Raw genomic sequence first — 53940 nt, 5'->3', positions numbered from 1 at the left:
GTCGGTCGCGTTCAGCCGCTCGGCGACGATCATGATCAGCCAGGCGCCGGTCAGCGCGAACCGCAGGCCCACCAGGAACCCCGGCACCGCGCCCGGCAGGATCACGTGCCGCACCAGGCCGAAGTGCCCGAGCCCGACCGTCCGCCCCGACTCGACCAGCCGGTTGTCCACGCCACGGATCGCGGTGTACGTGTTCACGTACACCGGGAACGCGGTGCCGAACGCGACCAGGGCGATCTTCGGGGCCTCGCCGACCCCGAACCAGATGATGACCAGGGGCAGCAGCCCGAGCACCGGCAGCGCCCGCAGCACCTGCATCGTCGAGTCGAGCAGTTCACGCGGTGTGGCGGGAGACGGCGGCCGGGCTCAGCCCCGTGGCGCGGGCGAGCGCGGTGCGGGCGAGCGGGCCGTCACGCAGCACGGCGCCGAGGACGGCGGTCGGGCCGTCCCGGTCGGGGCGCCGGGGTTCGCGGGGCGAGGGCAGGGCGACGGGGAGGGGCGGGCGCAGGGCGGGCGCGGTGTCGAAGACGGGTGGCATGGCTTCCTCGGCGGTCGGTCGTCGGGGGCTGCGGTCGTCAGGGTGCGGTCGTCGGCCGCGGACTGCGGTCAGCGGGCCGTGGTCAGTGGCGGCCGAGGACCGGGCGACAGGGGAAGCGGACGGGAGCGGGAGCCATGGGCCGATGCTGACAACCAGGACATCGGCGGTCAACGGCCGGGGGTTAAGGCTGTGTGGCAGTCCTGCGAACCCGGCGGGCGTTCTCGCGAAACGGGCGCGCGTTTATGCGAATCCGCAGGCGGCAGGCCCGGGGCGGTGGCGGGCAAGCCGTGATCGCGTCCCGCGACGCCCCCGTTCCGCACCGGCCGGGCGCATCGGCTTTACCCGTCCGGTATCTGCGAAGCCGTTGACATGTACCGGCCGCGTCATGAATCTTGATGCTCGAAACTCCACCGTTCCAAGCATGAACGCGCATGCACTGCCCATCAGTTGTTCAAAAGCAGCTCGGTACGAACGGAGAACACTCCTTGCGGAATCTTCGACACCGCCAGGGGAGAGTGGCCGCCGCCGTGCTCGCGGCGGCCGCGCTCACCCTCACCGCCCTGACCGTCCCGGCCGCCTCGGCGTCCCCGGGCGCACCCACCGCCACCCCGCCCGCCGGCACCCTCGACGGCTCCGCCAAGAGCGTCACCTGGCAGAGCCCCGTCTACCCGAAGGGCACGGTCGGCTCGCCCGACAAGTGCGGCACGGCCGCCGAGGACCCCACCAACGCGGTCTGCGACCGCTTCGACCTGACCGTCAACCCGCCGGCCGGGGAGTGGGACGACAACCCGGAGGGCGGCGTCCCCGTCTCCATCCAGTGGCAGACGCCCACCGACGACTTCGACCTGTACATCTACGACTCGGCGGGCAAGAAGGTCGCCGAGAGCGCCGGGACCGCCGACCCCGAGGCGACCGTGATCCCGAAGGCGTCGGGCACGTACCACGTGGTCGTCGTCCCCTACGACGTGCACAACAACTCCTTCACCGGCAAGGCGTATCTGCCCGAGGCGAGCGAAGCCGGGAACCTCACCTCGTTCGGCGGCGGGAACGGTACGTACGAGATCGCGGCGGGCGCGCTCAAGGCCCGCGCGGACTTCTTCGCCGATGACACGCTGAGGTTGCGGGCCTCGCCCGACGGTGTCCTCGCCGACCCGCCCGACAGCCACATGATCCGCCAACAGCCGAAGCCGAACCCGCGCACCAAGTCCTTCGACGCGGGCGCCTATTACGGCATCCGCGCCAAGGACACCGTGCTGCGCGTCTACAAGAAGCCCCTGCGGTTCGCCCTCTACAAGGCGGACAACCGCACCGCGATCTGGCAGGAGGCCGACCCGCTGCGCTGGACCACCGGCGGGCTGCGCCAGAGCCTGACCCGGGGCGCGAACGAGCAGTTCTTCGGCGGCGGCGAGCAGAACGGCAGCTTCGCGCACCGCGACCAGGTGATGAACGTCGGCAACAACACCAACTGGAACGAGGGCGGTTACAACAACTCCCAGCCGTTCTACATCTCCTCGGCGGGCTACGGCGTCTTCCGCAACACCTTCACGCCCGGCGTGTACGACTTCGGCCCCCGCGTCCGCACCGGCCAGCAGGAACGGCGGCTGGACGCCTACTACTTCACCGGTGACGTGAAGTCGGTCATCGGCAAGTACACCTCACTGGTCGGCAAGCCGTTCATGCCGCCGGTGTACGGGCTCGAACCGGGCGACTCCGACTGCTATCTGCACAACGCCAACCGGGGCGAGCGGCACACCCTGGACGCGCTGAAGGTCGCCGACGGGTATACGCAGAACCAGATGCCGCTCGGCTGGATGCTCGTCAACGACGGCTACGGCTGCGGCTATGAGAACCTCGCCGAGACCGGCAAGGGCCTGACGGCGCACAACGCCCAGCTGGGTCTGTGGACCCAGGACGGCCTCACCAAACTCGCCGAGCAGGTCAAGGCGGGCCAGCGGGTCGCCAAGCTCGACGTCGCCTGGGTCGGCAACGGCTACGGCTTCGCCCTGAACGCCTGCGACCAGGCCAAGGCGGGCATCGAGGACAACAGCGACGCGCGCGGCTTCGTCTGGCTGCCGGTCTCCTGGTCGGGCGCCCAGCGCTGCGGCGTCCTGTGGAGCGGCGACCAGAAGCTCAGCTGGGACTACATCCGCTGGCAGATCCCGACGTACGCGGGCGCCACGCTCTCCGGCATCGCCTACAACACCGGCGACGTCGGCAGCATCTTCGCCCACGACCCGAAGATGTACACACGCGACCTCCAGTGGAAGGCGTTCCTGCCGACGGTCATGACCATGGACGGCTGGGCGAGCGACCTCACCACCCACAAGCCGCACGACCAGCAGCCCTGGCTGGACGGCGAGCCGTACACGTCCATCAACCGCAAGTACCTTCAGCTGAAGGAGCGGCTGATCCCGTACATGTACGGGCTCTCCAAGGAGGCCACGAAGACCGGCGTCGGCGCGGTCCGCCCGCTCTCCCTGGAGTACCCGGACGACCCGCAGGCGCTGGGCCCGAACGCCAAGTACGAGTTCCTGGCGGGCCCGGACTTCCTGGTCGCGCCGGTCTACAGCGACACCGACGTACGGAACGGGATCTATCTGCCCAAGGGCAGCTGGACGGACTACTGGACCGGGAAGACCTACCAGGGCCCGACCACCCTCGACGGCTACAAGGCGCCGCTCGACACCCTGCCGCTGTTCGTGAAGGGCGGGTCGATCGTGCCGATGTGGCCCAAGGGCACGGTGTCCTGGCAGACCCGGGACAAGGGCGAGCTGGACTACGACATCTACCCGCAGGCGGGGAAGTCCGCGTACACGCTGTACGAGGACGACGGGGTGACCCGGCAGTTCGCCCAGGGCTCGTCGGCCACCCAGCGGGTCGAGGTGCGGGCGACGGGACGCGGCTCGGTCATCAACGTCGGCCCCAGCGTGGGCAGTTACACCGGAAAGCCCGCCACGCGCGCGTACCGCTTCACGGTCCACACCAAGTCCGCCCCCGCCGCGGTCGCCGTGCACGGTGACCGGCTGCACCGCTACGGCTCCGCGCAGGAGCTCGCGGCGGCCGGCTCGGGCTGGTTGTACGACGCGGCGACGGGAGTGACGGAGGTCAGGACGGCTTCTGTCTCCACCGCCCGGGGCCTCACGGTCACGCTCGGCTGAGCCGCCTACGTCGTACGGCCGCACGGCAGGGGCCGCACCGGATGTCTCTGGTGCGGCCCCTTCGCGTACTGCGTACTGCGTCCCGGTCACGCCTGGTGGTGCGTGCGGGCGTAGTGGCGGCGGGCGCGGTCACGGTTGCCGCAGTCGCCGGAGCTGCACCAGCGGCGGGTGCCGCCGCGCGTGCGGTCGAGGAAGAACCAGCCGCAGCCGGGTCCCGCGCAGCGGCGCACCCGGGACAGGCCGTCGCCGCCGAGCAGTTCCTCGGCGCGCAGGGCCAGGGCGTGCCGCAGATCAGTCAGTCCGCGCGCGCCGGGCTCCCACCGCAGCGGCAGCGCACGCGGCAGGGCGGCCGCCTCCCGGGCCCGCAGGATCGCCCGGCGCAGCGTCTCCCAGGCGGGGGCGGGCGGCGGCGTCCCGTCCGCGAAGGCGTCCAGGACGGCTTCGAGCGCGCCGCGCAGATCGAGCAGGTCGGCCAACTCCCGTTCCGTGGAAGGGAGTGCGTGGTCCGGCGCCGGGTCGAGCAGTCCGGCCATGACGGCCCAGCGCCGCCAGTCGGCCGCGCCGCCGGGCACCCGGTCGACGCGGCGGGTCGTGTCGGTGCGCCAGGCGATGGTGTTGGCGAAGTCGAGGACCGGGTGGCCGCCGACGAAGGAGGGCTGCGTGTCGGTTGGCTGCTTCTCGCTCACGGCTCCATCTTAGGCGGCGTCCGAAAAAACATAACGAGCTAAACGCTGTTTAGTTGTTAGAGTGCCCGCATGCACAGTGAACTTCCCGTCCACGGCGGCGAGATACCGCGCGAACGCTTCCACGCGGGGCTCAGGGCCGGTACCGGACTCGCGGCGGCCGCGTTCCTGCTGGCCATCAGCTTCGGGGCGATCAGTCAGGCACAGGGGTGGGGTCCGGTCGCGCCCGTCGTGTGCTCGCTCGTCGTCTTCTCGGGCTCCGCGCAGTTCGCGCTGGCGGCGACGCTCGGGGCGGGCGGGGGAGCGGTCGCGGCCGTGGTCGCTGCGGCCCTCGTCAACGTACGGTTCGTGCCGATGGGGATAGCCGTCGCCCGCGATCTGCGCGGCGGACCGCTGCGCCGCGCCCTTGAGGGGCAGGCGGTGGTCGACGGCTCCTGGGCGGCCGCGCATCTCGGCGGCGGCCGGTTCGACCGGCCGTTCCTGCTGGGCGCGACCGCCGTCCAGTGGCCCGCCTGGGTGGTCGGCACCGCGCTCGGCGTCGCCGTGGCGCCCGACCCCGAACTCCTGCACACCCTCGGCCTCGACGTGCTCACGCCCGCGCTGTTCGTGGTGCTGCTCTTCGACGAGGTACGCCGGGACCGCGCGGGCCGGCTGCCCGCGGCCCTCGGCGGGGCCGTCGCCGCGTCGCTGCTCTTCGTCCTGCCGACCGGCCCGTCCCTGATCGGCGCGGCGACGGCCGCGCTGCTCGCCCTGCGCACCACCAAGGAGGCCGTCCGATGACGGCGACAACGGTCTGGACGGCGATCGGCGCGGTCGCGGTGCTCGGATTCGCGCTCAAGGCGGTCGGCCCGGCCCTGTTCGGCGGACGTGAACTCCCGCCCCGCACCCGCTCGGCGCTCGCCCTCCTCGCGCCCGCGCTGCTCGCCGGGTTCGTGGTCGTGGAGGTGGCGGGCCCGGGCTGGTGTGACGTCGACGCCACGGTCCTCGGGGGTCTGGCGGCAGCGGTCGGCCTGCGCGCCTACCGGGCGCCGCTGCCGCTCGCGCTCATCGGCGCGGTGCTGACGACGGCGCTGCTCCGGCAGGTGACGGGGTGAGCCGTACGCGTACCGGCGGGCGCGCGGCCTGAGTTCAGGCTGACGCGACGGCGGATTCAGGGGCGAGGACGGGCTGCGGGACGAGGGCGGCATCCGGGATGCGGGCGGACTCCGGGGCGCCGGCGGATTCCGGAGTGTGGGCGGGCTCCTGGACGCGTGCGCGCTCCGGGGCGCGCGGTGACGGGACGACCGCTGCCGCAGGCTGCGCGCCGGTCAGCATCAGGACACCCCGTGCGGCGACCGCCGACGCGGCCGCTGCCGTGAGCCAGCCGAGTGGCCCGCCGTGGAAACGCTCGCCGAGCAGCGCCACACCGATCACGGCGGCGGCCGCCGGGTTGGCGAGGTTCACCACCGCGAGCGGGGCCGCCAGCCCGCCCCGGAACGCGGCCTGCGACAGCAGCAGCCCGCCCACCGCGAACGTCGCCACCAGCGCGGCGATCAGCGTCGTCTGCCACCAGGCCAGCGGCCCGCCCGGCAGTTCACGGGCGAGCGAGGCGGTGACGGTCTGGGTGAGCGCGGAGGCCACGCCCGAGGCGACCCCGGACGCGGTGGCGTGGCCGAGGCCACCGCGCGCCGCGCCCGCACGGGCGGTCACGCCGATCAGGGCCACGGTGGCCGCCGCGACGGCCAGGCTCTCGCGCAGACTCAGCGCGTCCCCGGGCGTCGCGGGACCGGTCACCGCGATCAGACCGGTGAGACCCGCCAGCGTCCAGGCGGCTCCGCGCCACTCGCGCCGGCTCACCCGGCGCCGCTCGTAGTACGCGCCGATCGGCAGCGCCGCGACCAGGGTGAGCGCGCCCAGCGGCTGGACCAGGGTGAGCGGGCCGTAGTGCAGCGCGGCGACGTGCATCAGCGCGCCGCCCGCGTTGAGTCCGACGGCCCACCACCACTGCGGCCGGGCGAGCAGGGTGAGGATCGAGCCGCCCGCGTTGGCCGAGGCGAGCCGCGACTGGCCGACGGCGGCCAGCGCGTACCCGGCGGCCGAGGCGAGCGAGAGCACGATGGCGAGAACGGCCGACTCGTTCATCGCAGCGCCTCCGCGAGGTGCGGTGCGTCGACGAGCTGACGTTCCGGCTCGAAGGAGGCGCCCGTGCGCCCGGAGGTCAGGGCAGATTCCGGGGCACGGGCGGTCTGGGGGGCCACGGCGGGCTCGGCCGGCCGTGGCGAGGGGGCCCGCTGGACGCGGACGACGGTGCTGCGCGCCGCCCGCGTCGGACGGGGCACGAAGTACAGGGCGGCACCGAGCAGCGCGGTCGCGACGATCGCGTCCAGCCAGTAGTGGTTGGCGGTGCCGACGATCACCAGCAGGGTGAGCAGCGGGTGCAGCAGCCACAGCCACCGCCACCGGCTCCGGGTCGCCGCGATCAGCCCGATCGCCACCATCAGCGCCCATCCGAAGTGCAGCGAGGGCATCGCCGCGAACTGGTTGGCCATGGTGTCGGTGTCCGGCGTCGACGCGTACACCGACGGCCCGTACACCTGCGCGGTGTCGACCAGACCGGCCGCCGCCAGCATCCGGGGCGGTGCCAGCGGCACCAGGATGTGCAGCGCGAGCGCGGCCGAGGTCACCAGCGCCAGGACCCGGCGCGACCACAGGTAGTGGGCGGGCCGGCGCACGTACAGCCAGATCAGGAAGGCGACGGTCGCCGGGAAGTGCACGGTCGCGTAGAAGGTGTTGGCGACGCGGATCAGATCGTCGTTGTGGAGCAGGAGCTGCTGCACCGAGGACTCGCCGGGCAGATGGAGCGCGCGCTCCCAGTCCCAGACGCGGTCGGCGTTGCGGAAGGCGCTGTCCTCGTGGCCGTTGGCCAGCTGGCGGCCGAACTTGTACACGACAAAGAGCGCGGTCACGAGCAGCAGCTCGCGCACCAGGGGCGGCCGGGGGGTACCGGTCGTCTCCGGTCCAGTGGGACGCCGGGTCCCTGGACGTATACCGGCAGCCATTCTCCGGCCCCTCTGAGACGAAATCGAGCATGAAAGCGGAAGCAAACAGCGGAAGCAAACGTAGGAAGGCTAGATCGGATTTCATCGAGACGCAAACGTCTCGATACGTTTGCGTCTCGGTTGAGCGGGGCCTACTCTCGTACGTGCAGGAGCACTGCCCCACGCACCGGAGGGACGCGATGTCGACGCAGGCCGCGACGGCCGCCGCACGCCGCAGCAAGCTCAGCCCCGAACGGGAGCTGGAGCTGTACGAGGCGGTGCTCGACCTGCTGCGGGAAGGCGGCTACGACGCCGTGACCATGGAGGGTGTCGCCGCCCGCACCAAGTGCGGCAAGGCCACCCTCTACCGCCAGTGGAAGTCCAAGCCGGTCCTGGTCACGGCCGCGCTCGGCCGGAGCCGCTGCTCGTTCTTCACCGGGATCGACACGGGCACGCTCGCGGGCGACCTGCGCGAGGCGGCCCGCGCCGCGTCGCGCGGCAAGGGCCGCGACACCGCGCTGATGGAGGCGGTCGGCCAGGCGTACGTGATGCACCCCGACCTGCGCGAGGCACTGCGCGAGACCGTCCTCAACCCGGAGATCGCCGCACTGGACGCGATGGTGCGCAGGGGAGTCGAACGCGGCGAGGTGTCCCCGGACAACCGCGCGACGGCCTTCGTCGCCCCCGCCTTCATGGGCGTCCTACGAGTGGAACGCCTCTTCGAGGACCGCTTCACGGACGAGTCCGCACTACCGGACTTCCTGGAGGCGGTACTGCTCCCGGCCTTGGGCCTGGACTGACGCCCCGTCGACTTACGTGCTGGCGAGCATTCAGGGGCGCGGGGCTGTGTCTTTATGCGGCTCCGCCGCGTGGGCGCGACCAGCCCGAGACGGCCCGCAGTCAAACGCCGACGCTCAAACGGCCAGCACCGTGACCCCCGCGTCGGCGAACAGAGCCGCCGTCTCCTCCGGCACCCCCGAGTCCGTGACGAGGGTGCCGACCTGCCCGGTGGAGCAGATCCGCGCAAACGTCCGCCGCCCCAACTTCGTGGAATCCGCGGCGACGACAACCCGCTCGGCCCGCTCGCAGAGCAGCCGGTTGATACCCGCCTCGTCCTCGTCGTGCGCCGTCGCCCCGTGCACCACGTCGAACGCGCCGACCCCGAGCACGGCCACGTCCATGGTGATCTGATTCAGTACGCCCCCGGCCAGCGGCCCGGTGAGCTCGTACGACTGGGGGCGGGCGACTCCACCCGTCACCACGATCTTGAACTGCGGGCGCACCGCGAGCTCGTTGGCGATGTTCAGCGCGTTGGTCACGATCGTCAACGCCGGTGACCCCGTGGCGAGTTCGGGCCGTACCGCGAGTGCCCGCGCGACCTCGGTCGTCGTCGTGCCGCCGGTGAGCCCGACCGCCTCGCCCGGCGCGATCAGATCCGCCACGGCCTTCGCGATGCGCTGCTTCTCCGAGGCCTGGCGCGCCGTCTTGTAGCGCAGCGGCAGCTCGTACGACACACCGTGGACGACCGCACCGCCCCTCGTGCGTACGAGCATCTGCTGCTCGGCGAGCTGGTCGAAGTCGCGTCGGATGGTGGCGGCCGACACGCCGAGCGCCGTCGCCGCCTCCTCCACGTCGAGGCGGCCCTGCTCCACGAGCAGTTCAAGGAGCGCCTGCCAGCGGGCGTCGCGCGACATCCGCAACCTCTTCTCTCTCGCACATCTCGCCGTCGTCACGGTCCGTGATGACTTTAGCTCACCTCCAGATGCTTGATTGTGCTCGAAAGCTAGCTATATTTTGCACAAACACGCATCCAGAGTTTGGGGGCCCGGCATGAGCCATGTCGAGATCGAACTCAGCAGCCAGCCCGAGTGCTGGCAGCGCGCCGCAGAGGCGGCCGTGCACCACAAGGACGCCCTGCCCGCGCCGGGCGAGCGGGTGGCGATCGTCGGCTGCGGCACCTCGCTGTTCATGGCCCAGGCGGCCGCAGCCCTGCGCGAGTCCGCGGGTCAGGGCGAGACCGACGCCTTCGCCGCGTCCGAGTACCCGATGGGCCGTACGTACGACCGGGTCGTCGCGCTCACCCGCTCCGGCACCACCACCGAGGTCCTGGAACTGCTCGGCCGGGTGCGCGGCGGGGCCCGTACCACCGCCGTCACGGCCGACCCGCAGACGCCGGTGATGCACGCCGCCGACGACGTGGTGGTGCTGGAGTTCGCGGACGAGGAGTCCGTCGTCCAGACCCGCTTCGCCACCACCGCGCTCACCCTGCTCCGGGCCCATCTGGGACTCCACCCCGAGCAGGCCGTCGCCGACGCGCGCACCGCGCTGGCCGAGCCGCTGCCCGAAGGGCTCGTCGGGCGCGACCAGTTCACGTTCCTGGGGCGCGGCTGGACGGTCGGGCTCGCCCAGGAGGCCGCGCTCAAGATGCGCGAGGCATCGCTGTCGTGGACCGAGGCGTACCCGGCCATGGAGTACCGCCACGGCCCCATCAGCATCTCCACGCACACCACCGCGACCTGGATGTTCGGCGAGGCGCCCGACGGGCTCGCCGAGCAGGTGCGGGCGACCGGCGCGCAGTGGGTGGCCGGACACCTCGACCCGCTCGCCGAGCTCGTACGCGCGCAGCGCCTGGCCGTCGCGGTCGCCGCGGCCCGCGGCCTCGACCCGGACCGCCCGCGCCACCTCACCCGCTCGGTGATCCTCGACGGCTCCTGAGCCCCCGGAGAGACGGAAACGAGCAGAGAACAGGGGAAGCACGATGCCACTCGCCCGGACCGGGGTCCTGGTCACCGACGCCGCCGCCAAGCGCAGCGCCGTCGCCGCGTTCAACATCATCACCCTCGAACACGCCGAGGCCGTCATCGCCGGCGCCGAGGCCGCGAACTCGCCGGTCGTCCTGCAGATCAGCGAGAACGCGGTGAAGTTCCGCTACGGGCGGGTCCTGCCGCTCGCCCGGGCCGCCGTCACCGCCGCCGAGGCCGCCGCCGTGCCCGTGGCGCTCCACCTCGACCACGTCAAGCGCGACGACCTGCTGCGCCAGGCCGCCGACGCCGGGTTCAGCTCGGTGATGTACGACGCCGCGCATCTGCCGTACGACCAGAACCTCGCCGCGACCCGCGCCGCCGCCGACTGGGCGCATACCCAAGGGCTGTGGATCGAGGCCGAGTTGGGCGAAGTCGGCGGCAAGAACGGCGCGCCCCCGCTGGACGCCCACGCGGCGGGGGCCCGTACCGACCCCGAGGAGGCGCGGGCCTTCGTCGCCGAGTCCGGCGTCGACGCGCTCGCCGTCGCCATCGGCAACACCCACGCGATGACCACCCGCACGGCCTCGCTCGACCACGCCCTGCTGTCCCGGCTGGACGCGGCCCTGCACGTCCCGCTGGTCCTGCACGGCTCCTCCGGCGTCCCCGAGGACGAACTCGCGGCGGCGGTCACCGGCGGCATGGCCAAGATCAATATCGGTACGGCGCTGAACGTCGCCATGACCGACGCGATCCGCGCGTATCTCGCCGCCCACCCGGAGGCGGTGGACGCCCGCAGCTATCTCACGGTCGGGCGGCAGGCGATGGTCCAGGCGGTCACCCGGCTCATCCGGGTGCTGGATCCCGACGCCTGACGCGCGCGGTGCGGCCGCCGGACCCTCTTCCCCGGGCCCGGCGGCCGCGCTCCGCACCGGGCACCGTGCGTCAGGCCCACCGGTGCTCTTCCGTGACGGCGGCGCTTCGTCCACGATGAGCCTGTGGACAGGCATGAGCACGCACGGCTCGACGCGCTCCAGCGCGACCCCTATCCGCACTACGCGCGCGCCCGGCAGGCCGAGGGGCTGACCTTCGTCCCCGAACTGGACGCCTGGCTGGTCGCCCGCGACGCGGATGTACGGGAAGTGCTGCGCAGGCCCGAGGCGTTCTCCTCGGCCAACGCGCTGCGCCCGGACGTGATCCCGGGCCCCGCCGTCCTCGCCGAGCTCGGCATGGGCTTCGGCGGCCGCCCGGTCGTGGTGACCTCGGACGGCCCCCAGCACCAGCGACTGCGCGCCCCGCACGTCCACGGCCTCTCGCCCGCCCGGGTCGCGTCCGTCGTCCCGTATCTCGTGGAGCGTGCGACCGCACTCGTGGAGTCGTTCGAGGCGAGCGGCCAGGTGGAGCTGATGGCGCGGTACGCGCGGGTGCTGCCCGGGGACGTGATCGGGCGCCTGATCGGGCTCGACCCGGTGGACGTGCCGGTCGCGGTGCACGGCGGCCACCGGGCCGAGGAGCTGCTGTTCCGCCCGATGGACGAGGCGGACCAGATAGCGGCCGCGCGGGACGTGGTGACGATGCAGCAGCTGCTCGACACCTACGTACGCGCGCGGCGGGTGCGCCCGCGCGACGACCTGTGCACGGCCCTGCTCGCGGCACTGTCGACGCCCGACAGCGGCGAGCTGACCCTGGAGGAGCGCCACGAATTCGTCGCCCACCTCCAGAACTTCCTGCTCGCCGGACACCTCACGACGACCGCGCAGATCGGTACGACGGTGCTGCATCTGCTGCGCCACCGCGCGCAGTGGGAACTGCTCTGCGAGAAGCCGGAGCTGATCCCGGCGGCGATCGAGGAGGCACTGCGCTACGACACGGCGCTCCAGGGGTTCCGCCGTATCACCACCCGCCCGGTGCTGCTTTCCGGCACCGAACTGCCCACCGGCGCCGTGGTGTTCGTGGCGTTCGGCTCCGCCAACCGGGACGCCCGCCGCCATGAACGCCCCGACGTCTTCGACATCACCCGCCAGCCGTCCCGCCATCTCTCCTTCGGCCACGGCGTCCACGGCTGCCCCGGCTCCCAGCTGGCCCGCGAACAGCTGCGGGTCACGGTGGAGCTGCTGACGACGAGGCTGCCGGGGCTGCGGCTCGCGCCGGACGTGCCGGTGACGATGCGGCCGACGATGATCCACCGCTCCCCGGAGGCTCTGCACCTCACGTGGTGAGAAAGGCGCGGCACCCGACCTGCCGCGAGAGCCCCGACACCGCCGCTGAGCAGCGACTATCCTCGCCCCATGGTCGCCGCTCCGCACGTCCTGGTCCTCGCCGGCACCGCCGAAGCGCGGGAGCTCGCCGCGCGGCTCGTCGACGGCGGGGGCGTCCGCGTCACCGCGTCGCTCGCCGGACGCGTCGCCGCACCCCGGACACCGGCGGGCGAGGTGCGCGTCGGCGGGTTCGGCGGCGCCGACGGGCTGGCGCGCTGGATCCGCGAGCATCGGGTGACCACCGTCGTCGACGCCACCCACCCCTTCGCCGAGCGCATCAGCGCGAACGCGGCCGAGGCGGCCCGCGCCACCGGCGTCGAGCTCGTCGCCCTGCGCCGCCCGGGCTGGACACCCGGCCCCGGCGACCGCTGGCACGAGGTGCGCACCCTGGAGGAGGCCGCCGCCCTGCTCCCGGCGCTCGGCACCCGCGTCTTCCTCACCACCGGCCGCCTGGGCCTCGCGGCCTTCGCCGTACCGGGGGCCGCCACCGACGGCCTGTGGTTCCTCGTCCGATCCGTCGAGCCGCCCCAGCCGCCGACACCCCGCAACTGCGAACTCCTCCTGGACCGGGGCCCGTTCACCCTCGACGGCGAGCGCCTGCTGCTGCGTACACACCGCGTCGACGTCGTCGTCACCAAGGACAGCGGCGGCCCGGCCACCGCCGCCAAGCTCACCGCCGCCCGCGAACTCGGCCTGCCCGTCGTGGTGGTCCGGCGCCCGGAGCCGCCCGCCGGGGTGCGTACGGCAGTCGATGTGGACGGTGTGCTCGCGCTGCTCAGTCGCGCCGCAGCAGATACGTGTCCATGATCCACCCCTTGCGCTCGCGCGCCTTGGCCCGCAGCTCCTCGATGCGGTCGGACACCTCGGCCAGCCGCCCCTGCACCAGGATCTCGTCCGGCGTGCCGACGTACGCGCCCCAGTAGATGTAGAGCTCCTGGTCGAGATGGCGGGTGAAGGCCTGCCGGGCGTCCAGCATCACCACCACATCGTCGACCGCGTCCGGCCAGCCCTCCGCGAGCCGCCGCCCGGTGGTGATCTGCACCGGCCGGGCCACCCGGTTCAGCCCCGTGCGGTGCTTGGCGAGCAGCGCCGAGACGCTGCTGATGCCCGGCACCACCTCATAGGTGAACGTGACCGCGCCGCGCTCCAGGATCTCCTCCAGGATGCCGAGCGTGGAGTCGTAGAGCGCCGGATCGCCCCACACCAGGAACGCGCCGCAGTCGTCCTCGGCCAGGTCGTCGACGATGAACCGCTCGTAGAGATCGGCCCGGCGGCGCCGCCAGTCGTCGACGGCGGGCGAGTAGTCCGATGTCTTGCGGTCGCGCTCGGGGTCGCGCGCCTCCACGAGCCGGTACGGGCGACCGGTGACATGCGCGTCGAGAATGTCCCGGCGCAGCCGCGTCAGATCGGACTTCTCCTCGCCCTTCTCCATGATGAAGAAGGCATCCGCCTTGTTCAGCGCCTTGACGGCCTGGAGCGTCAGATAGTCGGGGTCGCCCGCCCCGATGCCGATGACATAGATCTTTCTCACGGCCCCGAGTCTGCCGCATCCGTACGCGCCGCGGAACGGCGAGCCCTACCGGGGCCGACAGCCACCGCCTATCCTCCGACCATGCGTGTCGCACTCTTCGTCACCTGCGTCAATGACGCGGTGTACCCGGCCACGGGCATCGCGACGGTGAGACTCCTCGAACGCCTGGGCGTCGAGGTCGACTTCCCGCCCGGCCAGACGTGCTGCGGACAGGCCCAGTTCAACACCGGCTACCGCCGCGAGACCGAGCCGCTGGTGCGCCGGATGGGCGCGGTGTTCGAGGGGTACGACCATGTGGTCACCCCCTCCGGCTCGTGCGCGGCGATGGTCCGCGACAACTACCCCCGGATCGCCCGGAAAGCGGCCGCCGAGGGCCGGGGCACGGAGCTCGGCGCGATCGCCGGATCGCTGGTGCCGCGCGTGTACGAGCTGTCCGAGTTCCTGGTCGATGTCCTCGGCGTCACGGACGTCGGCGCGTACTTCCCGCACGCCGTCACCTATCACCCGTCCTGCCATGGTTTGCGCATGCTGGGTCTCGGGGAGCGGCCGCGCAGGTTGCTGGAGGCGGTCAAGGGCCTGGAGCTGCGGGAACTGCCCGGCGCCGAGGAGTGCTGCGGTTTCGGCGGCACCTTCGCCCTCAAGAACCCGGACGTCTCGGCCGCGATGGGCGGCGACAAGGTGGACAGCGCGCTGAGCGCCGGCGCCGAGGTGCTGTGCGGCGCCGACAGCTCCTGTCTGATGCACCTCGGCGGCATCCTGCGCCGCCAAGGCAGCCCGCTGCGCGCGCTGCACCTCGCCGAGATCCTGGCCAGTACGGAAGCGGAGCCCCACGTATGAGCCGTACGTTCGTCGGTATGCCCGCCTTCCCGGCAGCGGCCAAGGCAGCGGTCCACGATGCCACCCTGCGCGCCAACCTCCGGCACGCCACCCACACCATCCGCGACAAACGCGCCACAGCGGTCGCCGAACTCGCCGACTGGCAGCAGCTGCGCGAGGCCGGAAAGCAGATCAAGGACCACACCCTGCGCCATCTCGACCGCTACCTGGTGCAGTTGGAGGAGTCCGTCGTACGCGCCGGGGGCACCGTCCACTGGGCCGCCGACGCCGCCGAGGCCAACCGCCTGGTCGCCGACCTGGTCAAGGCCACCGGCGAGCGCGAGGTCGTCAAGGTCAAGTCGATGGCCACCCAGGAGATCGGCCTCAACGAAGCACTCGCCGCCGAGGGCATCGCCGCGTACGAGACGGACCTCGCCGAACTGATCGTGCAGCTCGGCGACGACCTCCCGTCGCACATCCTGGTGCCCGCCATCCACCGCAACCGGGGCGAGATCCGCGACATCTTCCGCCAGGAGATGGGAAGTTGGGGAAGAGCGGCCCCGGACGGACTCGGCGACACGCCCGCCGAGCTGGCCGAGGCGGCCCGGCTGCATCTGCGCGAGAAGTTCCTGCGCGCCAAGGTCGCCGTGTCGGGCGCCAACTTCATGGTCGCCGAGACCGGCACTCTCGTCGTCCTGGAGTCCGAGGGCAACGGCCGGATGTGCCTGACCCTGCCCGAGACGCTGATCTCGGTCGTGGGCATCGAGAAGGTGGTCCCCACCTGGCGCGACCTGGAGGTCTTCCTCCAGACGCTGCCGCGCTCCTCGACCGCCGAGCGCATGAACCCGTACACCAGCATGTGGACCGGCACCACGGACGGCGACGGCCCCTCGGCCTTCCACCTCGTCCTGCTCGACAACGGCCGCACCGACACCCTCGCCGACGAGGTGGGCCGCCAGGCGCTGCGCTGCATCCGCTGCTCGGCCTGCCTCAATGTGTGCCCGGTGTACGAACGGGCCGGCGGCCATGCGTACGGCTCGGTCTACCCCGGCCCCATCGGCGCCATCCTCAACCCCCAACTCCGGGGCACCGCGAGCGAGATCGATGCCTCGCTGCCGTACGCCTCGTCCCTGTGCGGCGCCTGCTACGAGGTGTGCCCGGTCGCCATCGACATCCCCGAGGTGCTGGTGCATCTGCGCGAGCGGGTGGCGGAACAGGGCGGTAAGGGCCACCGCCTGGAGAAGGCGGCCATGAAGGCGGCGAGCTGGGCCATGGACCGGCCTGCGGTCATGGCGGCGGCCGAGCGGGCGGCGACCCGGACGCGCCGGTTCCACCCGAGGAAGGCGCCCGGCGCCGGAGCGTGGACCGAGAGCCGCGCCCTGCCGGAGATGCCCGAGGAATCGTTTCGCGACTGGTGGAGGAAGAGCGGCCGATGAACTCCCGACGGTGGAAGAGGAGCGGCCGATGAACTCCCGCGACCGCATCCTGGCCCGCGTCCGCACGGCCGTGTCCGACGCCCGCGAGGCCCCCGGACCCACCCGCGACTACCTCGCGAGCCATGCCCCAGACGACCCCGGGGCCCTCGTCGATCTGCTGCACGAGAACCTGGCCGACTACCGCGCGATCGTGCACCGCGTGGACGACGGCGGTCTGCCGACGCTGCTCATGCGGCTGCTCGCCGAGCGCGGTGCGGCCACGGTCCTGGTGCCGCCCGCGCTGCCTGCGCACTGGCTGAGCGCGGCCGATCCCGTACGCGTCCACGACCGGGCCGTGTCCACCCCGGCCGAACTCGACGCGGTGGACAGCGTGGTGACCGGCTGCGCGCTCGCCATCGCCGAGACCGGCACGATCGTCCTCGACGGGAGCCCGGACCAGGGGCGACGCCGGATCACCCTCATCCCCGACCACCACATCTGCGTCGTACGCGTACCGGACCAAGTCGTCGCGTCGGTCCCGCAGGCGATGGCCCGGCTCGCCCCGACGCGCCCGCTGACCTGGATCTCCGGCCCGTCCGCGACCAGCGACATCGAGCTCGACCGGGTGGAGGGCGTGCACGGCCCGCGCACCCTGGAAGTGGTGCTGGTCGGCGAGCGACCCCACGCAGGGGCGATCAGCGGGTGAGCCGGGGTGCCTCTTTCGCCGCGTCCACCGGCGCGGGCAGCCGGTCGGTCAGCTCGTGCGCCCACGCCAGCAGCCCGGTCAGATCGATCCCGTACAGCGGTATCCCCACATACCGCCCCAGCGAGTCCGCGCCCCGGGCGAGCAGCGCGGCGCCGCCCTTGGCGTTGCCGCGCGCGGCGTGCGTGAGGCCGACGGCGAGCTGGGCGAGCCCGCGCCACAGCTCGCGCTCGCTCTCGGGCCCCGACTTCCACGCGTCCTCGAACACCTCGTGCGCGTGGAACGGCATCCCCGCGTCGAGCAGGCGCTGCGCCTCGCGCACGGTCTCGTCCGGGGTGCGCGCGACCCCCTCGGGCTGGCGCTCCACCCCGGGCGCCCCGTACGGCAGCGGGCGGCCCAGACCGTCCCTGGGCCGCGCGTTGCGCGCCCGCCCCTCGGCGTCCCGGTCCCGGCGCGAAGAAGTCTCCATGGGCCCATTGTCCCCCGCCGTCGCTCCCCGTACCGGAACACGGCCGTGAGTGAGGTATGGTTCTCATGCACGACCGGCCAGGGGAAACCCCAGGTCAGACGGGCACCGGGACGTGGCGCAGCTTGGTAGCGCACTTGACTGGGGGTCAAGGGGTCGCAGGTTCAAATCCTGTCGTCCCGACCAGCGTTTCACGCAGGTCGGAGGGCCGCTTTCGCAGAGATGCGAGGGCGGCCTTCAGTGTTTCGTACGGCCATGTCGCCGCGGTGCGGTCGCCTTCAGGCGTACGGGAGTTGTCGGCCCGTGTGCGCGTCGTGGCGGCGATGGCGGGCTGCCCCTGCCGACTTCCGGGGAATTCACGGGGCCGTACCGGAGAAATCCGGTGTGGCCCCGTTGTTGTTGCCGGGAACGGCGTTGAACGAGTCGTACGCTGAGGCGGCTATCGGATATCGGGTTAATTCGGAAGTCTCCGGTCTACACATCAAGAGTCCGCGGGACGACTGACGGGAGACACGATGCGCGAGATCAGCCGAAGGGGACTGCTCGGGGCCGGACTTGGCGCGGCGGTGGCGGCCACGGTCGCCGGATGCGGCACGGAAGGCGCGCCGAACTCCGGGCGGCCACCGGGCACGGGAAAGGGCCCAGGTCATCCGGCCGCGCCTAATGCGCCGGTAAAGCAGCAGGTCAGGCTGATCGGTGACGGTTCGACAGCCGATACGGGACGCCAGCCGCACCAGCCCGGCAAGCCGCTTCCGCTGGAACCGGGCGAGACTCCGCCGCAGTTCGTGATCTTCTCCTGGGACGGTGCCGGGGAAGTCGGCAACGGGCTCTTTCCACGCTTTCTGGAACTCGCCCGCGACCACGGCGCCTCGATGACGTTCTTTCTCTCCGGGCTCTATCTCCTGCCCGAATCGCGCAAGTCGCTGTACCGGCCGCCGAACAACCCGGTCGGCGCCTCCGATATCGGATATCTGACCGACGAGCATCTGCGCGAGACGCTGAAGTGCGTACGCGAGGCCTGGTACGACGGACACGAGATCGGGACGCACTTCAACGGCCACTTCTGCGCCGGACCCGGCTCGGTGGCCAACTGGTCGTCCGCCCAGTGGCGCAGCGAGGTGGAGCAGGCCGTCTCCTTCGTCACCGAGTGGCGGACCAACACCGGCCGGCACGACCTCGAACCGCTGCCCTTCGACTACCGCAGGGAACTGATCGGCGGCCGCACCCCGTGCCTGCTCGGCCAGGACAGTCTGCTGCCCGTCGCCCGGCAGCTGGGCTGGCGCTACGACGCCTCCTCGCCCGGCGGGAGCCAGAAGTGGCCGCAGAAACGGGAGGGGGTCTGGGACCTGCCGCTCCAGGCCATGCCGTTTCCCGGCCACTCCTTCGAGGTCCTGTCGATGGACTACAACATCCTCGCCAACCAGTCGAAGAACACCACCCGTGGCATGCCCTCGAACTACCCGGCCTGGCGGGAGCAGGCGACCCGGTCCTACCTCGCCGGATTCCAGCGCGCGTACGAGACCAACCGCGCACCCCTCTACATCGGCAACCACTTCGAGGAATGGAACGGCGGGATCTACATGGACGCCGTCGAGGAGGCGCTGAAGACGATGGCCGGGAAGAAGGACGTACGCCTGGTGTCGTTCCGGCAGTTCGTGGACTGGCTGGACGTCCAGCACCCGGCCGTGCTGGACAAGCTGCGCTCGCTGGAGGTCGGTCAGGCGCCGGGAGGCGGCTGGAACGCGTTCTTCAAGTCCGCCTGAAGCGCCTTGCTCCGCCTGCCCGATCGCCCGACCCCGAAGGGACCCTGTTGTGCACGAGATGAGAGCCGAGCCGGACCCCGCCGGGGTCGGGGCGGCGGGCCGGGCCGCGTTGCTCTGGCATGTCATGAGCGCCGATGAACCCAGGACGATGTGCGGCCGGGTGCTCGGCCGCCCGGACGCGGCGACCCCGCCGGACCCTGACCTGACCGACGCCGACCGCTACTGCGCGGCGTGCATGGCGGCCTGCTGAGAGCCTGTCTTTGAACCCCCGTCGTCCGCTCTGAGGCTCGGGCGCCTTCGGAACGCCGGTCAGGGACCCGAAACCGCGTCCTCGCGCGGCGCCTCGGCCCGTACGTGCCGCGCCCCCACCCACGCCCCGAGCGCCAGCCACGCGGCGGCGAACAGCCAGCCCGCGACCACGTCGCTCAGCCAGTGCACCCCGAGGTAGACCCGGGAGAGCCCGACCGCCGCGCCCCACACCAGGACCAGCGCGACAGCGAGGCGCGCGCCCCTGGAGCGCGAGCGGGAGAGCACGGCGGCGGCCACCAGACCCGCCGTCAGCGCGGCGGTGGTGGCGTGGCCGGAGGGGAAGGAGTAGCCGGAGGGGTGGGTGTGGGTGGCCCAGTCGGCCACGCTGGGCCGGGGGCGGGCGATGGCCGCCATCAGTCCGTGCCGTACGGCCTGGCCGAGGGCCAGCACCGCGAGCGCCCCGGCGGCCGCGCAGAGCCGCTGGCGGGCGTCCCGCCCGGCCAGCAGCCCGGCGCCCACCACCAGGAGATAGGGGAGCGCCCCGGCGCCGGTGGCCGTGATCGCGCGGAACACGGCGAGCGCCACCGGTGGCCGATGGTCCACCGACCAGGTGTGGGTGGCCCGGTCGCCGGGCAGCGGTGCCCCGTCCCGTACGGCGACGACCACCGCGAGCAGGACGAACAGCAGCAGGCAGACCGCCGCGCCGACGCGCCGGGCCCGGGTCACCGGGCCGCCACCAGCGGACGCAGCCGGGTGGTGCCCAGGCGCTCCACGAGCGGCACGGCCCGGCGGGCCAGCAGCGTCAGCACCAGGGCGACCACCGCGCCCACGACCAGGCCCACGGCGATGTCGTGCGGGTAGTGCGCGCCGATCCAGACCCGGGAGGCGGCCATCAGCAGTGCGGCGGGCACCGCGATCCAGGCCAGCGCCCGGTCGGCGAGCAGCACGGCCACAGCGGCGGCGGCCGCGATCGCGGCGTGGTTGCTGGGGAAGGACCAGTCGCCCAGCGGCGGACAGGCCTCGACGGTCACCACGTGCAGAGTCTGGCACGGCCGCTGCTCGTGGACGATCATCTTGAACACATCGTTGGCGACGTACGCCGCGACCACCACGAGCGGGGCCGCCAGCGCCATCGCGAGCCGGGCGCCGCCCTCGCGCCGGGCGCGCCACCAGGCGAGGACCATGAGCACCGCGAAGAGCCCCAGGCCGTAGTCCGACCAGAGCCGGATGGCGGTGTCGACCGGTCCCGGGGCGTCCTGCGCCCGCTCGGTGATCCAGGTGTACAGGCCGTTGTCGAAGTGCATTATCGGGCGTCCTCGGCGGTGCGGGCGCGGCGGGCGCGCAGAACTTCCAGAGCGATCGGGGTGAGCGAGACGGCGACCACCAGCGCCACCAGCGGCAGCAGATAGCGGTCGACGTTGGGGATGGAGGAGCCCAGCGCGTAGCCGCCGAGCACCAGGCCGACCGTCCACACCGTGCCGCCGGCCACCTGCCAGAGCGTGAAGACCCTGGTCGGGACCCCGAGCGCGCCCGCGAGGGGGTTGAGCACCGTGCGGACGATGGGCACGAAGCGGGCCAGCACGATCGCCTTCGCGTGGCCGTACTTGGCGAGCAGCTCCTCGGCGCGGGCCGCGCCTTCGTGCAGCTTCTTGGACCTGCTGCGGGTGAGCAGCGCGCGGCCGCCTCGGCGGCCGATCCAGAACCCGGCCTGCGCCCCGATCAGGGCGCCGGCGACCGCGGCGATCAGGACCTGCGGCAGCGACAGCGACACCGGTCCGTGCTGGCCCGGGACGCACAGCAGCCCGGCCGTGAACAGCAGCGAGTCGCCCGGCAGGAAGAAGCCGACGAGCATCCCGGTCTCGGCGAAGAGCACGACGGCGATGCCGATCGCGCCGAACGCCGACAGCAAGGAGCCGGCGTCGAGAACGTTCACGGCCTGCGGGGCGGCGGTGAACAGGGGTACGGCCATGGCGGCGGGCCCTCCCATAATGGTCTGCGGGCCATGAGTGGCGCGGGCCCGACTGACTACAGTGTTGTAGACGGTCTACGGAACTGTAGACGAATGATGCAGGAGGAACGTTCCCATGGGGGTCATGGACGGGACCGGTGGGTTCGCAGGTCGCGAGGGTGGTGACGCGCGGCGCCCGGCCGGAGAGCTGGAGGCGGGCGTGCTGGCCGCGCTCTGGGCGGCCGACGGGCCGCTGACGCCCGGCGAGGTCCAGGGAGCGCTCGGCGGCAGCCTCGCCCGCACCACGGTGACGACGATCCTCACCCGGCTCTACGAGAAGGGCGCCGTCACCCGGGGCCGCTCCGGCCGCGGCTACGCCTACACCCCGACCGAGGACTCGCCCGGCCTCACCGCCCGCCGGATGCACACGGAGCTCGCGAAGGAGGAGGACCGCTCGACGGTCCTCGCCCGCTTCGTCTCCCAGCTCAGCGACGAGGACGAGCGATTGCTGCGCACCCTGCTCGACGGGGACGCGGCCGTCGTGGCGGACGTCACGGACGGCGTCGCGGACTCCCGTACGCCGTCCGGCCGGCGCGGGGCGTCGGGCCGGGCGCGGTCGGGCGGTGACCGGGGATGATCTTCGCGGTGTGGATTCCGCTGCTCGTGCCGTTCCTGGCCGTGCCGGTCGCACGGCGGCTCGCCGAGGCGCTGCCGCCCCGGCCCGCCGCCTGGCTGCTCGCCGCCGCCTCCACCGGTCTGGCCGCCTGCTCGACGGCCGCGCTCGCCCTGCTCGCGCTGGCCGGGGCGCTGCGGCTGCGGTTCGTCGCGGCCCTGGGCAACCTGGTGACGCCGCTGCGCGAGGTGCCCGCCGCGATCGCGCTCCCCGCCGCCTGCGCGGCCACCGCGCTGCTGGCCGTGTCCGGCGTGGCCCTGATCCGCACCGCCCGCCGTCAGGTCGCCGAGCTGCGCGCGGCGCACCGCCGCCTCGCCCCCGGCACCGGCGAGCTCGCCGTGCTGCGCGACCCGTGCCCGGACGCCTACGCGCTGCCCGGCCGCCCCGGCCGTATCGTCGTCACCACCGGTATGCTCCGCGCCCTCGAACCGGCCGAGCGCGAGGCCCTGTTCGCGCATGAGCGGGCCCATCTGCGCGGCCGCCACCACCTCTTCCTCGCCGCCGCCGAACTCGCCGGGCACTGCCACCCCGCGCTCCGCGCCCTGCGCGCCCCCCTCGAATACGCCCTGGAGCGCTGCGCCGACGAGGCCGCCGCCGGGGCCGTCGGCGACCGCAGGCTCGCCGCCCGCGCGATCGGCAGGGCCGCGCTCGCCAGCCGCGCGGGCGCTCCGGCGGCGCGGCCGCGCGCGGTGCTCGCGGCGGCGGCGGGCCCGGTGCCGCGCCGGGTCGCCGCCCTCCTGGACCGCCGCCCCGGCGCCGACGCGCTGCGCTCGCGCGGCGCCCGGCTGATAGCGGTCACGCTCCTCGCCTGCCTGTGCGCGTCGGCGGTCTCGGCCGTCGAGGCCGCCGCCGATCTGCACGGCGGAATCGAGACGGCCCAGGGCGAGGGCTGACCCGCAGCCCCGGGACTCGTACGGCCCAGCAACGCTGCGGCCCGGCGCCGTCCGTCCCGGAGAGTGGAACCCGTACGTCCGTCACGGCGTACGCGTCGCGTCGACGCATCTGCACTGCGGGAGGCAGCCATGACTTGCATCAACCGACGGGACCTCGGACTCCTGGTCCTGCGGGTGGGCACCGGCGCGGTCCTCGCGGCGCACGGCACCCAGAAGCTCTTCGGCTGGTTCGGCGGCGGCGGGCTCGACGCCACCGCCGCCGGAATGGAGCACATGGGCTTCCGTCCCGGCAAGCAGAGCGCGCTGGCCGCCGGGCTCGGCGAAACGGGCGGCGGCGTGCTCCTCGCCCTGGGCCTCGCCACCCCGGTGGCGGGGGCGGCCGCGGCGGGCGCGATGGCGGGCGCGGTCTCCGTGCACGCCCCCGCCGGGTTCTTCAACCAGGGCGGCGGCTTCGAGTACCCGGCGTTCCTGGGCTTCACGGCCGCCGCGATCGGCGTCGCCGGGGCCGGGCGCTACTCCCTCGACCACGCCACCTGCCACGTCCTCGACCGCCCGTGGACCGTCGCCCTCGCCTTCCTGGGCAGTGCGGCGGCCGCCGCGGCCGTGGTCGGCCGCCGGGCGCAGGACCAGGGCGGCGGGGACGACGAGGCCGAGCCGCCGGAGCCCGAGCCGTTCGACTGAGCCCGGGGCCGGACCGGCGTCCGCAGCGGGCGCCACCGCTTCGACCCGTGCGACCGGGCATGCGCGCGGCGCCGCACACCGCCGCCCGGGGGCATCCAACCGCGGCGGCTGTTGAGATGTCCGCGCAGGCCCGGGGCCATGGCGGCGGACCGAGGTCGTACCCTGTCATGCGATGGCGCGTACCCCGACCGGGGGCGCGACCCTTTTGTCTGGCTGGGAGTGACGCCGTGCTGCGCACCATGTTCAAGTCCAAGATCCACCGTGCCACCGTGACCCAGGCGGACCTCCACTACGTGGGGTCCGTGACGGTCGACGCCGAGCTGATGGAAGCCGCCGATCTGCTGCCCGGCGAGCTCGTCCACATCGTCGACATCGACAACGGCGCGCGCCTGGAGACGTACGTCATCGAGGGCGAGCGCGGCTCCGGCGTGATCGGCATCAACGGTGCGGCGGCCCACCTCGTCCACCCCGGCGACCTCGTGATCCTCATCAGCTACGCGCAGGTCGACGACGCCGAGGCGCGCACCCTGCGGCCGAGCGTCGTCCACGTCGACGCGGACAACCGGATCGTCGAGCTCGGCGCCGACGCCTCGGCCCCGGTACCGGGCACCGACCAGCGCCGCAGCCCGCACGCGGTGGCCTCGGACACCGCCCCGCTTCCCGCCCCCGTCCCGCAGCACTGACCCGGGAGATTCCCATGGCCGACGCGCCCGCCCCCGACATGCGACAAGACGGACCCGCAGTGAGCGAGCTCACCGTTCTGCACACCGCGATGGTGCACGTCCCGGTCTTCGACGCGCTGCGGGACGAGGACCACCCCGGCCTCGGACTGCGCCACCTGGTCTACCCCGAACTGCTCGGCCGGGCCCAGGGAGCCGGCCCGTCCGGCGCGGCCGAGGCCACCAGGACGGTTCTGAGCGAGGCGGTGGCCGAGGGCGCGACCGCCGTGCTCTGCACCTGCTCGACGATCGGCGCGATCGCGGAGGCGGCCGGTGCCGAACTCGGCATCCCCGTCCTGCGCGTGGACCGCCCGATGGCGGCCGCGGCGGTCGCGCACGGACCCCGCGTCGTCGTCATCGCCGCCCTGGAGTCCACGGTGGCCTCCTCGCTGGCGCTGCTCCGCGAGGAGGCGGCCGCGGCCGGGCGAGAGGTGTCCCCGCGCACGGTCCTGGTGGACCGGGCGTGGAAGCTCTTCGAGTCCGGCGACACGGTGGGCTACCACTGGGCGGTCGCCGAGGCCATCGAGGAGGTGCGGGACGCGGACGCCATCGTCCTGGCCCAGGCGTCCATGACCCCCGCCACCGAGCTGGTCCCGTCGCAGATCCCGGTCCTGACCAGCCCGCGCCTGGGGCTCGCGGCGGCGGCCCGGCTGGTGTGAGCAGGGCGTAGGCCCGGGGGCTTCGCGCCCCCGGGCCGACGAATCACCCCGCCGAGACCTCCGTCCGGTCCCCGCCCCACAGCGTGTGGAACGAGCCCTCGCGGTCGACCCGCCGGTAGGTGTGCGCCCCGAAGAAGTCCCGCTGCCCCTGCGTCAGCGCCGCCGGCAGCCGAGGGGCGCGCAGCGCGTCGTAGTACGCGAGCGCCGCCGAGAAGCCCGGCACCGGCACCCCGTGCCGCGCCGCCGCCACGACCACCGCGCGCCAGTCGTCCTGCGCCGCCCCGATCTCCTCGCCGAACCGCTTGTCGGCGAGCAGGCTCACCAGCTCGGGCTGTGCGTCGTACGCGGCCCGGATGCGGTCCAGGAACGCCGCCCGGATGATGCACCCGGCGCGCCAGATCGAGGCGACCGCGCCCAGGTCGACACCCCACTCGTACTGCTCGCTGCCCGCCCGGATCTGGTGGAAGCCCTGGGTGTACGACACGATCTTCGAGGCGTACAGCGCCTGCTCCACCTGCGCCGCGAACGCCTCCGCCTCGGCCTCACCCAGTGCGGGCACCGACGGCCCGGCCAGCGAGCGCGACACCTCGCGCAGATCCTCGTGCCCCGACAGCGACCGTGCGAACACCGCCTCGGCGATGCCGGAGACGGGCACCCCGAGGTCGAGCGCGATCTGCACGGTCCACCGCCCCGTGCCCTTCTGCTCCGCCCGGTCCTCCACCACGTCGACGAACGGCTTGCCGCTCGCCGCGTCCACGTGTGCGAGCACCTCCGCAGTGATCTCGATCAGATACGAGTCGAGGCGCCCGGTGTTCCAGCCCCGGAACGTTTCGGCGATCTTGGCGGGGGAGTACCCGGCGACCGTGCGCAGCAGGTGGTACGCCTCGGCGATCAGCTGCATGTCGGCGTACTCGATGCCGTTGTGGACCATCTTCACGAAGTGGCCCGCCCCGTCCGGACCGACGTGCGTGACACACGGCGTTCCGTCCGGCGCCTTCGCCGCGATCTTCTCCAGGAGCGGGCCCAGCGACTCGTACGACTCGGTCGAGCCGCCCGGCATGATGCTCGGGCCGTGCAGCGCGCCCTCCTCACCGCCGGACACGCCCGCGCCCACGAAGTGGATACCGCGCCCGCGCAACTCGCGCTCGCGCCGGCGGGTGTCCTCGAAGTGCGCGTTGCCGCCGTCGATGATGACGTCGCCCTCGTCGAGCAGCGGCGCGAACTCCTCGATCACCGCGTCCGTCGCCTCGCCCGCCTTGACCATGACGACCAGCCGACGCGGCCGCTCCAGCGCGGCCACGAACTCCTCGGCGGACTCGGCGGGCACGAAGGTGCCCTCGTCGCCGAACTCCTCCACCAGCGCCCGGGTCCTGGCCGCCGTACGGTTGTGCACCGCGACCGTGAGGCCGTTGCGCGCGAAGTTACGGGCGAGATTGCGCCCCATGACGGCGAGTCCGGTGACGCCGATCTGGGCTGTTCCACTCATGGCACTGCTCCTCGGTGCTCGGGTGCGCTGCTCGGTCAACCCTACGGAAGAGTCCAAGTCGCGCGACCCGGGCGGCATTCCCGTCGCACGCGCCCCGCGAGCCCGTGGCAGGGGCGCGCGTGATGCCCCGTACGCACTCCCGTACGCACTCTTGTCACGGTGTCTTCGCAGCCCCTACTTTGGCGGCTCCTGAAGCGTTCGAGGGGGGACCCATGTCCGTACGCGGGCGGCACCGGCGGTATCAGCCGAGCCGTATCAACCGGGCCTCGCTGACGGTGACGGCGGGCGGTGCGGGCATGGCCCTGCCGCTGATCGGCGCGGGCACGGCGCACGCCGCCTCGCTGGACGTCTGGGACAAGGTCGCGGCCTGCGAGTCCACCGACAACTGGCAGATCAACACCGGCAACGGCTATTACGGCGGGCTGCAGTTCAGCCAGTCGACGTGGGTGGCGTACGGGGGGCGGCAGTACGCCCCGCGCGCCGATCTGGCCGGCCGGAGCGAGCAGATAGCCGTGGCCGAGAAGGTACTGGGGGACCAGGGGCCCGGTGCCTGGCCGGTCTGTTCGGGGGAGGCCGGACTGACCCGGGCCGCCGCCCACCCGGCCGCCGCGGTCCATGTCCAGGTGCGCCACTCGCAGCCGACGAAGCCGCACACCGCGCACACCACCGCGCACGTCACCCCGCACACCGCCGCGCAGGCGAGCCCGACCAAGGTGCCCGGCAAGCGCGACTCGTACACCGTCGTCCCCGGCGACTCCCTCTCCCGTATCGCGCGCACCGAGCAGGTCAAGGGCGGCTGGCACCAGCTGTACACCGACAACCGCGAGGTCGTCGGCGGCGATCCGGACCTGATACTGCCCGGCCAGCGCCTGGCGTTACCGGGCCGGGCGACCCCGCCCAGGACCCACCCGCAGCCACCGCACAAGCCGTCACCCGCGAAGCAGAAGCCGCAGCCCAAGCAGCAGACCAAGCCGAAGCAGCAGCCCGCGCCGCACAAGGAGACCGTGCCGGTCTCGCACCGGACCGCCGCGTTCAGCGCGCCCGTCGACGCCGACCCCAGCACCCCGTACCACAAGGCGGGTGCCTCCTGGGCGAGCGGCTATCACACGGGTGTCGACTTCCCCGTTCCGACCGGGACCCCGGTGCACGCGGTCGCCGCGGGCAAGGTGGTCGAGGCGGGCTGGGGCGGCAGCTACGGCTACCAGGTGGTCATCCGGCACACCGACGGCCGGTACAGCCAGTACGCCCATCTCTCGGCCGTGAACGTACGGGCCGGGCAGCAGATCAACACCGGTCAGCGGATCGGGCGTTCGGGCTCCACCGGCAACGCCACGGGTCCGCATCTGCACTTCGAGATCCGCACCGGACCCGCGTACGGGTCGGACATCGACCCGCTGGCCTATCTGAGGGCGGGCGGCGTCAGCCTCTGATCGCCCGCGCCGTCGCCGCTCTCGGCGCTCTGACCGGGCGCCGGGATGCCCGGCAGGGTCTGCCGCCCGGCCGTCGGCCCGGTCGTCTGCCGCCCGGTCGTCTGCGGCTCGGTCCGTTCGGTCCGTTCGGCCCGTTCGGTCCGTGAGCGGCGCGCGGGTCTGCTCATCCGCTCGGTGGTGAGCAGGATCAGACCGCCCGCCGCCACGACGCCACTGGCGAGAGCGATGGCCAGACCCGCCGTGCCGTACCGGAACTCCTCGCCGAACAGGGTGAGTCCGACGGTCGCCGCGACCACCGGGTTGACCACCGTCACGGTCGCCAGCGGTGCGGCGAGCCCGGCCCCTCGGTAGGAGGCCTGGGAGATCAGCAGACCGGCCGCCGCGAGCACGGCTATGGCCAGCAGGCTGGGCACCTCGCTGAGCTTCAGCCCGTCGTTCCAGTCCTCGGCCACCACTTTGGTGAAGACCGAGGCCATGCCGAACGAGACACCGGCCGCGGCGGCGAGCAGCACACTGCGCAGCACCGGCTTGTGCACCGCCCGCGAGCCGAGGAAGAGCACGGCCATCCCGGCGAAGGTGGCGGCCGCGAGGATCAGGCGCTGACCGCCGTCGACCGAGTCGGCGTCCGCGTCGGTGGTCAGCGCGAGCAGCCCCGCGAGACCGGCGGTCGCCATGATCGCGCCGCGCCAGGCCGCCGCCCCCGCCTTGCGCCGTACGAACACGGCGGCCATCGGGAGCGCGAACACTATGGTCAGCGCGCCCAGCGGCTGGACGAGAGTGAGCGGTCCGCAGGCGAGCGCCACCACGTGCAGCAGCGCGCCCAGGCCGTTGAGTGCCACGGAGACCCACCAGGCGCCCTGGCGGAGATATGTGCTGTCGGGGGTGGCCGCGGCCACGCGCTCCTGAACGATCGCCGCGGCCGCGTAGGCGACGGCGGAGATCAGGGACAGCAGCACGGACAGGGCTAGGGCACTCATGCATCCACGATCTCTCGTGAATCGCCTCACGTCGTCGTCCTTGAGCACGCATTGACACGTACTGCCATAGGAGTAGGCGTCTACTCCAGAAGTCGCCCATACATCGGGCATTTAGTACAACTGCTGGTCGGCGGGGGTGTGATGAGATCTTCTCGGCCACTTCGACGCCGTGGGATGTCGCATAGTAGTCGAACGTATGTTCGGTAGAAAATCTGGAAGAATCGCCGGGATTCCGGCGGGCGGACGACAGGTCTCACGGCCGTGCGCGGCTGTCGGCGTGAAACGTCAAAGAGGGGACGAGCGGTGGATCTGACGGCGGTGGCGTCGGTGGGCGGGTTCTTCGCGCTGCGCACCGGATCGCCCGGCGGCGGGCACCTCCCGCTCTCGCGCCTGTACGCGGGGGAGGGCGGCCCGCTGACGGCCAGGATCGACACCGTCCAGGCCCGCCTGAGCGCCCCCGAGCGCCGCACGGCCGCCTCCATCGCCCACCTCGGCCTGGTCGCCCGGCTCTGGTCGATCGCGCTCGGGCCCGCCGTGCTCCACGGCGAGGTGCCCGATCTCACGCCGGACGCGCTCTCGTGGGACGGCGGGCGGAGCGCGCCCGACGACCTGCTGCTCGACGGCGTGCGCGCGCTGCCCGGCACGGCCGAGCGGATCCGCGAGAGTGTCCAGTACGGCCACCTGCCGGCGCTCGCCGACGCCTTCCGGCGCGACACCCCGCTCCCGTACGGACTGTTGTGGGGCAACGCGGGATCCGCGCTCGCCGGAGCCGTGCGCGAACTCCACGGCTGGGCACGGCGCGGCGGCCGCCCCGACGCGGCCCGCCGTGCCCTGGAGCTCGGCGCCGAGCTCTTCGCCCACCCCGACCTGGCGGGCACCGGCACGCTCCTGCCCGGCCCCGCCTTCCGGCGCCGCAGCTGCTGCCTCTACTACCGCGTCCCGGGCGGCGGCCTCTGCGGCGACTGCGTCTTCGACCGCCCGCCGGGCCGCGGCTGATGTGCGTGCCGGACCCGCGCGTCCCAGGCAAGACCCACCGGACAGGCCCTGGGGTCCCGCGCCTGACCAGGGGGCCCGCGGGCCCTTGATCACGGGCGCGGTTTGGTGTGCGGCGCCCTCGCTCCGTACGATTCCGCTTTTGGGAACTTCCGCGCGGGCGCGACCGCACACATGACCGAGGAACGGCGACGGCGATGACGGTGACAGAGGACATCCAGGACCAGGAGCACGGTCCCGGCATCGGCCAGGAGCCCGCCGAGTCCGACGTGGAGTACGGCCCCGGGATCGACCCGGAGCGGCTCGCCGTCTGTCTGAGCGTGCTCGACGAGCTCGACACGATCGAGGTCGACCACCCGGACGCGATCGCCGTGCGCCGCGCCACCGCCGCCATCTACCGGACCGTGAAGCAGCGCCGGCGCCAGGAGCGCCGGGCCGCCAAGACCGCCCACGACCGGGCCGTCACGCACGCCACCGCCACCGGCTCCGCCGAGCGCATCGACGACGAGACCGAGGGCATCCTGCCGTCCTCCGCGACCCCGACCGGAGAGATCGCGGGCATACTCCAGCGCCCGCGCTCCTGCTACATCTGCAAGACGCGGTACGTCGAGGTCGACTACTTCTACCACCAGCTCTGCCAGAAGTGCGCCGCCGAGAACCGGTTCCGCCGCGAGGCCCGCACCGACCTCAGCGGCAAGCGCGCGCTGCTCACCGGCGGCCGGGCCAAGATCGGCATGTACATCGCGCTGCGGCTGCTGCGCGACGGCGCCCACACCACCATCACCACCCGCTTCCCCAAGGACGCCATCCGCCGCTTCAAGGCGATGGAGGACTCGGCTCAGTGGATGCACCGCCTTGAGGTCGTCGGCATCGACCTGCGCGACCCGGCCCAGGTGGTCGCGCTGGCCGAGCAGACCGCCGAGCACGGTCCGCTGGACATCCTGATCAACAACGCCACGCAGACCGTGCGCCGACTGCCCACCGCGTACGCGGCCCTGGTCGACGGTGAGAGCGCGCCGCTGCCCGCCGGTGAGCTGCCCGCCCACCACGTCATCGGCGCCTTCAACTCCGGCGCGGTCGACGGCCTCGCCGCGCTGCCGCTGGGCACTTCCGGCCTGGACGCCCAGCGGGTCGCCGACCTCGCCCTGGTCGCGGGCAACGCCACCATCGCCAAGCACCACGACGGCACCGCCATCGACGCGGGCGGCCTGCTCCCGGACGTCGTCCACACCAACACCTGGGTGCAGTCGATCGACCAGATCTCCCCGGTCGAGCTCCTTGAGACCCAGCTGTGCAACTACACGGCGCCGTTCATCCTGATCAGCATGCTCCGCCCGGTGATGGCCGAGGCCGCCCGCAAGGCGCCCAACGGCCGCGCGTACGTGGTGAACGTCTCGGCGATGGAGGGCGTCTTCAGCCGCGGCTACAAGGGCGCCGGGCACCCCAACACCAACGCCGCGAAGGCCGCCATGAACATGGTGACCCGCACCAGCGGCCAGGAGATGTTCGAGACCGACAAGATCCTGATGACCTCGGTCGACACCGGCTGGATCACGGACGAGCGCCCGCACCACGACAAGCTGCGGCTCGCCGAGGAGGGCTTCCACGCCCCGCTCGACCTGGTCGACGGCGCCGCGCGCGTCTACGACCCGATCGTGCGCGGCGAGGCGGGCGAGGACCTGCACAGCGTCTTCATGAAGGACTACGCGCCCGGCAAGTGGTAGGCCGGGAGGCGGTCGCCTCGCGGTAAACCTCGTAGGACAGCGGCTCGGCGCGGCGCTCAGCGCGCGTGCCGCGCCGCCACCAGCTCCAGGACCGGCCGCCAGTCGTCCATCACTCCCGCGTCCAGGCCGACGACCTTGCCCGCGTCGTCGGCCTGCCGCAGATCGAGCGCGGCCTCGGCCTCCGGGTCGAGCGCGAACGCGTCCGCCTCCTCGGGCGACATCACCCCGCCCTGCGCCCGCAGGGTCAGCTCGCTCTGCGGCGACAGCGTCCGGTCGGGCTCGACGGTCGCGAGATAGCGCTTGGCCGGAACGTGCAGCTGCACCAGCCTGGCCACCCTCGCCCCGAGCAGCGGGCGCACCGCGTCCGCCGCGCGGTCGGCGTGGCCCGCGTCGTCACCCGGACGGAGCAGATGCCCCAGATCGTGTACGAGCCCGGCGAGCTGGAGCTCCTTGTCACTCGGATGGGCGCGGCGCAGCAGATGGGCGGTCTGCAAAGCGTGGTCGTGCAGATCGACCGGATCGCCGCTGCGGTCGGGCGTGTCCCAGGCGTCCCGGCAGGCGTACAGGAGGTCCATCAGCTCATCGACGGACCGGGGCCGGCTCGACAGGTCCACGAGGACTCCTCACGGGTGGCGGACGTCGCCGAACAGCAGATCATGGCTGGATGAACACCGTGTTGAACGTGCGGCGAAGGAAAGTTGACGCAAAGGAAGTGGCCCTATCGAGCGGGACACCGCTCATTTGGTTACTCTGACCCCGACGGAAGCCATCAAAGGATCGACCAGTCCTCGATGCCCGTTCCGGGACCGGCCCGCACACTGGGCCGAGCTTCCGACAGAGTGCCGGCGCCACCGCGTCAGAACTACCCATGCCCCCTGCCCCCTTCGGGCGTCGGCGACCGGGAAGAGACCGGAGCCGTCGGCACGCCAAGGGTTACGCGACACAGAGGAGTGCGCGGTGACACCAGAGATGACTGAACGCGAACAGCGGACGCCGGAACGCGGCGGCGACCGGACCGGCCGGCCCGAGAAGCTCCGCAACCTTGAGGTCTGGGCCCGTTCGGCCCCGATCCGGCTGGCCGGCTACGAGGACGACCTCGCCGAGCCGCACATCCTGCCGGGCATCGACTGAGTGAACCGGGCGAGCTGAGCGCACCGTTCCGTGCCCGATGTGCCCCCTGCTCCGGCAGGGGGCACATCCATGTCCGGCCACCCGCACACCGCGCGTCGCGGGCGCCCCGCGCACTCCGCGTTGCGTACGAAAGGCGGCCGTCCGCTTGCGGACCCGCCCGACCTCCGACAGACAATAGGGGGTAACTCGGGGCGAAAAGGTGGGAGATCTACGTGCGCTCGACCCCACGCCGGTTCACCCTGGCCGCGACCGTCATGTCCCTCGCCGTCCTCGTCGCCGCGTGTGGCGGAGGCAGCAGCGGGAACAGCGCGTCCGACCAGAAGGAGCTGTTCCTCCAGCCGGTCGCCGCGTCCGGCCCCGACCCCTTCACGGAGTCGACGGCCAAGTCCGCCAAGCCGCTGACCCCTTCGCAGCCACCGCCGAGCGCCCCGAGTCCGTCGGCGCCCGTGCAGACGATCCACTCGGTCCCCGGCTCCACGCCCGGCCTCTACGGCGGTACGCAGTCGGTGGCCAGCTGTGACGTGGAGCAGCAGATCCGGTTCCTGAACGCGGACAGGGCCAAGGCGCGGGCGTTCTCCGAGACCGTCGGGATCAACCAGAACGATCTCCCCTCGTTCCTGCGCGGCCTCACCCCGGTGGTGCTGCGGGCCGACACCCGGGTCACCAACCACGGCTTCAAGGACGGCCATGCCACCGCCTTCCAGTCCGTCCTGCAGGCCGGCACCGCGGTCATGGTCGACGACCACGGCATCCCGCGGGTGCGCTGCGCCTGCGGCAACCCGCTGAATCCGCCGGTCGCGACCCAGGGGGCCGCGTCCCGGGGCCAGTCCTGGCCGGGCTACCAGCCGCAGCGGACCGTCGTGATCAACCGCACCACCACAGTGATCAACAGCCTGATCATCGTGAACATCGTCAACAACACCTGGATCGAGCGCAGGAGGGGTGACAACGGCTCGCGCGACCGGGACCGGCCCGACATCCAGATCGACCCGACCGCGCCGGTCGTCCCGGAGACGCCGACCCCGGTGAGCCCCGAGCAGTCCAGCCCGGGCACCACGCCGAGCGAGTCCTCGGCGTCCCCGAACTCGCCCAGCGCGTCGAACGGCACCAGCTGCCCGCCCGGGACCCCGACCACCACCGTGACGCAGTCGCCCCCGGCCGTCGCGCCCGGAGGCACCCCGCCCAACGCCGCGGCGACGCCCGGTGGCACCCCGCCGAACGTGGCGGCGACCCCCGGCGGCACCACGCCCAACGTGGCGGCGACGCCCTCGGGCTGCCCGACGGAGACCGTCACGGTCAAGCCCAAGCTGACGACGCCGTCGCCCTCGCCGCGCACGCCGAGCGTGCCGCCGACCCCGTCGGAGCCGCTGGTGCCGACGCCGTCCACCGAACTGCCCACGCTGCCCTCGGAGCCGGCGCCGGTCTTCCCGCAGGAGCCGTCGGCTGGCTCCGGCGGCACCGAGATGCCGACGGGCACCTCCGACTTCGACACCGAGCCACCCCTGGACGCCCGACAGCTGACCTGACCGGATGCCCCCGATCGGCCCAAAGATCGGAACGACGATGGACGACTGGCCCGCCGACCCAGGTCTGAGCCTCGCCCTCAACCGCATGGGCGCCTTCGACTGGGACCTCGTCAGCGGTCAGCTGCACATGGACCCGTCCGCGCTCGCCGTGTTCGACCTGCGGCCCGAGGAGTACGACGGCCGCCCCGAGACACTGGGCAGCCGGGTGGTCCCGGGCGAGGGCGCCCGGCTCGACGCCATGGTCTCGCAGGCGCTCAAGAGCGGCAGCCGCCACTACGGCGCTTACTTCCGGGTACGGGTGCGCGACGCCGGTGAGCGCTGGGCGCACACCCAGGGCTGTGTGCTGCGTGACGACGACGGCCGTCCGCGGCGCATCATCGGCGTCGTCCGCGACGCCACCCAGGAGCTCGCCGACGCCACCGCCCGCCCCGGCCGCGACGACGAGGACCGCCGGCAGACCGGCGTGGTCGACAGCACCACGGCCGCCCTCGCGCACGCCCGTACCGTCCAGGACGTCATCGACGTGCTCAACGGCTCGCACGGTCTGGAACACCTCGGCGCCACCAGCCTGGTGATGGGTCTGCTGGAGTCGGGCCGGATCCACCTGGTCGCCGAGGGCCCCGCCGACAGCTTCGTGCCGGGGACGCGCTGGACCCGCGTCGACGAGCAGTACCCGATGAGCGAGGTGGTGCGCACCCTGGCGCCCCGCTTCATCCAGACCCCGGACGACTTCGCCCGCTCCTACCCCCGGCTGTGGCCGCACATCAGCGGCCTCGGCATCACCGCGGCCGCCTATCTCCCGCTGATCGCCCAGGCCCGCCCGATCGGCGCGCTCGGCCTGCTCTACAGCGACAAGACCGGCTTCACGGCGGACGAGCGCAACCTCCTGGTGGCGCTGGGCAGTTCCATCGCGCAGAGCCTGCAGCGGGCCGTGCTCTACGAGCAGGAGCACGACCTCGCCGAGGGCCTGCAGCAGGCGATGCTGCCGCGCCGCATCCCCGATGTGCCCGGCGCCCGGATCGCGGTGCGCTACCGCTCGGCACGCCTGGGCCGGGACATCGGCGGCGACTGGTACGACGTCATCCCGCTGCCCGGCGGCCGGGTCGGCGCGGTCATCGGCGACGTCCAGGGCCATGACACGCACGCCGCCGCCGTGATGGGACAGCTGCGCATCGTGTTGCGCGCCTACGCGGCCGAGGGGCACACCCCGGCCACCGTGATGGCCCGGGCCTCCGTGTTCCTGCACGAGCTGGACACCGACCGCTTCGCGACCTGTACGTACGCCGAGGCCGACCTGTCGACCGGAGTGGTCCAGCTGGTACGGGCCGGACATGTCGACCCCCTGCTGCGCCACCCCGACGGCAGCTGCCGCAGGCTCCCGGTGGAGGGCGGCCTCCCGCTGGGCCTCTCGGCCGAGTTCGGACGCCTCGAATATCCGGTCACGTCCGTCGAGCTGGAGCCCGAACAGACCCTGCTGCTGTTCACGGACGGCCTGGTGGAGCAGCCGGGCGCCGACCTCGACGACGGGATGCAGCTGCTCGCCTCGCTGGTCCGCTCCGGTCCCGCCGACCTCCAGGAGCTCGCCGACCGGATGTGCGACGTGGTCGACGACCGGGCCGGCGACGACGACGTGGCGTTGCTGCTCCTGCGCCGGCTCGCCCCGGAGGCCCCGCAGGCCGGCGGCCGCCTCCAGCAGCACGTGGCGCAGAACGACCCGGAGGCGCTGAGCTCGTCGCGCCATATGATCCGGGCCGCGGTACGGGCGTGGGGCGCCCGGGAGCGCGCGGACGAGATCGAGCTGGCCGCCGACGAGCTGATCACCAACGCGCTGATGCACACCGACGGCGGCGCGATCGTGACCGTACGGGTCCTGGCCGGGCCCGAACGGCGGCTGCGGGTCGAGGTCGAGGACCGCTCCAGCGCCCTGCCGCGCCGCCGCGAGGCGGGCGACTCCGGGGTGTCGGGGCGCGGCCTGATGCTGGTGGACCGGCTCGCGGAGGTGTGGGGCGTGGAGTCGCGGGGGAGCGGCAAATGCGTGTGGTGCGAGTTCATCGTGCCGGAGCGCGCCGCGAATTGACGGCTACCTGACGGTAACCATACGTAACGCGACAGTACTTGACCGTAACCGAACGTTCGCGCTTGACTGCTGAACTCGTACGGTCGGCAGCGTCGCCGACCGGCCCCGTGCGTCGGCGGCTTCGCCGCCCTCCCCGTTCGCGACTGATACGAGGACCCTTTGAGCAGCGAGCTTCTGGCCCCTCTCGACCTGGCGTTCTGGCACCTCGAATCCGCCGAGCACCCCATGCACCTGGGCGCGCTCGCGGTGTTCGAGTCCCGCCCGGGCTGTGACGGCGAGCGGATCCTCGCTCTGCTGGCCGAGCGGGCCGCCGCGATCCGGCGGCTGCGGATGCGGGTGCGCGGCGTCTGGCTCCCGGTCGGCGGGGCCGCCTGGGTCACGCACAAGGAGTTCGACGTGCACCGCCATGTGCGCCGGATCGAACTGCCCGGCGCCGACTTCGCGGCCGAGGCCGCCCGGGCCGCCGGGGAGCTGATGGAGCGGCCCCTCGAACGCGGCCTGCCGCCCTGGCGGATGTACGTCCTGACCGGCCCGGACGACGGGCGCCCGGGTGCGCCCTTCGCGGTCCTGGTCAAGCTGCACCACGCGCTCGCCGACGGCATGCGGGCCGTCGCCATCGTCGCGGGCATCCTCGACCAGCTGGCCGCGGCACCCCGCCGGCGCGGCCGTCCCGCTCCGTCGAGGGCCTGTCCGGTGGATCTGGCCGCCTTCGGTGCGGGGTGCCGTTTCGGTGCTGGTGAGCGGGGGGCTGGTGCGTGCAGCTGCAAGGCGGAGGAGGGCGGCGACGCGGAGCGTCGGCAACCGACGACAACGCGGCAGATGTGCGTGCCAGACCCGCGCGTCCCAGGCAAGATCCACCGGACAGGCCCTAGGTCCTGGCTGCCCGGCCCGCGCGAGGTCGCCGGGTTCGCCCGCGACCGGGTCGGCGAGGCCACCCGGGCGGTCGGCATAGGCGCCAGCGTGGTGCGGGCCAGCCGGATCGAGTTCGGCGGCGCCTCCGCCCTCGCCGCCGACTCCAGCGGCACCCGGCGGCTGGCCACCGCCGTGCTCGACGGGGACGAGGTGCAGCGGGTGCGCCGGGCCTTCGGTGGCACCGCCAATGATGTGCTGCTCGCGGTGGTCGCGGGCGGGCTGCGGCGCTGGCTGCTCGAACGCGGCTCGCCGCTGCCCGGCGCCGCGCCCCGCGCCCTGGTCCCGGTCTCGCGCCGGCGCCCGGGCGCCGCACCAGGCTCCGGCAACAAGCTCTCCGCGTACCTGCTCGGCCTCCCGGTCGCCGAGCCCGACCCCGTCGCCAGGCTCCATGCCGTACGCGTCGCGATGGAGCGGAACAAGGCCGCCGGGCCCGGGCGGGGCGCGGGGGCGGTCGCCGTGCTCGCCGACCGGCTGCCGCCGCTGGCCCACCGGTTCGGCGCGCCGCTCGCCCAGGGCGCGGCCCGTCTGCTCTTCGACCTGCTGGTCACCAGCGTGCCGCTGCCCCGCACCGAGCTCTCGCTCGGCGGCTGCCCGCTGCGCGAGATCTACCCGATGGCGCCGCTGGCGCGCGGGCAGTCCCTGGCGGTCGCCCTGTCGACGTACGGGGGCCGGGTCCATGTGGGCCTGGTGGCGGACGGGAAGGCGCTGCCCGACCTCGACCGGCTGGCCGAAGCTCTGCACGAGGAGCTGGCCGCGTTGGCCGAGGCCGTCGCCCCGGCGTCCCCGGCCGCCCGTGGCGAGCGCTGACCGGGAACCCGCGCCCCGCCCCGGTTAATCTGGGGCGTATGCCGGAATTGCCCGAAGTGGAAGCGCTGCGCGACTTCCTCGCCGTCCACCTGGTCGGCGAACGGATCGAGCGCGCGCGGCCCGTCGCGATCAGCGTCCTCAAGACGTACGACCCACCGCTCGACGCGCTCGACGGGCGGACGGTGACCGGCGTCGCACGGCACGGCAAGTTCCTCGATATCGAGGCCGACGGGCTCCACATGGCCGTCCATCTGGCCCGCGCGGGCTGGCTGCGCTGGCACGACGCGCTGCCCACCGACCCGCCGCGCCCCGGCAAGGGGCCGCTCGCGCTGCGGGTCGCGCTGGCGGGCGGGGCCGGGTTCGACCTGACCGAGGCGGGCACCCGCAAGAGCCTCGCCGTGTACCTGGTCCATGACCCGCAGGAGGTGCCCGGCATCGCCCGGCTCGGCCCCGACCCGCTCGCCCCCGGCTTCGGCCGCGACCAGCTCGGCGCTCTGCTCGCCGGGGAGCGGCGTCAGCTCAAGGGCGCGCTGCGCGACCAGACGCTCATCGCCGGGATCGGCAACGCCTACAGCGACGAGATCCTGCACGCCGCGAAGATGTCGCCGTTCAAGCCGGTCGCGCATCTCACCGAGGACGAGATCACCACCCTGTACGAGGCGCTGCGCACCACCCTCGCCGACGCGGTGGAACGCTCGCACGGGCTCGCCGCCGGGCGGCTCAAGGCGGAGAAGAAGAGCGGTCTTCGGGTGCACGGGCGCACCGGCGAACCCTGCCCGGTCTGCGGCGACACCGTCCGCGAGGTCTCGTTCGCCGACTCCTCGCTCCAGTACTGCGCCACCTGCCAGACCGACGGCAAGATCCTCGCCGACCGCCGGATGTCCAAACTCCTCAAGTAGAAGCCGTACGCACGTGAGTTGAGGTGCACGGGTCTATCCCGACCGGCTCAGCGTGGCCAGGCGTGCGCCGTCGCTCGTACGCACCTCGAAGCGCGCGATGTCGCCCGGCGCCAGCGCCGCCGCGCCCCGCATCCGTACCGTCCCCGCGTCCCGTACGGCCCAGGTGGCCACCGTGTCCACCTCGCCGCCGCGCCCCACCGCCACCAGCGTGCACACCACCGGGCCGCGCACCCCGCCCACATCGAGCCCGACGTCGGTGCCGAAGCCCGCGGGGGCCGCCGCGAGCGTCGCCGTGACGCCGGGGGCCGACGCGACCGCCGCCCAGTGCGGCGAGGCCGGTCCGGACAGCAGGCCGAGGGTCGCGAAGGGCGCGCCCGCCACCAGCGCCGCCGCGGCCACCAGGAGTCCGGCCCGCGTCCGGCGCTGCCTGCGCCGCCGCACGTCCACCGCGCCGAGCGCCGAGTGCAGCAGCGCGGGCGAGGGCGTGGCGACCGGGTCCACCCCGGGCGGCGTCCAGGCCACGTACGCGGCGAGCAGCGCCTCCACGCTTCCCAGCTCCCGCAGCAGCCGCGCGCAGCGCGCGCAGTGTGCCAGGTGCTCCTCGAAGCGGAAGGTGTCGGCGGTACCGAGTACACCGAGCGCGTACGCCCCGACGTCCCGGTGGAGTTCCAGCGGCCTCATGCCGTCTGGTACGCAGACGGGGCCCCAATCACTCAAGTCACACGGGAGGGGACACGCAGGCGCGGGCGCACCTACAATCCGAGCGCATGCTGCGCGTACTGGCGGTCGACGACGAGGCCCCCGCCCTCGAAGAGCTTCTGTACCTGCTGCGCGCGGACCCGAGGATCCGCAGCGCCGAGGGCGCCACCGGGGCCACCGACGCCCTGCGGCTGATCGGCGCGGCGCTGGACGCCGGGCCGCACGACGAGCGGGGCGTCGACGTCGTCTTCCTCGACATCCACATGGCCGGGCTGACCGGGCTCGACATCGCGCGGCTGCTCGCCGGGTTCGCCCGGCCGCCGCTGATCGTCTTCGTCACGGCGCACGAGGGCTTCGCCGTCCAGGCGTTCGACCTGAAGGCGGTCGACTACGTCCTCAAGCCGGTACGCAGGGAACGCCTGGCCGAGGCGGTGCGCCGGGTCGCCGAACTGTCGGGCGAGCGCACGCCGCCATCAGTCTCCGGCCAGCCCGTCCAGGAGACCGACGCGGGCCACATAGCCGTGGAACTGGGCGGCGTCACCCGGTTCCTGGCCGTCGCCGACATCGCGTACGCCGAGGCGCAGGGCGACTACGCCCGGCTGCACACCGCGGCGGGCAGCCATCTGGTGCGCGTGCCGCTCTCCACGCTTGAGGACCGCTGGCGCTCGCGCGGATTCGTCCGCATCCACCGCAGCCATCTGGTGGCGCTGGCCCGGATCGACGAACTGCGTCTGGACGCGGGCAGCATGACCGTCCGCATCGGCGGGGCCGAGCTCCCCGTCAGCCGCCGCCATGCGCGTACCCTCCGCGACCAGCTGTTGCGTCGCGGCGGGCGCTGACGACCCATCAGATTCGACTGAGCGTCAGAACAGGTGGATCGCCAGATGTCCCAGCGGAAGGCCGAGTTCCCAGGCCGGGGTCCACACCCGCGGCTCGTCCTCGGCCTCCGCGAGCGGATCGACCCCGCCCGGCACCACCGCGTCCAGGTCCGCGGCCAGCAGTTCGGTCTCCTCCAGCCAGCGCCACGCGTCCAGCGCCAGCGCCAGATCGGGGCCCGACCCGGCCGCCGCCCGCTCCTCAAGGCGCTCGCGGACCCAGCTGTGCCACGGCCGGCCGGCCGCGGTCAGTGAACTCCATTCGTCGAGCCGCGCCACCACGCGTGCGCCGCCGACCGCGCCGTCCGACAGGAAGATCGTCAACGCCAGTGCGTTGCGTCCGGCCCTGAATTCGAGCGTCGTCGGCGGCATGAGATCGCCGGTGCGCAGTAATTCGTCGGCGATGTACTCCGCGTACATCCATGCCATCGGTACCAGCAGTTCGCCACCGCTGGTCCCGTTCGTACCCTCCGGACGCATTCCGTCTCGCCTCTTTCATCGACTGTCCAGGCGCTCCAGGGAGCTCCAGGGAGCATTGAACCGGGGGCGCGTGCCCGCCGTGGCCAGAAGGGCAGGATCCGTCACCCGACACGAGGTGCCCATGCATGTCCGGCAGCTGCTCGGCGCCTACGTCCTCGGCGCCCTGGGACCGGACGAGGACCGCCGGGTCGCCGGGCATCTGCGCAGCTGTCCCGGCTGCCGCGCGGCCTACCTGGAGGTCGCGGAGACACCCTCGATGCTGGCCCTGCTCCTTGAGGAGGACCTGGCCGAGGATCCGCCGGACGAGTAGCCCGGCAGGACCCGCGCCAGGGCCCGAAGAGCATAGTACGAACGGGACTTGACGGTTCCGGCAGGGACCCCCAGGACTTCGGCGGCCTCCGCGACGCTGAGCCCCCGGAAGTAGATCTGCGCGAGCACCGCCCGGTGCTCGGGACTGAGCGTGCGCACCGCCTCCCGGACGTCGAGCGCCGCCGCCGACCGCTCGGCGTGGTCGTCCTGCGCCTGCTCCGGCGTGTCCAGGACCGTGTCGGGTACCTCGACCGGCCGCGCGAGGCGGGTGCGGCGCGCGTCGATCGCGAGGCGCCGGGCGACGGTGAACAGCCACGGCCGCATCGAAGCGTACGGGCCGTCGAACGCCTCCGGGTGCTGCCAGGCCCGCACCAGCGTCTCCTGGAGCAGATCCTCGGCGCGCTGGCGGTCGCCGTAGGTGAGCCCGAGCAGGAAGTGCATCAGGGCGGGTCCGTGTTCGCGCTGGAGCGCCGCCAGGTCGGGCTCGCGCGCGTACCGCCGCACCGGGGCCGCGCACAGGCCGGCCGCTTCCGAGAAACCCCTGCTCACCGTGTTCGCCCCTCCCCGAGAAGTCCGCGGGCCGCAGCCCGTATCCGAGCGCAATCGGGCGACGAGGGACAGCGGCCGGACCACGACATGCGACGAACGGTCGAATGGGGCGGCGAATGGTGCGGCGAACGGTTCGGAAAATGGAACAAATATGCATTATATGGACAACTGCTAGTCCATCAGGCATGTCATACCGCCATGTCAGACCCCTGGAGTCCGCGCCATGACGCAGAGAACCACACGGCGGACGGCGGCTCTCGCGGCCCTCGTCCTCGCCGTGACCGCCGGGTGCGCCGGGGAGCACCGGGCGGTCACCCGCGTGCCGCACCACCACCGGGGCTCCGGGCGGCTGGACACGCCGTCACCGGCCAGCGGCGCCGCGCCCGCCGCGCCGCGCCCGTTCACGCTGGTCGCCACCGGTGACGTCCTGCCGCACACCTCGACCATCCAGCGCGCCGCCGCCGACGCGGGCGGCGACGGATACGACTTCCGGCCGATGCTCGCCGGGGTCAAGCCCATCGTCTCCCGCGCCGACCTGGCGATCTGTCACATGGAGACGGTGTACGGGCCGGACGGCGGGCCCTTCACCGGCTATCCGGCGTTCACCTCGCCGCCGCAGATCGCCGCCGCGCTCAAGGACACCGGCTACGACTCCTGCTCGACCGCGTCCAACCACAGCCTCGACGACGGGGCCGAGGGGATCGCGCGGACGCTGCGCGCCTTCGACAAGGCCGGACTCAAGCACACCGGTTCCGGCCGCACGGCCAGGGAGTCCGCGAGCCCCGCCCTGCTGGAGGCGGGCGGCGCGAAGGTCGCCCAGCTGGCGTACACGTACGACACCAACGGCTACGCCATGCCCGACGGCCAGCCGTGGGCCGTCCACCTCATCGACGAGCAGAAGATCATCGCGGACGCGCGGGCGGCCCGGAAGGCGGGCGCGGACATCGTGGTCGTCAGTGTCCACTGGGGCACGGAGTGGCAGACCGAGCCCGACGAGCAGCAGCTGCGGCTCGGCCGCGCGCTCACCGCGTCCAAGACCGGCGACCGGCCGGACATCGACCTGATCCTGGGCACGCACGCGCACATCCCGCAGCCGTACGAGAAGGTCAACGGCACCTGGATCGTCTACGGGGAGGGCGACCAGATCGCCGGGGAGATGTTCAACAACAACGACGAGCGCGACGCGCGCGGGAACATGAGCTCGATCGGCCGCTTCACGTTCGCGCCGCCGGTACGGCCCGGGGCGCGGTGGGAGGTCACCAAGGCGGAGTTCATCCCGCAGTGGATCGACGTCGACCGGGGCCGCGTGATGGACCTGCCCGAGGCGCTGAAGGCGGCGCCGGACCGGGCGGACTACAAGGACGCCGAGGCGGAGATCCGCGAGGCGGTGCTGAGCCGGGGCGCGGGGAAGGACGGCCTCACGATGGCGGACCGGTAAGGGCCGCTCCCGGCTCCCCGCTCGACGTGGGCCGGAGCTGAGGCACGGGACGGCTTACGGCACCACAGTCACCGGCCAGCGCCCCGCCTTCACCAGGCGTACCGCCACCGAGCCGACGATGCGGTGGCCCGCCGACTCCGACGCGCCGACCACCACCGCGTCCGCCTTGAGCTCGTCCGCCGCCTTCACCAGACCGCTGTACGCCTCGCCCCGCAGCGTGTGGAACTCCCAGCGCACGGTCCAGATGTCCCGCACCCGTTCCGCCGCCGCGCGGATCTCCGCCACCAGGCCCTCGGCGATCTCCCCGGTCGTGTCCGCGATCGGCGCGCCCATCGCGGCACCCGCCGTGACCAGCGGCTGGACGTAGACCACCGCGAGCAGCGCGTGCTGGCGCCGGGCCAGACCACTGGCGTACGCCGCCGCCCGCAGCGAGGAGTCGGAGCCGTCCACTCCGACGACGATGACCTTGGGACCGTCGGTACCACGTTCGAAGGGTGCTGTCACCCGAACGAGGCTAGCCCCACGGCGGGCCGTGTCCGACAGGCGGCCCGGCGCGCCGCTCCCTAGAGTGCAAGGCATGAGTGTCACCGAGGGGGCGCCCATACCCGCACGGGCCCATCCGCCCGCCCGGTCCCGGTTCCTGACCCGGGTGCCGGAGGCGTTCGCCATGTTCTTCGCCGGGCTCGGACTGTTCTGCGGGATCATCGCGCTGTTCCCGGCCCTGCGGCACCTGCTGCGGCCGGTCTCCTGGTTCCTCGACCGGGTGACCGTCCCGGTCAGCGCCAACCTCGCGTACGCCGTCTTCCTGCTGCTGCTCGCCGCCGCCATCGGAGCCCGCAAGAAGGTCGCCTGGTGGCTGGTGGTGGGCTATCTGGGCCTGCTCTTCGCCGCCGACCTGCTGCTGCTCACGGTCGCCCAGTGGACGTGGGCCGCCAACGGGTTCGTCTGCGGGGCGGCCCTGCTGGTGCTGATCCTGGCGCGCGGCGAGTTCTACGCGGAGACCCGGCGCGGCGCCGTCCACCGGTCCCTGCTCGTCCTGGTGCTCGGGCTCGCCGCCGGCGTCCTGGCCGGCTGGGCGCTGGTGGAGATCTTCCCCGGTACGCTCCCGCGCGGCCAGCGGCTGCTGTGGGCCACCAACCGGGTGCTCGGCGGCCTCGCCTCCAACGGCCAGTTCGACGGTCGCCCACCGCGCCCGCTGTACTTCTTCCTCGGTCTGTTCGGCGCGATCGCCCTGCTCAGCGCGGCCACCACGCTCTTTCGCTCGCAGCGCATGGAGGCCGCGCTGCACGGCGACGAGGAGCCCCGCATCCGCGCGCTGCTGCGCGCCTACGGCCGCGACGACTCGCTCGGCTACTTCGCCACCCGCCGCGACAAGGCGGTCGTGTTCTCGCCGAGCGGCAAGGCGGCCGTCACCTACCGGGTGGAGGCCGGGGTCGCGCTGGCCAGCGGCGACCCGGTCGGTGACCGCGAGGCATGGGGGCCCGCCATCGCCGCCTGGCTGGACGTGGCCAAGCAGTACGCCTGGGCGCCCGCCGTGATGGGTGCCTCCGAGGAGGGCGCCACCGTCTACGCCCGGCACGGCCTGAGCGCCATGCAGCTGGGCGACGAGGCGATCCTGCACGTGGCCAGGTTCGACCTGGACGGACGCGAGATGCGGGTCACCCGCCAGGCCGTCCACCGCGTCGCCAGAACCGGCGCCACCACCCGCATCCGCCGCCACTCGGCGCTCACCGACGAGGAGATGCAGCAGATCGTCGACCGGGCCGACGCCTGGCGCGACACCGAGACCGAGCGCGGCTTCTCCATGGCCCTGGACCGGCTCGGCGACCCCGCCGACGGCGAGTGCCTGCTGGTGGAGGCGTTCGACGCGGACGGCAAGCTCATCGCGCTGCTCTCCTTCGTGCCGTGGGGCCCGGACGGCATCTCGCTGGACCTGATGCGGCGCGACCGCAGCGCGCCCAACGGCGTCATGGAGTTCATGGTGGCCGAGCTCTGCGCACAGGCGCCCAAGCTGGGCGTACGGCGGATCTCGCTGAACTTCGCCGTGTTCCGCTCGGCCTTCGAGGAGGGCGCGCGGATCGGCGCCGGCCCGGTGCTGCGGCTGTGGCGCCGGCTGCTGCTGTTCTTCTCCAAGTGGTGGCAGCTGGAGGCGCTGTACCGCTCGAACGTGAAGTACCAGCCCCAGTGGTTCCCGCGGTTCCTCTGCTACGGGGACGCGGGCTCGCTCGCCCGGGTCGGCCTCGCCTCCGGCATCGCCGAGGGCTTCGTCTCCGTACCCAGTCTGCGCAAGCTCTGGGGCAAGGGGCGCCCCAGCGGCGTCACCAGCCCCGGCTCCACCGAGGGCCTGCCGTCGATCGAGGCGCTGGGCCTGGCCGGGGCCGGCGCGGACGGCACGGCGGGGGAGCGGCAGCTGCCCGAACAGGTGCGGGTGCGCCACCGCAAGCTGGAGCGGCTGCGGGCCGACGGCACCGAGCCGTACCCGGTGGTCATCCCGGCCCGCACCCACACCCTGGAGCGGCTGCGGGCCGCCGGGCCGGGGACGGACGCGACCGTGGCCGGGCGCGTGCTGGCCGTACGCGACTTCGGCGGGGTCGTCTTCGCCGTACTGCGCGACTGGTCCGGCGATCTCCAGCTGGCGCTCACCCGGGACGGCACCGGCGCGGCCGTGCTCGACCGGTTCACCCGCGACGTCGACCTCGGCGACCACATCACCGCGACCGGCACCACCGGCACCACCGACCGGGGCGAGCTCTCGCTCTTCGTCACCGACTGGCAGATGACCGGAAAGTGCCTGCGGCCGCTGCCCGACAAGCGGCGGGGCCTCGCCGACCCGGAGGCCCGGGTGCGCCGGCGCTATCTCGACCTGGTGGTCCGCCCCGAGGCCCGCCAGGTCGTACGGGCCCGCTCCACCGCCGTCCAGGCACTGCGCCAGGGCCTGCTGGACCGGGGCTATCTGGAGGTCGAGACGCCGATGCTCCAGCAGATCCACGGCGGCGCCAACGCGCGCCCGTTCACCACCCACATCAACGCCTACGACCTGGACCTTTATCTGCGGATCGCGCCCGAGCTGTATCTGAAGCGGCTGTGCGTCGGCGGGGTCGAGAAGGTCTTCGAGATGGGCCGCACCTTCCGCAACGAGGGCGTCTCGTACAAGCACAACCCCGAGTTCACGATGCTGGAGGCGTACCAGGCCTTCGCCGACTACGACGTGATGCTCGATCTGACCCGTGAGCTGATCCAGGGCGCGGCGACCGCCGCGTTCGGCGCGCCCGTCGCCCGCAAGGCGGGCCCGGACGGGCGGCTCGTCGAGCACGACATCTCCGGTCCCTGGCCGGTCAAGACGCTGTACGGGGCCCTCTCCGAGGCGCTGGGCGAGGAGGTCGACGCCGACACCGACGAACAGGTGCTGCGGCGGCTGTGCGACCGGGCCGGCGTCCCGCACACGCCCGACAACAGCCGGGGCGACGTGGTCCTGGAGATGTACGAACGCCTGGTCGAGGAGAAGACCCAGCTGCCCACCTTCTACAAGGACTTCCCGACCGAGGTCTCCCCGCTCACCCGCCAGCACCGCGCCGACCCCCGGCTCGCCGAGCGCTGGGACCTGGTGGCGTTCGGCACCGAACTCGGCACCGCCTACTCGGAGTTGACCGACCCCGTGGAGCAGCGGCGGCGGCTCACCGCGCAGTCGCTGCTCGCCGCCGGTGGGGATCCGGAGGCGATGGAGCTGGACGAGGAGTTCCTGGACGCGCTGGAGTACGCCATGCCGCCGACCGGCGGGCTCGGCATCGGGGTGGACCGCACCGTCATGTTCCTCACGGGCCTGACGATCCGTGAGACACTGCCGTTCCCCCTGGTCCGCCGCCACTGAGACGGTCCGGGCCCGCGCGTCGGCGGGCCCAGGTGCGTCCCAACGGGTGTTTTCGGGCCACGCGGGCGGTGTGCTTCAGGCGCCCGGGCCGCGCACCGTGCGAGCCATGGCTCATGAAAAAGGATGAGATGCTCCCCGGGCGACGCACGCTGCTGCGCGTCGGCGCCTGCCTGGGAGCGGCCGCCGCCCTGCGGATGCTGACCGCCGAGGACACCGGCGCCCCCGAGCGGCGGGCCGCCGCCGGGCCCGCCCCGGGGCCGCAGGCCGCGCCGCCCCGGCTGAAGTCCACCGCGTACCGGCTGGCGCCGATGACCGCCGACGCGCCGCCGCAGTACCACACCGCGCTGCCGCCGGTGCGCCGCAAGCCGTTCCTGAGCATGCCCCAGCTCGGCCCCGACACCATGGTGCTGACCTTCGACGACGGCCCCGACCCGCGCTACACCCCGGAGATCCTGCGCACCCTGCGCGAGCACGACGTCCGCGCGATGTTCTTCGTCTGCGGCGAGATGGCGACCGACAACCGCGATCTGCTGCGCGAGATGCACGACGACGGCCATGTCGTCGGCAACCACTCCTGGACCCATCCGCTCCTGATCAAGATGTCGTACGACGCGGTGCACGACGAGATGGCCCGCACCAGCGAGGTGATCGACGACATCATCGGCGAGCGTCCGCAGTGGTTCCGTGCTCCGTACGGGGCCTGGAACCGCGACTCGTTCCGGATCGGCGCCGAGCTGGGCATGGAGCCGATGGGCTGGACCGTGGACACGCTCGACTGGACCATGCCCGGCACGCCCACCATCGTCCGGCGCGTCCTGGACGGCGCCGCGCCCGGCGTCGTGGTGCTCTCGCACGACGCGGGGGGCGACCGCTCGCAGAGCGTGGCCGCGCTGCGCACGTATCTGCCCCAACTGCTGGGCGCGGGCTACCGGTTGAGGGTACCGCCCAAGCGCCGCTGAGCCACCTGGGCGGTCGGCCGGTGGCCGCTCAGCGAGAGGCCACCATGCGGGCGAAGACGACGACATTGCCGTCGTAGCCCCGGGCGCGGGTGAAGCCGCCGCCGCAGGTGATCACCCGCAGCTCCGGGTGCCCGGTGTCGCCGTACACCCGGGCACCCGGGAAGTTGTTCTTGTCGTACACCTCGACGCCGTACACCTCGAACACGGCGACGCGCCCGTCCGCGCGGGTCACCTCGACGTGGTTGCCCTTCTTGAGCGAGCCGAGGCCGTAGAAGACGGCCGGGCCCCGGGTGTTGTCGACGTGGCCGACCATCACCGCGGTGCCGCGCTGGCCGGGGGAGACCCCGTTCTGGTACCAGCCCGCCAGATTGGGGTCGTCCGGGGGCGGCGCCTGGACCCAGCCGTCCTGGTCGATCCCGACCTCGATGACCGGGGCGTCGATCTTGATCGCGCCGATCGTGATCCGGGAGGCCGGGGCGAACCCCAGCGGCTCGACCGGGATGAGCGGCGTCGTGGGGACGAAGACCTCCGGACGGCCCGTCAGCGCGGCCGCCGCCGCGGGCTGCGGCGGGCCCATCGTGATGTCGGCGCCGTTGCGCACCAGCGCCAGGCCGGTGAGCATCACCAGGGCCAGGGCCCCCCATGGCGACCACCTGCGATGCTCCGAGCCGCCCTCTTCCTGCCGCATCTCGCTCCCTCCAAAGCCCTCCGTGCCACCTGTAGGCACGGTAGGGGCGACATCGCACTCCGGCGATCGGAGAGGTGCGAACGGGTGAGGGGGCCGGGGAGGCCGGGGGGACGCCCTTTCGTGGCGGACGAGCGGGGGTGACCCATCCGTGTCACGGTCGGCGTTATCGTCCGATAAAAGTTCTGACGGTCTGTGACCTGCGGGTCCGTCAGATCGGCGGGCCGCTCCCCGGCGTGTCGGCTCACCAGGGTGGACCAGCGCCGACATGCGAGGTCGCAGCCGTGCGGTGAGGGTTCGTCATGGGAGGCGTACTCGTCGAATTTCCCGGAGCACGGCTTTGGGGCGCCCTCCCTCGGAGGTTCAACCATGCGTGCTTCACGCGCTCTTCCGGTGGCCGTGGCCGCCTTCGCGGCGGTGGGGCTCTCGGCCCCGCTGGCCGCTGCCAACTTCGGCCCGAGCAACGTCTCGGTCAACCCGAACGCGGTGCACCAGGGCGGCATCCTGACGATCACCGCCAACGGCTGCGGCCACGGCGGCATCGTGACGTCGGACGCCTTTCACCCGACGTCGCTGTCCAGCGGGGACACCGGTTTCGCGACCGCGAGGGTCTTCGACCGGATCGCGCCCGGGACGTACAACCTGTCGGTCCGGTGCAACGACAACCCCAGAACCGAGGTGCGCAGCTTCACGGTGCTCCCCGGCCGCGGCGCGATGGGCGGGCTCGGGGGCTCGGTCGGCCCGACTCAGACCGAGATGGCGGTCGGCGGGTCCCTGGTGGCCGCCGCCGCCATCGGCGGCGCCGTCTTCGTGGTACGACGCCGCCGCGCAGCCGGCGGACGGCTCTGACCGACCGAACCTCCCGGACAGAGCCGAACCGCCCGTCGCCCCGCGTCCTGGCCAGGACGCGGGGCGACGGGCGTTGGGGGCGGTGTCAGCGGCTGTCGCCGCGCCGCCGCAGATAGAACGCGAGACCGCCGCCCGCGACGGCGATGAGCGCGAGGCCGGTGGCGATCTCCCCCAGGTCCACGCCCTGGGCGCTGCCGCCGAGACCGCCCCGCACACCCCGCCCCGGGACACTGGTCGAGCTGGTGGTCGGCGGCCGGGGGGTGGGCCGGACGACAGGGGGCCGCACGGTGGGCCGGACCGGCTGTGGGCCGGGCCCGCCGGCGATCGTCAGATCGGTGGTACCCCGCTCGCTGCCGCACATGAACGTCACGGTGTAGGTGGCACCGCGCTTGGCGTTGGAGTCGACCTGGGCGGTCGTGGAGCTCTCGCGGGGGATGGTGACGGTCTCGAAGACGCCGGAGGAGGCGGTGGCGGTGTTGGGACACCCCGTGACGTTCAGCGTGACCTGACCGCCGGCGGCGACGGTGGAGGGGGTCACGCTGAACCCGAACGACGTGATGTTGCTGCCGTGCGCGCCGTCGGCGGCCATGGCCCCGGGGGTGGCGAGGGAGAGTGCGGCGGCGGCGAGCAGGGTGGCGGATCCGATACGTATCGCGCCCATGGACTAATCCTCCGGTCCCCGAGGCGCACTGCGGAACCGATTTCCACATCAGGCGGGAAATGCGTCTCGTGCCCGACACGCTAGGAGCGGGTGGTTCCGGTCGCGATCGGTATCCGGCGAATGGGGCATTCCGTTCCCCCACCCGGTGGACCCGCCGGGGTGTCACCCGCCTGTTTCGTCAATTCGTCAGCTCCGGGAACAGGGCCTGGAAGGGCGCGGTGGTGGCCGAGACGCCCCGGCCGAACGGCGCGTCGAAGTCCCAGATCAGGAAGAGCAGGAACGCGATCAGCACGCTGAAGAGCCCGGCCAGCAGCAGTTCGCGCCCGGTGCGCCGGATCTGGAGCGTGAAGATCAGCCCGACGGTCACCACGGCCCCGACGATCAGCCCGAACCACACCACGCCCGGCATGGTCGCGCCCGCCCCCTGCCCGCGTGCGGTGCGGGCGTCGTCGACGGCGGCCACCTGGTCGACGAGCGGCTGGTAGGCCTGGCTCTCGTGGTCGTTGGCGGGCACATAGCCGGTGACGTCCTTGCGGAGCTTCGAGAGCAGCACGGCCCCCTTGTCGCCGAGCTCGCCGTCGACCTGCATGTGGTGCCACTCGCTGTGGATCACGTACGTGACGTACGAGTCGACGTCGGCGCGGATGTGGTCGCGGACCGGGGCCGGATAGACCTGGACGCGCTCGCTGACCTCGTGCAGCGCCTGGGCCTCCTGACGGACGGTCTCCTGGGCAGCGCTGCGGGCCTCCCAGACGCCCGCGATGGCGAGGCCCAGGACGATCGCGTACACCACGCCCATCATCATCGTCATGTACTCGATGACGTCCGGGGTCTCGGAGGGGTCGTCGTCCTCGCGGATGCGGCGGTGGTTGACGACGACGATGGTCAGCACGACGGCGCACGCGGCGGCCATCGCGATAACGAGGACGATCCAGTCCTTCAAGGCAGAACCTTCCACGGGTCGGAGCGGGGGAGTGCGTACGACGCGGACGCGCGATCAGCGGGAAGAACGGGGGCGGAGCACGGCGACGGCCAGCACCGCGGGCGCCGTGATCAGCAGCGTGAGCGTGACCGGGGAGAGCAGCGAGCTGGGCTTCTTGCGCGGCGGCATGCGGTACGCGTGCAGCACCATCGGCCGGGGCCGCGGCGGCGGGGGAGTGACCGAGGGCGTCGGGGACGCCGGCGGCGTCGGCGGCTGCGGCGGGACGGGTGCCGGGGCGGGCGGACGTACGGGCGGGGCAAAAGGCGGTGGCGGCACCGGATTGGGCGGTACGGGCTTCGGCGGCACCGGCTGCGGCGGGACCGGGGCCGGGGGCACGGGAGGCGGCGGAGGTGCCGGAGGCGGCGGCACCGGCTTGGGCGGCACCGGCGGCGGCTTGGGCGCGGGCGGCTTCGGTGCGGGCGGGGGCGGCGGCGGTGTGCAGAGGCCGCCGTCCCCGGCGATCGCCACCGCCGCGTTCGACCCGTGGTCCGCGACCGCCCACGCACAGGCGTCCGCGCGCGCGTGCGGTGCGGGACCGGCGAACAGCAGGGCGAGGGCGGCCGTCGCGACGAGCCGCCCGGCCAACCGGGCGCCGAGCGGCCGTTGGGCCAAATGGGTTCCGTGCACGTCTCGGATCATCGGGCCCGGCGGCCCCGGGCACTATGCGCGCGACGCTGATTCGCCTGATGGGAGGAGCTTCGGCCGCTTTGCGTTTGGAACGGGCGAGGGGCGGTTTCACGGGGGCGGGAAAATTCTTTCGCAGGGGGTTGAACGCTCGGGGGGCCGCCACGCGTACCTAGGGCCATGAAAGGCGCACCCAGGCGCCACAAGAGACGGACAATCAACGGGAGTTGACATGGCAACCTGGCGCAACGCCTCGCTCGCGGTGACCGCGGCGGCTGTACTGGCACTGACGGCGACGGCCTGCGGTCAGGACAAGGGAAGCGCCGCGCCGAAGGGCCAGCCGGTCGGCAACGCGGCCCAGGCCGGCAGCGACACCGGCTACGGATACGGTGACAGCGGTTACGGCTCGGCCGACAAGACGGCGGCCAAGTCGGCCGGGCAGCTGGCGGTGTGGGACAGCAAGGAGCTGGGCAAGGTGGTGACCGACAGCGCCGGATTCACGCTCTACCGCTTCGACAAGGACACCGCGAGTCCGCCGAAGTCGAATTGCGACGGCGACTGCGCGAAGGCGTGGCCCGCCGTGCCCGCGGGCAGTGTCACGGCGGCCCCGGGGACCGAATCCGGCCTCATCGGCCAGGTGACCCGGTCCGACGGCACCAAGCAGCTCACGATCGCGGGCTGGCCGATGTACCGCTACACCAAGGACACCAAACCGGGAGACGCCAACGGGCAGGGCGTGGGCGGCACTTGGTACGCCTCGGCCCCCGACGGCAAGAAGGCGAAGCCCGCCGCCGACGGAACCGGATCCGGGTCGGGTTCCGGGGCCGCCGAGCCCGCGAGCCTGCCCGGGCTCTCGGTCCGCAACGACCCCAAGCTGGGGAAGATCATCGTGGACTCGCGCGGCATGACCGTCTACCGCCTCAAGAAGGACTCCGCCTGGCCCATGAAGTCGGCCTGCACCGGCGACTGCCTGAAGAAGTGGCCGGTGGTCGCGCCCGTCGAGAAGAGCGACACCCAGGGCATCATCCAGAAGGGCTTCGTCACCTTCAACCGGCCCGACGGCCTGAAGCAGCAGTCGATCAACTGCTGGCCCGTCTACACCTTCGCCGGTGACACCAAACCCGGCGACACCAACGGCCAGGGCGTGAACGGCACCTGGTTCGCGGTCACGCCCGACGCGAAGCTGGTGGGAGCCACCAAGTAGGCCCACCTTGCAGGCCACCGAGCAAGCCCCCGGGTGAACCACCGGAGCTGCCGAGCGAGCCCCCGGGTGAACCGCCGGGAAATCCGCCGGGCAATCCCTCAGAAATCCCCCTCCCCAGGCCGTCGGCCCGTCACCGTGTCCCCCGCGCGGTGGCGGGTTCGACGTGCGTCGCGGCATGTGTGACCGATGGAGTGTGTGACCAATAACGGATCGGCATTTTCCGTTTTGACTCGCCCTCCTGGCTGACGATCAGTAGCCTCGGCTCGAACACTGACCATGCACATGGCCATCACATCCCCCGCGGCGAGTTGTTGGAGTCATTGATGGAGCGTCCCGCCTGGGCCCCGACGGGCATCGACATCTCGGTACCGAGCGTGTCCCGCATCTACGACTACTACCTGGGCGGCTCGCACAACTTCGAGGTCGACCGGGAAGCCGCGCGCAAGGCCATGGAGTTCATCCCCGGACTGCCCAAGGTCATGCAGGCGAACCGGGCGTTCATGCGGCGGGCGGTGCGCTTCGCCCTCGACGAGGGCATCACCCAGTTCCTCGACATCGGCTCCGGCATCCCGACGTTCGGCAACGTCCACGAGGTCGCCCAGCACGCGGACCCCGAGGCGCGGGTGGTCTACGTCGACCACGACCCGGTCGCCGTCGCGCACAGCCGTGCCGTCCTGGAGGGCAACGAGCGGGCGGGCATCGTCGCCGCCGATCTGCGCAAGCCCCAGGACATCCTGGCCAGCCCCGAGGTGCGTCGGCTGCTCGACCTGGACCGGCCGGTCGCCCTGCTGCTGGTGGCGGTGCTGCACTTCCTGGAGGACGACGACGACCCGTACGCCGCGGTCGCCGAACTGCGCGACGCGCTCGCCCCCGGCAGCTTGCTCG

56 protein-coding genes and 1 tRNA gene (2 of these 57 only partly in view) are annotated in these 53940 nt (G+C 72.9%); 35 read left to right on the top strand and 22 right to left on the bottom strand.

Annotation, left to right across the window (positions count from 1 at the left end; translation table 11 throughout):
- Together ACGFRG_RS22895 and ACGFRG_RS22890 are read right to left on the bottom strand one after the other, a co-directional pair.
- Window positions 1-318, bottom strand: partial view of an ABC transporter permease gene (locus ACGFRG_RS22895; RefSeq protein WP_393266563.1) — the 5' portion only. Its footprint begins 165 nt before the window's first position; only the first 318 of its 483 coding nucleotides appear in the window; the start codon lies at window positions 316-318; its stop codon lies beyond the left edge, outside the window.
- Between the two features lie 16 nt (window positions 319-334).
- Complete coding sequence (locus ACGFRG_RS22890) at window positions 335-538, bottom strand: hypothetical protein (RefSeq protein ID WP_393266560.1); 204 nt, start codon at window positions 536-538, stop codon at window positions 335-337.
- Between the two features lie 485 nt (window positions 539-1023).
- Here ACGFRG_RS22890 and ACGFRG_RS22885 point away from each other — a divergent pair, with 485 nt between their 5' ends.
- Entirely contained in the window at window positions 1024-3696 is a 2673-nt protein-coding gene (locus ACGFRG_RS22885; RefSeq protein ID WP_393266557.1) for a TIM-barrel domain-containing protein, read from the top strand.
- 86 nt (window positions 3697-3782) lie between these two features.
- On the opposite strand, the gene ACGFRG_RS22880 is transcribed toward ACGFRG_RS22885, so the two are convergent.
- Window positions 3783-4382 carry a CGNR zinc finger domain-containing protein gene (locus tag ACGFRG_RS22880; RefSeq protein ID WP_393266555.1) on the bottom strand — a complete coding sequence of 200 codons (600 nt, stop codon included), beginning with the start codon at window positions 4380-4382 and terminating at the stop codon, window positions 3783-3785.
- A 69-nt stretch (window positions 4383-4451) separates the two neighbouring features.
- Here ACGFRG_RS22880 and ACGFRG_RS22875 point away from each other — a divergent pair, with 69 nt between their 5' ends.
- Window positions 4452-5159 (top strand): AzlC family ABC transporter permease, encoded by a 708-nt coding sequence (locus tag ACGFRG_RS22875; RefSeq protein ID WP_393266552.1) that lies wholly within the window; start codon window positions 4452-4454, stop codon window positions 5157-5159.
- Entirely contained in the window at window positions 5156-5473 is a 318-nt protein-coding gene (locus tag ACGFRG_RS22870; RefSeq protein ID WP_393266549.1) for an AzlD domain-containing protein, read from the top strand. Before ACGFRG_RS22875 ends, ACGFRG_RS22870 begins: the two co-directional genes overlap by 4 nt.
- Window positions 5474-5507: 34 nt before the next feature.
- On the opposite strand, the gene ACGFRG_RS22865 is transcribed toward ACGFRG_RS22870, so the two are convergent.
- Window positions 5508-6500 carry a DMT family transporter gene (locus ACGFRG_RS22865; RefSeq protein WP_393266546.1) on the bottom strand — a complete coding sequence of 331 codons (993 nt, stop codon included), beginning with the start codon at window positions 6498-6500 and terminating at the stop codon, window positions 5508-5510.
- A complete protein-coding gene (locus ACGFRG_RS22860; protein ID WP_361418945.1) occupies window positions 6497-7417 on the bottom strand; it encodes a phosphatase PAP2 family protein in 921 nt (306 codons plus the stop codon). The genes ACGFRG_RS22865 and ACGFRG_RS22860 overlap by 4 nt, the downstream gene beginning before the upstream one ends.
- Window positions 7418-7596: 179 nt before the next feature.
- Between ACGFRG_RS22860 and ACGFRG_RS22855 the strand changes: the two genes are divergently transcribed.
- The gene (locus ACGFRG_RS22855) at window positions 7597-8196 is read left to right on the top strand and encodes a TetR/AcrR family transcriptional regulator (RefSeq protein ID WP_393266544.1); all 600 of its coding nucleotides are present in this window, start codon (window positions 7597-7599) and stop codon (window positions 8194-8196) included.
- Window positions 8197-8310: 114 nt separating this feature from the next.
- Here the strand turns inward: ACGFRG_RS22855 and ACGFRG_RS22850 are convergent, their stop codons facing one another.
- On the bottom strand, window positions 8311-9090 hold the full coding sequence (locus ACGFRG_RS22850; protein ID WP_361418939.1) for a DeoR/GlpR family DNA-binding transcription regulator: 780 nt from the start codon (window positions 9088-9090) through the stop codon (window positions 8311-8313).
- A 136-nt stretch (window positions 9091-9226) separates the two neighbouring features.
- Between ACGFRG_RS22850 and ACGFRG_RS22845 the strand changes: the two genes are divergently transcribed.
- From ACGFRG_RS22845 to ACGFRG_RS22830, 4 genes are all read left to right on the top strand, one after another.
- Entirely contained in the window at window positions 9227-10111 is an 885-nt protein-coding gene (locus tag ACGFRG_RS22845; RefSeq protein ID WP_393266540.1) for an SIS domain-containing protein, read from the top strand.
- Between the two features lie 43 nt (window positions 10112-10154).
- Entirely contained in the window at window positions 10155-11012 is an 858-nt protein-coding gene (locus ACGFRG_RS22840; protein WP_393266537.1) for a ketose-bisphosphate aldolase, read from the top strand.
- Window positions 11013-11135: 123 nt separating this feature from the next.
- Window positions 11136-12356 carry a cytochrome P450 gene (locus ACGFRG_RS22835; RefSeq protein ID WP_361418930.1) on the top strand — a complete coding sequence of 407 codons (1221 nt, stop codon included), beginning with the start codon at window positions 11136-11138 and terminating at the stop codon, window positions 12354-12356.
- 69 nt (window positions 12357-12425) lie between these two features.
- Window positions 12426-13202, top strand: a complete 777-nt coding sequence (locus ACGFRG_RS22830) for a cobalt-precorrin-6A reductase (RefSeq protein ID WP_361418927.1) — start codon at window positions 12426-12428, stop codon at window positions 13200-13202.
- On the opposite strand, the gene cobF is transcribed toward ACGFRG_RS22830, so the two are convergent.
- Window positions 13171-13926 carry a precorrin-6A synthase (deacetylating) gene (cobF, locus tag ACGFRG_RS22825; protein ID WP_361418924.1) on the bottom strand — a complete coding sequence of 252 codons (756 nt, stop codon included), beginning with the start codon at window positions 13924-13926 and terminating at the stop codon, window positions 13171-13173. The two genes, ACGFRG_RS22830 and cobF, sit on opposite strands and share 32 nt — an antisense overlap.
- Window positions 13927-14007: 81 nt before the next feature.
- On the opposite strand from cobF, the gene ACGFRG_RS22820 reads away from it, so the two are divergent.
- From ACGFRG_RS22820 to ACGFRG_RS22810, 3 genes are read left to right on the top strand one after another with little or no spacing between them, the layout of a single operon-like run.
- A complete protein-coding gene (locus ACGFRG_RS22820) occupies window positions 14008-14763 on the top strand; it encodes a (Fe-S)-binding protein (protein ID WP_393266532.1) in 756 nt (251 codons plus the stop codon).
- A complete protein-coding gene (locus ACGFRG_RS22815; RefSeq protein ID WP_393266529.1) occupies window positions 14760-16178 on the top strand; it encodes a lactate utilization protein B in 1419 nt (472 codons plus the stop codon). The genes ACGFRG_RS22820 and ACGFRG_RS22815 overlap by 4 nt, the downstream gene beginning before the upstream one ends.
- 28 nt (window positions 16179-16206) lie before the next feature.
- The gene (locus tag ACGFRG_RS22810) at window positions 16207-16863 is read left to right on the top strand and encodes an LUD domain-containing protein (protein ID WP_361418915.1); all 657 of its coding nucleotides are present in this window, start codon (window positions 16207-16209) and stop codon (window positions 16861-16863) included.
- Here ACGFRG_RS22810 and ACGFRG_RS22805 read toward each other — a convergent pair.
- Window positions 16853-17329, bottom strand: coding sequence for a DUF309 domain-containing protein (locus ACGFRG_RS22805; RefSeq protein ID WP_361418912.1), 477 nt, complete (start codon window positions 17327-17329; stop codon window positions 16853-16855). The two genes, ACGFRG_RS22810 and ACGFRG_RS22805, sit on opposite strands and share 11 nt — an antisense overlap.
- 106 nt (window positions 17330-17435) lie before the next feature.
- On the opposite strand from ACGFRG_RS22805, the gene ACGFRG_RS22800 reads away from it, so the two are divergent.
- The 3 genes from ACGFRG_RS22800 (at window position 17436) to ACGFRG_RS22790 (ending at window position 19339) form a co-directional block, all read left to right on the top strand.
- Window positions 17436-17512 (top strand) — tRNA-Pro (locus ACGFRG_RS22800).
- 329 nt (window positions 17513-17841) lie between these two features.
- Window positions 17842-19089 carry a hypothetical protein gene (locus ACGFRG_RS22795; protein WP_393266524.1) on the top strand — a complete coding sequence of 416 codons (1248 nt, stop codon included), beginning with the start codon at window positions 17842-17844 and terminating at the stop codon, window positions 19087-19089.
- Window positions 19090-19138: 49 nt separating this feature from the next.
- A complete protein-coding gene (locus tag ACGFRG_RS22790) occupies window positions 19139-19339 on the top strand; it encodes a hypothetical protein (RefSeq protein WP_361418906.1) in 201 nt (66 codons plus the stop codon).
- A 59-nt stretch (window positions 19340-19398) separates the two neighbouring features.
- Here the strand turns inward: ACGFRG_RS22790 and ACGFRG_RS22785 are convergent, their stop codons facing one another.
- From ACGFRG_RS22785 to ACGFRG_RS22775, 3 genes are read right to left on the bottom strand one after another with little or no spacing between them, the layout of a single operon-like run.
- On the bottom strand, window positions 19399-20064 hold the full coding sequence (locus ACGFRG_RS22785; protein WP_393266520.1) for a phosphatase PAP2 family protein: 666 nt from the start codon (window positions 20062-20064) through the stop codon (window positions 19399-19401).
- A complete protein-coding gene (locus tag ACGFRG_RS22780) occupies window positions 20061-20642 on the bottom strand; it encodes a phosphatase PAP2 family protein (RefSeq protein WP_361418900.1) in 582 nt (193 codons plus the stop codon). The genes ACGFRG_RS22785 and ACGFRG_RS22780 overlap by 4 nt, the downstream gene beginning before the upstream one ends.
- Window positions 20642-21307: a DedA family protein gene (locus ACGFRG_RS22775; protein WP_361418897.1), complete on the bottom strand. Its 666-nt coding sequence runs from the start codon at window positions 21305-21307 to the stop codon at window positions 20642-20644. The genes ACGFRG_RS22780 and ACGFRG_RS22775 overlap by 1 nt, the downstream gene beginning before the upstream one ends.
- 124 nt (window positions 21308-21431) lie before the next feature.
- Between ACGFRG_RS22775 and ACGFRG_RS22770 the strand changes: the two genes are divergently transcribed.
- From ACGFRG_RS22770 to ACGFRG_RS22750, 5 genes are all read left to right on the top strand, one after another.
- Window positions 21432-21923 (top strand): BlaI/MecI/CopY family transcriptional regulator, encoded by a 492-nt coding sequence (locus tag ACGFRG_RS22770; RefSeq protein WP_393266517.1) that lies wholly within the window; start codon window positions 21432-21434, stop codon window positions 21921-21923.
- Window positions 21920-22852, top strand: a complete 933-nt coding sequence (locus tag ACGFRG_RS22765) for a M56 family metallopeptidase (protein WP_361418891.1) — start codon at window positions 21920-21922, stop codon at window positions 22850-22852. The genes ACGFRG_RS22770 and ACGFRG_RS22765 overlap by 4 nt, the downstream gene beginning before the upstream one ends.
- 129 nt (window positions 22853-22981) lie before the next feature.
- Entirely contained in the window at window positions 22982-23533 is a 552-nt protein-coding gene (locus ACGFRG_RS22760) for a DoxX family protein (protein ID WP_361418888.1), read from the top strand.
- Window positions 23534-23760: 227 nt separating this feature from the next.
- Window positions 23761-24216 (top strand): aspartate 1-decarboxylase, encoded by a 456-nt coding sequence (gene panD / locus ACGFRG_RS22755; protein WP_361418885.1) that lies wholly within the window; start codon window positions 23761-23763, stop codon window positions 24214-24216.
- 38 nt (window positions 24217-24254) lie between these two features.
- Complete coding sequence (locus ACGFRG_RS22750) at window positions 24255-24911, top strand: aspartate/glutamate racemase family protein (RefSeq protein WP_393266677.1); 657 nt, start codon at window positions 24255-24257, stop codon at window positions 24909-24911.
- 43 nt (window positions 24912-24954) lie between these two features.
- Here the strand turns inward: ACGFRG_RS22750 and gndA are convergent, their stop codons facing one another.
- Window positions 24955-26397 (bottom strand): NADP-dependent phosphogluconate dehydrogenase, encoded by a 1443-nt coding sequence (gene gndA / locus ACGFRG_RS22745; RefSeq protein ID WP_361418879.1) that lies wholly within the window; start codon window positions 26395-26397, stop codon window positions 24955-24957.
- A gap of 212 nt (window positions 26398-26609) precedes the next feature.
- Between gndA and ACGFRG_RS22740 the strand changes: the two genes are divergently transcribed.
- On the top strand, window positions 26610-27827 hold the full coding sequence (locus ACGFRG_RS22740) for a peptidoglycan DD-metalloendopeptidase family protein (RefSeq protein WP_361418876.1): 1218 nt from the start codon (window positions 26610-26612) through the stop codon (window positions 27825-27827).
- On the opposite strand, the gene ACGFRG_RS22735 is transcribed toward ACGFRG_RS22740, so the two are convergent.
- Window positions 27797-28804, bottom strand: a complete 1008-nt coding sequence (locus tag ACGFRG_RS22735; RefSeq protein WP_393266511.1) for a DMT family transporter — start codon at window positions 28802-28804, stop codon at window positions 27797-27799. The genes ACGFRG_RS22740 and ACGFRG_RS22735 overlap by 31 nt on opposite strands.
- Window positions 28805-29107: 303 nt before the next feature.
- Between ACGFRG_RS22735 and ACGFRG_RS22730 the strand changes: the two genes are divergently transcribed.
- Together ACGFRG_RS22730 and ACGFRG_RS22725 are read left to right on the top strand one after the other, a co-directional pair.
- Window positions 29108-29800 (top strand): (2Fe-2S)-binding protein, encoded by a 693-nt coding sequence (locus ACGFRG_RS22730; RefSeq protein WP_361418870.1) that lies wholly within the window; start codon window positions 29108-29110, stop codon window positions 29798-29800.
- A 194-nt stretch (window positions 29801-29994) separates the two neighbouring features.
- Window positions 29995-31521, top strand: coding sequence for an SDR family NAD(P)-dependent oxidoreductase (locus ACGFRG_RS22725; protein ID WP_361418867.1), 1527 nt, complete (start codon window positions 29995-29997; stop codon window positions 31519-31521).
- Window positions 31522-31577: 56 nt separating this feature from the next.
- Here the strand turns inward: ACGFRG_RS22725 and ACGFRG_RS22720 are convergent, their stop codons facing one another.
- Complete coding sequence (locus tag ACGFRG_RS22720; protein WP_393266674.1) at window positions 31578-32096, bottom strand: inositol oxygenase family protein; 519 nt, start codon at window positions 32094-32096, stop codon at window positions 31578-31580.
- A gap of 394 nt (window positions 32097-32490) precedes the next feature.
- On the opposite strand from ACGFRG_RS22720, the gene ACGFRG_RS22715 reads away from it, so the two are divergent.
- From ACGFRG_RS22715 to ACGFRG_RS22695, 5 genes are all read left to right on the top strand, one after another.
- Entirely contained in the window at window positions 32491-32652 is a 162-nt protein-coding gene (locus ACGFRG_RS22715; protein WP_188272606.1) for a hypothetical protein, read from the top strand.
- Window positions 32653-32864: 212 nt separating this feature from the next.
- On the top strand, window positions 32865-34178 hold the full coding sequence (locus ACGFRG_RS22710; RefSeq protein ID WP_393266506.1) for a DUF6777 domain-containing protein: 1314 nt from the start codon (window positions 32865-32867) through the stop codon (window positions 34176-34178).
- 37 nt (window positions 34179-34215) lie between these two features.
- Window positions 34216-36255, top strand: coding sequence for a SpoIIE family protein phosphatase (locus ACGFRG_RS22705; RefSeq protein WP_393266503.1), 2040 nt, complete (start codon window positions 34216-34218; stop codon window positions 36253-36255).
- Between the two features lie 159 nt (window positions 36256-36414).
- On the top strand, window positions 36415-37974 hold the full coding sequence (locus ACGFRG_RS22700; RefSeq protein WP_393266499.1) for a wax ester/triacylglycerol synthase family O-acyltransferase: 1560 nt from the start codon (window positions 36415-36417) through the stop codon (window positions 37972-37974).
- Window positions 37975-38012: 38 nt separating this feature from the next.
- Window positions 38013-38873, top strand: coding sequence for a DNA-formamidopyrimidine glycosylase family protein (locus tag ACGFRG_RS22695; RefSeq protein ID WP_361418855.1), 861 nt, complete (start codon window positions 38013-38015; stop codon window positions 38871-38873).
- Between the two features lie 33 nt (window positions 38874-38906).
- Here ACGFRG_RS22695 and ACGFRG_RS22690 read toward each other — a convergent pair whose 3' ends face one another.
- Window positions 38907-39554, bottom strand: a complete 648-nt coding sequence (locus ACGFRG_RS22690; protein WP_361418852.1) for a zf-HC2 domain-containing protein — start codon at window positions 39552-39554, stop codon at window positions 38907-38909.
- Between the two features lie 86 nt (window positions 39555-39640).
- On the opposite strand from ACGFRG_RS22690, the gene ACGFRG_RS22685 reads away from it, so the two are divergent.
- Complete coding sequence (locus ACGFRG_RS22685) at window positions 39641-40411, top strand: LytTR family DNA-binding domain-containing protein (RefSeq protein ID WP_361418849.1); 771 nt, start codon at window positions 39641-39643, stop codon at window positions 40409-40411.
- 24 nt (window positions 40412-40435) lie between these two features.
- On the opposite strand, the gene ACGFRG_RS22680 is transcribed toward ACGFRG_RS22685, so the two are convergent.
- A complete protein-coding gene (locus ACGFRG_RS22680; protein WP_393266494.1) occupies window positions 40436-40927 on the bottom strand; it encodes a hypothetical protein in 492 nt (163 codons plus the stop codon).
- A gap of 121 nt (window positions 40928-41048) precedes the next feature.
- Here ACGFRG_RS22680 and ACGFRG_RS22675 point away from each other — a divergent pair, with 121 nt between their 5' ends.
- Window positions 41049-41237, top strand: a complete 189-nt coding sequence (locus tag ACGFRG_RS22675; protein ID WP_361418843.1) for a zf-HC2 domain-containing protein — start codon at window positions 41049-41051, stop codon at window positions 41235-41237.
- Here ACGFRG_RS22675 and ACGFRG_RS22670 read toward each other — a convergent pair.
- Complete coding sequence (locus ACGFRG_RS22670; RefSeq protein WP_393266671.1) at window positions 41156-41740, bottom strand: sigma-70 family RNA polymerase sigma factor; 585 nt, start codon at window positions 41738-41740, stop codon at window positions 41156-41158. The genes ACGFRG_RS22675 and ACGFRG_RS22670 overlap by 82 nt on opposite strands.
- 268 nt (window positions 41741-42008) lie before the next feature.
- On the opposite strand from ACGFRG_RS22670, the gene ACGFRG_RS22665 reads away from it, so the two are divergent.
- Window positions 42009-43223, top strand: coding sequence for a CapA family protein (locus ACGFRG_RS22665; protein ID WP_393266491.1), 1215 nt, complete (start codon window positions 42009-42011; stop codon window positions 43221-43223).
- 54 nt (window positions 43224-43277) lie between these two features.
- Here ACGFRG_RS22665 and ACGFRG_RS22660 read toward each other — a convergent pair whose 3' ends face one another.
- Window positions 43278-43802, bottom strand: a complete 525-nt coding sequence (locus tag ACGFRG_RS22660; RefSeq protein WP_393266488.1) for a universal stress protein — start codon at window positions 43800-43802, stop codon at window positions 43278-43280.
- Between ACGFRG_RS22660 and lysX the strand changes: the two genes are divergently transcribed.
- On the top strand, window positions 43801-47091 hold the full coding sequence (gene lysX / locus ACGFRG_RS22655; protein ID WP_361418834.1) for a bifunctional lysylphosphatidylglycerol synthetase/lysine--tRNA ligase LysX: 3291 nt from the start codon (window positions 43801-43803) through the stop codon (window positions 47089-47091). The two genes, ACGFRG_RS22660 and lysX, sit on opposite strands and share 2 nt — an antisense overlap.
- Before the next feature lie 113 nt (window positions 47092-47204).
- Window positions 47205-48050: a polysaccharide deacetylase family protein gene (locus tag ACGFRG_RS22650; protein WP_361418831.1), complete on the top strand. Its 846-nt coding sequence runs from the start codon at window positions 47205-47207 to the stop codon at window positions 48048-48050.
- Window positions 48051-48078: 28 nt separating this feature from the next.
- Here ACGFRG_RS22650 and ACGFRG_RS22645 read toward each other — a convergent pair whose 3' ends face one another.
- Window positions 48079-48738, bottom strand: a complete 660-nt coding sequence (locus ACGFRG_RS22645; protein ID WP_361418828.1) for a class F sortase — start codon at window positions 48736-48738, stop codon at window positions 48079-48081.
- 366 nt (window positions 48739-49104) lie between these two features.
- Here ACGFRG_RS22645 and ACGFRG_RS22640 point away from each other — a divergent pair, with 366 nt between their 5' ends.
- Complete coding sequence (locus ACGFRG_RS22640; protein WP_361418825.1) at window positions 49105-49584, top strand: hypothetical protein; 480 nt, start codon at window positions 49105-49107, stop codon at window positions 49582-49584.
- An 85-nt stretch (window positions 49585-49669) separates the two neighbouring features.
- Here ACGFRG_RS22640 and ACGFRG_RS22635 read toward each other — a convergent pair whose 3' ends face one another.
- The 3 genes from ACGFRG_RS22635 to ACGFRG_RS22625 all read right to left on the bottom strand — a co-directional run bounded on the left by ACGFRG_RS22635 (window position 49670) and on the right by ACGFRG_RS22625 (window position 51854).
- On the bottom strand, window positions 49670-50245 hold the full coding sequence (locus ACGFRG_RS22635; protein ID WP_361418822.1) for a hypothetical protein: 576 nt from the start codon (window positions 50243-50245) through the stop codon (window positions 49670-49672).
- A gap of 178 nt (window positions 50246-50423) precedes the next feature.
- Entirely contained in the window at window positions 50424-51188 is a 765-nt protein-coding gene (locus ACGFRG_RS22630) for a hypothetical protein (RefSeq protein ID WP_361418819.1), read from the bottom strand.
- A 54-nt stretch (window positions 51189-51242) separates the two neighbouring features.
- Window positions 51243-51854: a hypothetical protein gene (locus ACGFRG_RS22625; protein WP_393266482.1), complete on the bottom strand. Its 612-nt coding sequence runs from the start codon at window positions 51852-51854 to the stop codon at window positions 51243-51245.
- 229 nt (window positions 51855-52083) lie between these two features.
- On the opposite strand from ACGFRG_RS22625, the gene ACGFRG_RS22620 reads away from it, so the two are divergent.
- Together ACGFRG_RS22620 and ACGFRG_RS22615 are read left to right on the top strand one after the other, a co-directional pair.
- On the top strand, window positions 52084-53055 hold the full coding sequence (locus ACGFRG_RS22620; RefSeq protein ID WP_361418813.1) for an SCO0930 family lipoprotein: 972 nt from the start codon (window positions 52084-52086) through the stop codon (window positions 53053-53055).
- 323 nt (window positions 53056-53378) lie between these two features.
- Window positions 53379-53940: the 5' portion of an SAM-dependent methyltransferase gene (locus tag ACGFRG_RS22615; protein WP_393266478.1), read on the top strand. Its footprint extends 251 nt past the window's final position; 562 of the gene's 813 nt are visible here — the first part of the coding sequence; its start codon is at window positions 53379-53381; its stop codon lies off the right edge, out of view.

It is taken from the genome of Streptomyces sp. NPDC048696 (assembly GCF_043198895.1).
Taxonomy (GTDB): domain Bacteria; phylum Actinomycetota; class Actinomycetes; order Streptomycetales; family Streptomycetaceae; genus Streptomyces.
Note: the sequence above shows the minus strand (reverse complement) of the source record. Positions and strands in the feature narration are given on the sequence as shown.

What these genes read in the sequence shown, in the direction of transcription:
- ACGFRG_RS22890 (WP_393266560.1), bottom strand. Translation starts at nt 538, where the DNA reads ATGCCACCCGTCTTCGACACCGCGCCCGCCCTGCGCCCGCCCCTCCCC.
- ACGFRG_RS22875 (WP_393266552.1), top strand. Translation starts at nt 4,452, where the DNA reads ATGCACAGTGAACTTCCCGTCCACGGCGGCGAGATACCGCGCGAACGC.
- ACGFRG_RS22870 (WP_393266549.1), top strand. Translation starts at nt 5,156, where the DNA reads ATGACGGCGACAACGGTCTGGACGGCGATCGGCGCGGTCGCGGTGCTC.
- ACGFRG_RS22865 (WP_393266546.1), bottom strand. Translation starts at nt 6,500, where the DNA reads ATGAACGAGTCGGCCGTTCTCGCCATCGTGCTCTCGCTCGCCTCGGCC.
- ACGFRG_RS22860 (WP_361418945.1), bottom strand. Translation starts at nt 7,417, where the DNA reads ATGGCTGCCGGTATACGTCCAGGGACCCGGCGTCCCACTGGACCGGAG.
- ACGFRG_RS22855 (WP_393266544.1), top strand. Translation starts at nt 7,597, where the DNA reads ATGTCGACGCAGGCCGCGACGGCCGCCGCACGCCGCAGCAAGCTCAGC.
- ACGFRG_RS22850 (WP_361418939.1), bottom strand. Translation starts at nt 9,090, where the DNA reads ATGTCGCGCGACGCCCGCTGGCAGGCGCTCCTTGAACTGCTCGTGGAG.
- ACGFRG_RS22845 (WP_393266540.1), top strand. Translation starts at nt 9,227, where the DNA reads ATGAGCCATGTCGAGATCGAACTCAGCAGCCAGCCCGAGTGCTGGCAG.
- ACGFRG_RS22840 (WP_393266537.1), top strand. Translation starts at nt 10,155, where the DNA reads ATGCCACTCGCCCGGACCGGGGTCCTGGTCACCGACGCCGCCGCCAAG.
- ACGFRG_RS22830 (WP_361418927.1), top strand. Translation starts at nt 12,426, where the DNA reads ATGGTCGCCGCTCCGCACGTCCTGGTCCTCGCCGGCACCGCCGAAGCG.
- ACGFRG_RS22820 (WP_393266532.1), top strand. Translation starts at nt 14,008, where the DNA reads ATGCGTGTCGCACTCTTCGTCACCTGCGTCAATGACGCGGTGTACCCG.
- ACGFRG_RS22815 (WP_393266529.1), top strand. Translation starts at nt 14,760, where the DNA reads ATGAGCCGTACGTTCGTCGGTATGCCCGCCTTCCCGGCAGCGGCCAAG.
- ACGFRG_RS22810 (WP_361418915.1), top strand. Translation starts at nt 16,207, where the DNA reads ATGAACTCCCGCGACCGCATCCTGGCCCGCGTCCGCACGGCCGTGTCC.
- ACGFRG_RS22805 (WP_361418912.1), bottom strand. Translation starts at nt 17,329, where the DNA reads ATGGAGACTTCTTCGCGCCGGGACCGGGACGCCGAGGGGCGGGCGCGC.
- ACGFRG_RS22795 (WP_393266524.1), top strand. Translation starts at nt 17,842, where the DNA reads ATGCGCGAGATCAGCCGAAGGGGACTGCTCGGGGCCGGACTTGGCGCG.
- ACGFRG_RS22780 (WP_361418900.1), bottom strand. Translation starts at nt 20,642, where the DNA reads ATGCACTTCGACAACGGCCTGTACACCTGGATCACCGAGCGGGCGCAG.
- ACGFRG_RS22775 (WP_361418897.1), bottom strand. Translation starts at nt 21,307, where the DNA reads ATGGCCGTACCCCTGTTCACCGCCGCCCCGCAGGCCGTGAACGTTCTC.
- ACGFRG_RS22770 (WP_393266517.1), top strand. Translation starts at nt 21,432, where the DNA reads ATGGACGGGACCGGTGGGTTCGCAGGTCGCGAGGGTGGTGACGCGCGG.
- ACGFRG_RS22765 (WP_361418891.1), top strand. Translation starts at nt 21,920, where the DNA reads ATGATCTTCGCGGTGTGGATTCCGCTGCTCGTGCCGTTCCTGGCCGTG.
- ACGFRG_RS22760 (WP_361418888.1), top strand. Translation starts at nt 22,982, where the DNA reads ATGACTTGCATCAACCGACGGGACCTCGGACTCCTGGTCCTGCGGGTG.
- ACGFRG_RS22750 (WP_393266677.1), top strand. Translation starts at nt 24,255, where the DNA reads ATGCGACAAGACGGACCCGCAGTGAGCGAGCTCACCGTTCTGCACACC.
- gndA (WP_361418879.1), bottom strand. Translation starts at nt 26,397, where the DNA reads ATGAGTGGAACAGCCCAGATCGGCGTCACCGGACTCGCCGTCATGGGG.
- ACGFRG_RS22740 (WP_361418876.1), top strand. Translation starts at nt 26,610, where the DNA reads ATGTCCGTACGCGGGCGGCACCGGCGGTATCAGCCGAGCCGTATCAAC.
- ACGFRG_RS22735 (WP_393266511.1), bottom strand. Translation starts at nt 28,804, where the DNA reads ATGAGTGCCCTAGCCCTGTCCGTGCTGCTGTCCCTGATCTCCGCCGTC.
- ACGFRG_RS22725 (WP_361418867.1), top strand. Translation starts at nt 29,995, where the DNA reads ATGACGGTGACAGAGGACATCCAGGACCAGGAGCACGGTCCCGGCATC.
- ACGFRG_RS22720 (WP_393266674.1), bottom strand. Translation starts at nt 32,096, where the DNA reads ATGGACCTCCTGTACGCCTGCCGGGACGCCTGGGACACGCCCGACCGC.
- ACGFRG_RS22715 (WP_188272606.1), top strand. Translation starts at nt 32,491, where the DNA reads ATGACTGAACGCGAACAGCGGACGCCGGAACGCGGCGGCGACCGGACC.
- ACGFRG_RS22705 (WP_393266503.1), top strand. Translation starts at nt 34,216, where the DNA reads ATGGACGACTGGCCCGCCGACCCAGGTCTGAGCCTCGCCCTCAACCGC.
- ACGFRG_RS22695 (WP_361418855.1), top strand. Translation starts at nt 38,013, where the DNA reads ATGCCGGAATTGCCCGAAGTGGAAGCGCTGCGCGACTTCCTCGCCGTC.
- ACGFRG_RS22690 (WP_361418852.1), bottom strand. Translation starts at nt 39,554, where the DNA reads ATGAGGCCGCTGGAACTCCACCGGGACGTCGGGGCGTACGCGCTCGGT.
- ACGFRG_RS22685 (WP_361418849.1), top strand. Translation starts at nt 39,641, where the DNA reads ATGCTGCGCGTACTGGCGGTCGACGACGAGGCCCCCGCCCTCGAAGAG.
- ACGFRG_RS22680 (WP_393266494.1), bottom strand. Translation starts at nt 40,927, where the DNA reads ATGCGTCCGGAGGGTACGAACGGGACCAGCGGTGGCGAACTGCTGGTA.
- ACGFRG_RS22675 (WP_361418843.1), top strand. Translation starts at nt 41,049, where the DNA reads ATGCATGTCCGGCAGCTGCTCGGCGCCTACGTCCTCGGCGCCCTGGGA.
- ACGFRG_RS22665 (WP_393266491.1), top strand. Translation starts at nt 42,009, where the DNA reads ATGACGCAGAGAACCACACGGCGGACGGCGGCTCTCGCGGCCCTCGTC.
- lysX (WP_361418834.1), top strand. Translation starts at nt 43,801, where the DNA reads ATGAGTGTCACCGAGGGGGCGCCCATACCCGCACGGGCCCATCCGCCC.
- ACGFRG_RS22660 (WP_393266488.1), bottom strand. Translation starts at nt 43,802, where the DNA reads ATGCCTTGCACTCTAGGGAGCGGCGCGCCGGGCCGCCTGTCGGACACG.
- ACGFRG_RS22650 (WP_361418831.1), top strand. Translation starts at nt 47,205, where the DNA reads ATGAAAAAGGATGAGATGCTCCCCGGGCGACGCACGCTGCTGCGCGTC.
- ACGFRG_RS22645 (WP_361418828.1), bottom strand. Translation starts at nt 48,738, where the DNA reads ATGCGGCAGGAAGAGGGCGGCTCGGAGCATCGCAGGTGGTCGCCATGG.
- ACGFRG_RS22640 (WP_361418825.1), top strand. Translation starts at nt 49,105, where the DNA reads ATGCGTGCTTCACGCGCTCTTCCGGTGGCCGTGGCCGCCTTCGCGGCG.
- ACGFRG_RS22635 (WP_361418822.1), bottom strand. Translation starts at nt 50,245, where the DNA reads ATGGGCGCGATACGTATCGGATCCGCCACCCTGCTCGCCGCCGCCGCA.
- ACGFRG_RS22620 (WP_361418813.1), top strand. Translation starts at nt 52,084, where the DNA reads ATGGCAACCTGGCGCAACGCCTCGCTCGCGGTGACCGCGGCGGCTGTA.